We start from the raw sequence: 57,671 nt of genomic DNA on the forward strand, positions 1-57,671 counted from the left end.
CTTACCTTTCCGAACAGAGAAGTTAAGCCCATTTGCGCAGATGGTACTGCTATTGGTGGGAGAGTATGTCGCCGCCTTCTTTAATGATCCCCCAACCTAACGGTTGGGGGATTTTTTTGTTTATGCCAGTTCCTAATCCGTAAACCGGAACCGTTGGAACGATCATTAGCTCTAAATTCAGCGCAGAGATGCATTGTCTTATTCGCTCTTTAGGTCCAAGTAGGTAACCGTATTCTCGATATGAATCGTCCGAGTTTTTTTCGTTCAATATATAACAATAATAGAATGGTACTTTCACCAATCAAAATATTGATTTGATTGTCTACTATATTCTCTTTCTTATATTTAATTGAACTTTCTATTTTCATTATTTTCATTATTTTATTTTTTGAGAATTTTCATAGATTATTATTTTGGACAATGACTTCTGATTAAATCTATTCTTTTTTTAATGTTTTCCTTATCCAGAGAAGTATGTTGTCACGTGCAATGTGTACTTCTCTATATTTTATATAGCATCCTGTAGTGACTTACCGGGCTTTTTCATTCTCGTAACTTAGCGGCATTTGCTTTACAAATCGTGAAGTTCAAACTCTTTCTCATCTTTCCATGTACAAACTCCACATACTTTCTAGATAGCTCTTGGACTATTGTTATCACAGTCTCCCTATTGCTTATTAATAGCATTAGGGACTGGTATTTTTTCCCAACATTAGCTCTATCTCAGTTTCTTCTATTCACTATTTTTCGTCAATTACCTTGAGAATTGAGTCTATCCGAAACCTGTAATCAATAAAAACCTTGTTGCTCTCATATTCCCGCTTCTATCTTCAATATTAGTGTGGCAGTTACCTTTAGAGTCAGCTACATTTTGAATGTTTTTGGTGATTTTTATTTTTCACCAAATATTTTAATTTATCAAGAGTTTGATTATACAGACTTTCCTCGGGTAGCCTCTTGGCTTTTCATTTAAGACCCTCCTTTCTCTTGATCAAATTAACTCTTGTTGACCTTCCTACGGTGATTTATCATTGGAATTAATAAATTCAGTCAGATTCACTTTTGGCATGCTTTCCAATATCGCGATTTGCGATCTGACTTCGAGGTTGCGTTTCACCCCACTACGCGACCTGCGGTGTTGCTGTCAATGTCTAGATCGGTAGTGATTGAATCTGGGGTAAATTGTTACATTATGGAAATTGCTCTCAAAATACTGTCGGTTAGCCCTTAGTATTTTACACTGGTATGTTGCGCCTATGAATTGAATTCACATGAGATAAGTTTCAAAGATTAATTGAACTTAGGAATTCTTTGTTTGCTTTATGGAATAACTTTTCCAATAGCGGTCAGTACATTGTTTGTTAGATAAACCTCAGAAATTACATATAACAAGGGAAGTACAAATACTCTAGTAGAATATTTTAAGGTGAAGATCAAATTCTTAGGGAAGTTAGTAGGTCTAACCCTTGATTAATCTCCAATACCATTTAAATCGGTCATATCTCTTTGATAATAAAACCTTGTTTCATCCTAACAATCGATACAGGTTATTAAAGGATTAAATTAATTATTTACATATTAACGAGTCTATCATCGTTGATTTTTTTTGATTCCTACTGTTTTCCTTTGAGATTGTTTAGTCCGTGCATCTTCTGTGGTGTGAGCATATGGTTTCATAGATGCGGTCTCAAGTTGTTACAGGTATCGATGGATTCCTTGATCAGTTTTTTTTGTATCAAGATCTCTTATGTTTCTCGCAATATCGAACTCTTGCCTGGGCATACCGATGATACGCTCTGCTATGGTGTGCTTTTAGGGGGCATATTTCTCGGTAATATTTGCCATGATGTGATTCATCTAATGGTTTTTGATAAACGTGAGAATCGTATAGTAGGCATATATCAAAGTGGTGTATGAGGGATTAGGTTCCTGTCCAACCTGTTTATCAGAGCCATCCACTGCAATAGTGTTTGATACATTATAGTTCAAGTTTTTTTTGAATATACATCGGTGAATAGTGCTGGATATGATGGGTTTGCTCTCATGCCGACATATGTCATGTAGCTTACCCAGACCTGTTCCGTTCTTACGATACCAATGGTACTGACTATGATTTTATGCTTGCTGAACCGGTAGTAGGAGTCAGTGTTAATATGATAGCTTTTTTTGTTCTTCAAATATATGGTTTGCTTTGAGTATTTTAAAAAGCTTGCCTCTACCGATCTTTATGGTGGAGAGTTTATCGCTTAGGCTGTAATACGGTTTTCTTGCACCCAGTTTTGGCAGGACACTGCGCAGAGCTCGTACTAGTGCTATGACCTATCTTAAGTTAGATTGCTTGCTTGTGCAATTCAGATTTAGTGGACTGGTAATATAGCTGTCTGTCAAGTCCGAGTCGGCAACAGGTAGAAACTATTGTTCCCCTTTGTTATTCTTTGAAGCGTTCAACAACTAGGGCGTGTAATTTATTTTTATAGGGATATCAACTTACTTCACGACCATATCAGCGAGCATATCGAAGATGATTACTTTTTTTCAGCTCTTTCAGCCAGATGCTCGGCACGAGCCTTTTGCTTTTCCAAGAGCTTGACTTTCGCCTCAAGCTAGATGATTTTCTGTTCTGGTGTTTTCCCTAAGGTCGTAACATTTAAGTTCTCCCAATCAAAGCTACCATATTTCCCCATCCATAGCGTTATTGTTGATCGGGCCTGAATACCTTATTTGAGATGGGCGCAAAGACAGTCTAATTTTTCGGTCTCAATTTCATTGACTACTTGGAGCTTGAAAGAAAGCGAATAACTTTTTTAGACTCTTTTCTCATAACCACTATTTACTGATGTTTTCAATAAACTTAAATTTCAGTGTATTGCTATTTCAGGAAGGGAGATCTCCTTAAATGAAAAAACCCGATGCGAGCTGCATCGGGTTATAATCTGTGGGCGCTAAGGGATTCGAACCCCTGACCCCTTGGGTGTAAACCAAGTGCTCTGAACCAACTGAGCTAAGCGCCCTTATTAAGGGATTGCAAATATACGTAGGTTTTGCAAATCTCCAAATTTATTTTATAAAATTTCAGCTACCACAAACGTACTTCCTGCAACTATAATTAAATCTTCTTTATGGGCACGCAATATAGCCTCATTTAACGCCAGTCGTACTGTTTTAAAACTCTCACTTTCTAAGCCTTGCTTCTTAAATGAATGCTTTAATTCGTTTACCTCTAATTTTCTAATAGAATCTGGCTCGCACAAATAGTAAAAGGCGGTTTTGGGCAATAGCGAAACTACTTTTAATGGAGACTTCCCTTTTACCATACCGAATACGATATGAAGATTATTAAACTCTTCCTTTTGAATTCTTGCAATTAAGGCACCAATTCCTGCAGGGTTATGTGCTACATCAATAATGACCCTCGGATTAGATTGTATAGTTTGATAACGACCGTTTAAACCAGTTTTCGCTTGAACGTTAGCTATGCCTTGATCTAGCGAATCATCATCAACCTTAAATTCATTATTGTCATTCAGAATTTTGGCGGCTAATCGCACTAAATTTTCATTTTGTGATTGCACGTTAACCGATGTGGACCCTGGTTCTAATCTGTTTTTGGAAAATCTAATGGAGCTATTTTTGCGTAAAGCAAATTGCTTAAACAGTTTACGTAACGATGGACGTCGCTCGTTGATGATCACAGGAATATTATTCTTAATAATTCCAGCTTTTTCGCCAGCAATCTTAACTAATGTATTTCCTAACAGGTCCACATGATCTTTATCGATCGAGGTAATAATAGATAAAACTGGAGTGATGATGTTTGTTGAATCAAGTCTCCCGCCTAATCCAGTTTCTATAATGGCTATGTCTACTTTATGATTTTTAAAAGCAAGAAAAGCCATTCCAACCGACATTTCAAAAAATGAAAGTTTGTGCGCTTCTAAATACGTTTTATGGTCTGCGACAAAGTCGGTTATTTCCTCTTTCGAGATCATTTCGCCGTTAATTCTTATGCGCTCTCTGAAGTCTTTTAAATGAGGAGAAGTGTATAAGCCTACGTTATAACCAGCAGTTTGTAAAACGCTAGCAAGCATGTGACATGTTGATCCTTTTCCATTAGTACCTGCAACATGAATTGTTTTGTAGGCAAAGTGAGGATGATTGAGGTAATTGTCCAGCTCGATAGAGTTGGTAAGGTCTTTTTTGTAGGCAGATTTACCTACGTTTTGATACATCGGCAGTTGATTGAAAAGCCACTCGATGGTTTCATTATAGGAACTAACCTTATTCACCTACTTTGAAAATAATTTCTATAAAACCTATCTGTACATCTCTAGCTTCTGATGCAGCACTAAATTTATAAGTCATGGCAGATTTACGAGCAGCGTCCAGAAGACAAGAGGCTCTGTTAGTTGTTCCCTTTTTTCCTGGAGTTGCTTTGATAACATTACCATTGCGATTAACCTGAATCTCAACGATTACTGTTCCTGTTTCTTGACAGTCTGGCTCGATCCCACGACCACCTATCTTACCACGCCCGCTAAGGCCATATCCCTTTCCACCGCGACCATTTCCTGGATCACCATAATAAGTATTTGCATAAGGATCCCCATTCAAATCACCTTTGTTCCCAGGACCATCTCCCGGACCTTCACCACGATTATTTTCACCTTGAGCTGGCTTGCTGCCAGTAACGCTATTCAAAGCATCTAGTACTGAATTGTCTGGTTTAGGGTCTGGTTTTTTAGCAGGTGTTTCCGCAGGTTTTTTAGTCGGTTTGTTTTCCTTAGGTGTGGGTTGCGCAGGAACAACTGGTGCAGCTTCATTTGTCTCTTGCGTTAATATATTTTCTGCAGTGCTGGCTTCTTGTTGGGTTTTTTCTTGAGAGCTTTCTGGCGTTACTCGGGTGGGAGTAGCTGGCTCGATAGGTCCAGATCCTACGGCTGTATTTCCAAAGTTTATAGCAATACCGCTTTCCTCAGGAGGATCAAGTACCGTAAACACGGTAACAAAAATAAAAAACAAGAGCAAAATTCCCATAATCGAAGCTGATATGGCAAATGACTTTCGTTTTTCTTTTGTATTAAGGAACCCCATTTTATTCTGGTTTTACAGCAAGTATTAACTTGAACTTATTTCTGTTAGCAATGTCCATTACCTTCACGGCACTATTCATGGCTGTCTCGCCATCTGCACGTAATATTATCGTAGGGTCCTCTTTATCCTTCATCAAAAGCTTCAATGCCTCTTCCATATCTTCTACGGCTACCTCATTTGCATTGACATAAAATGCTCCTTCTTTTGTTATACTGACCGATGCGTTTTGAACATTGGATGTTTTCCCGCTTGCCTGTGGTAAAATTAGATCTAGAGCTTCTGGTGTGATTGACGGCGATGTTAGTAGGAAAAAAACTAATAACAAGAACACGATATCGGTCATAGATGACATAGAGAACTCTGGACTGACCTTATTTCTTCCTCTCAAGTTCATATTATGTAGGTTCGTTTAAAAGATCTAGGAAGTCAACTGCATTAGCTTCCATCTGGTGCACCACCTTATCCGTTTTTACCACTAGGTGATTGTAACCTATATAAGCTATAATTCCTACTATGAGACCTGCAACGGTCGTTGTCATTGCGGTGTAAATCCCTTCCGCTAAGGTTCCCATTTCTGCCTGACCACCGCTAGTTGCAAGAGTATGAAATGCGAGAACCATTCCAATAACGGTTCCTAAGAAACCTATCATAGGGGCAGCTCCTGCAATCGTGGCTAGAACACTTACATTGCGCTCGAGCTTATAAACTTCAAGTTTACCCGCGTTTTCAATCGCACTATTGATATCTTCTAATGGTGATCCTATACGGCTGATACCTTTTTCAGTCAATCTGGCTACCGGTGAACCTTCCTTAGCACACAACATTTTAGCACTATCAATGCGTCCATTAGTTACATGATCCTTGATTTGCAGCATAAAATTACTGTCAATTTTAGAGCTCGCTTTTATTTTAAAAAGTCGTTCAAAATAGATGTACAATGCAACTGCCAGCAATACCAGCAATATCAAGATAATAATTGTTCCCGCTGTACCACCGCTCGCCACAAGATCGTATAGGGATAAGGTTTTTTCCTCAACGATGGGTTGTTGGGATTCCAGTTCTGATGTTAATTCTTGAATCATTAATATATTAGTTTGTTGCTTGGTTTCCTGTTATAACGCCGCTTTAGCGTTTATAGTGTTCAATAATTGCAATAAGATTTGAGGATATGTCGCTTTCGCGAAAGCGAACTTTTAACCTCACTACAAATGGTACATAACCATTGCAAGTCCTACCAGCGTTAGTACAATCGTGTAGGGTAATGCCATCTTGGCCATTTTACCATAAGAAAGATTAATTACGGGAGCTAGGGCAGATGTCAATAAAAACAGAAAAGCAGCCTGTCCATTAGGTGTTGCCACACTAGGTAGGTTTGTTCCCGTATTAATTGCTACAGCTAGACTTTCATAGGTTTCACGACTAATTTGACCAGCTTCAAAAGCTCTTGCGACTTCATTTATGTAAACGGTTGCCACAAATACATTATCAGAAATCATACTTAAAGCACCATTTGCAAGGTAGAATATCGCAGGCTGATCGCCAGGGTCTTGATTTAATGCCCATTCAATTATGGGAGTAAAGAGGTGTAAATCATGAATCATCGCTACAATAACAAAGAAAACAACTAAAAGTCCCGTAAAAGGAAGCGCCTCTTCAAAAGCCTTCCCTAAACTATGCTCGTCAGTGATACCCATAAATGAAGTCTGTATAACAATCAATGCTAGACCTATAAGTCCTACAGGAGCAATGTGCAGGGCTAGTGCTGCAATTAACAGAACTGCAGAAACACCTTGAACCATCAGGGCATATTTTTCCTTTTGAGTACGTTCTGCATCTTGTTTTACCATCCATCCTTCTATGATTTCACGAACTACAGGAGGCATAGTTTGACCAAAACCAAAAGTTTTAGTTGTTTCTAATGCTACCGTTGTTAAAAGGCCGGCGATAAGAACCGGTATTGTAATGGGAGCCATTATTAAGAAAAACTCCATAAAGTCCCAATTCATCTTACTACCTATTAAAAGGTTTTGTGGTTCTCCTACAATGGTACAAACTCCTCCCAAAGCGGTTCCTACCACACCATGCATCACTAAACTTCTCAAAAATGCGCGGAACTGTTCTAGGGTCTCACCACTTAATTGGGTTCTGTCCAATACATTATCGTTATCAAGATCTAGATTGCTGGAATGGATTTTATGGTAAACGTTATAAAACCCTAAGCCTACACTTATAAGTACTGCCGTAACCGTTAATGCATCTAAAAAGGCAGATAGCAGAGCACTCAAACCCACAAAGAATAAAGAGAGTACAACCTTACTTTTAATCTTAGTAAAAATCTTAGTGAAAATGAACATCAACAGCGGTTTCATAAAATAGATACCTGCCACCATAAACACCAGCAGTAATATCACCTCAAGATTTTGGGCAATCTCTGCATATACACCACCTAGAACATGGTTACCTAGAGCATCTGTAACTAACTCGTGGGTGTCATAATCAATCTTATACATGGGATGCGTCAAACCCAGACACAAGACTTGTAGGGCTAGTAGACCACCCGACTGCAGCGGATAACACTTCAATGCCATGGCAAGACAAAAAATGAATTCTGCTATGAAAATCCATCCCATAATTGTCCCGCTCAGGATAAAGTAAAAAATGGTATTGAAAACTAAAAACGAAATCATGGTTGCTTTGAACCAGACCGGGCTGTTACCTAAAAATGATTTGAACATTACGTGAGTTGTTTAAGAGCGATCTCAAAAGCAGTGCTGCTTATGTGGATTTTTGAACTGTTATTATTAAATGTATTTTGGATGGCATTACGTATGGTCATGCTCGTATCGTTGAAGATGGCCTCATCTGTCATCTGTACTTTGCGCTCCATGAAGTAAGCAAATACGCGAGCCATACCGCAGTTTGAAATGAAATCTGGTATCAGGCTTATTTTACTATCCGTGTACTCCATAATAGGGCCGAAGAAAATTTCCTTATCGGCAAAGGGTACGTTTGCTCCGCAAGAAATTACTTCTAATCCAGAGTCAATCATTTGATCAATTTGTTCCTTGCTTATCAATCTAGATGCGGCACATGGGGCAAATATCTCTGCTTTTAAGGAATAAATAGCTTGGTTAGCTTCCGCAAAAGGAATGAGATTGTCCGCTTGTAATTGATTGCCGTTTTTATTGAGGAAAAGTTGTTTTATTTCTTCAAAACTGAATCCCTCTTCGTTAATCATACCACCTGCACTATCGATAATTCCTACGATTTTAGCACCTGCTTGCGATAGATAAAAAGCAGCAGCGCTACCCACATTTCCAAATCCTTGTACTACCGCTCGCTTTCCTTCAATGCTGCCACCATAAATATCATAGAAGTGTCTTGCAGCCTCTGCAACACCATATCCTGTGATCATGTCTGCCACAGTATATTTACGGGACACGTCTGGGGAGAAGCTAGGGTTTTCAATAACTTTTATTACCCCTTGACGCAACTGACCTATGCGATTAATCTTATCTGCAACACTAGGGTTAAAGTGTCCTGTAAAAACACCTTCCTGTGGATGCCATACACCACTTTGCTCTGTGATAGGAATTACTTCATGAATTTCATCAACATTTAAGTCACCACCTGTTCCATAGTAACTTTTAAGTAATGGGGAAACCGCTTTAAACCATCGCTCAAGAACTCCTTTTTTTCTAGGATCCTGCGGGTCAAAATTGATTCCTGACTTTGCGCCACCTATAGCTGGACCAGAAACGGTGAATTTTATTTCCATCGTTTTTGCCAGTGAGAGAACTTCGTTTTGATCCAGTCCTTTTCTCATACGGGTACCACCACCTGCAGCGCCACCTCGCAAGCTATTGATTACTGTCCAACCTTCTGCGTCTGTTTCCAGGTCATTCCAATGGAAAACAATTTCTGGTTTTGCGTTTTCATAGCGTTTAAGAAGTTCTTTCATTACCGTTTTAGTGTTTCAACAAATATAAAAAAGTCAACGGCGATTTGAACCGTTTTTGAAATTTGTTATGGGGTATGAATTACACCGCTGCAATGATCACTGGACGCGCCTGTGACGCTGCTTAAACAGTTCACCTCATTACGCAATCGCAGTACGCCCAATAAAGCAAAAACAACTGCTTCTTTATATTCTATTATTTTAGATTCTGGGAGAGTGATGGTAAAATCGCCATTTTTACGAATCAAATCTATTAGGAAGCTATTATACGCACCGCCTCCTGTGATTAGTACACTTGATTTTTTTGATATGCTTCCAGCAATTTGCTTTGCTGCATGATCTGTGAAGGTGGCAATAGCATCCTCTGGTTTTTCAATCGGTTCAAGAATGGGCATTATGTTTTCTCGCACCCATTCTATACCCAGTGATTTGGGAGGTTGCAGTGTATAGAAGGGAAGTTTATTAAGCTGTTTTAATTGCTGGGGTTGTGGAGAGCCCGCTTTCGCGAAAGCGCCTTTGTCATCATATTCTGCACCCAACAAACTGGCGTAATGATTTAAAACGACATTTACAGCGCAGATATCATATGCTATTCGCCGATTGTTGTTCTCAAAACTCAGGTTTGCAAAACCACCTAAATTCAAGCAATAATCATAATCTGCAAATAACAATTTATCGCCTATGGGAACCAAAGGCGCTCCCTGACCGCCCATATTTACATCTTGAACTCTGAAATCACAAACGACTAGATGGTTCGTGAGTGTTGCAAGGTCTGGTAGGTTGCCTATTTGCAACGTGAAACCGTTGTGTGGTTGATGTAAAATGGTATGACCATGGGAGCAAATAGCCATTATTTTAGTCAACTTATTATCGGCTATAAAAGAGTTGCAGACGTCTCCCAAAAGTGCCGTATAATCCGCATCAAACTTTTTGAGTTGCTCTGGGTTTAGTGTGTCAGCTGTTTGCAAGCGCTGCTTCCAGGTAACAGTATAGTTGACACAACGATGTGCCAGAATTTCAAAATTCCAGTGCTTGCTTTTAGTCAATTTTACGTGGACGAGATCGATACCGTCCAATGATGTGCCAGACATGACACCTATAACGCTATATTGCTGATGGTTCATGGATGAAGTTATTGAAATTTATGTCAATAAATGGTAAATTTGCCGACAGAATAAAAAACAAAGATACAGATGGATTTTAGCCTTACCGAAGAGCATATCATGATTAGAGATGCAGCGAGGGATTTTGCAAGAACGGAATTGTTGCCGGGCGTGATAGAACGCGATACGCACCAGAGATTCCCAAAGGAACAAGTTAAGAAGATGGGAGAACTGGGTTTCCTAGGGATGATGGCAGATCCTAAGTACGGCGGTGGCGGTATGGATACGATTTCCTACGTGTTAGTAATGGAAGAACTTTCTAAAATTGATGCAAGTGCTTCTGTAATCGTGTCAGTTAACAACTCCTTGGTTTGTTGGGGGCTTGATACCTATGCTAATGAAGCTCAAAAAGAAAAGTATCTTACTAAATTAACTTCAGGAGAATCTATAGGTGCTTTCTGTCTTTCTGAGCCAGAAGCGGGTAGTGATGCAACATCGCAGCAAACCACAGCTATAGATAAAGGGGATCATTATATTCTCAACGGGACTAAAAACTGGATAACCAGTGGAAGTAGTGCTGATTTCTTCTTAGTTATTGCACAAACTCACAAAGAGAAAAAACACCACGGAATCAACGCATTTATTGTGGAGAAAACATGGGAAGGTTTTGAAATAGGAACCAAGGAAGATAAATTAGGAATACGCGGTAGTGATACTCATTCCCTTATTTTCAATGATGTTAAGGTTCCTAAGGAAAATAGAATAGGCGAGGACGGCTTCGGGTTCAAATTTGCCATGAAAACACTTTCTGGTGGACGCATAGGAATTGCTGCTCAAGCTCTGGGAATTGCTAGTGGTGCTTATGAACTTGCAAGAGATTACAGCAAGGTGCGCAAAGCATTTGGTACAGAAATATGTAACCATCAAGCTATCGCATTCAAACTTGCAGATATGCACACCAACATTACTGCTGCTAGACATTTAGTGATGAAAAGCGCCTGGGATAAAGACCAAGGGAACAGTTATGATATGAGTAGTGCGATGGCAAAATTATTTGCTTCTCAAGTTGCTATGGACACTACTGTTGAAGCGATACAAGTTCACGGTGGTAACGGATACGTAAAAGAATATCACGTAGAGCGATTAATGCGAGATGCTAAAATTACTCAGATCTATGAGGGAACCAGTGAGATTCAGAAAATTGTAATCTCTAGAGGTTTGCTGGCAGATTAAATCGAAATTTAGAAACGGTTCGTTATAGAAAAGAATCAATTCTATTCTGTTAAAAAAAAGGATACATAAAAAGCGGTTGTCTCAAGACAGCCGCTTTTTTATTTATCCATAGATTTACCACTTTTAATAAACGAGTAGAATATGAAGGTATTAGTCACTGGTGGTTTGGGTTTTATAGGATCTCATGTAGTGGTAGAATTACAAGAGCGTGGTCATGAGGTGGTGATCGTGGATGATTTGTCTAATAGTTCTATTAAAGTTCTGGATCAGATTGAATCGATCACTGGCGTTAAGCCACTTTTTGAAAAGCTTGATTTGAGAGTAAAAAAAGATGTTCAAGATTTTTTCTCAAAACATTCAGATCTAAATAATGTGATCCATTTTGCAGCTTTTAAAGCCGTGGGTGAAAGTGTCGAAAAACCACTTGACTATTATGAGAATAATCTGAATTCGCTAATTTATGTCCTCCAGAATCTTTTGAATAAAGAATCTAGATTCATATTTAGTTCCTCCTGCACCGTTTATGGTCAAGCAGATGAATTGCCTATCACAGAAAATGCATCGGTAAAACCGGCAGAATCTCCTTATGGGAATTCTAAAAAGGTAGGCGAGGAAATTATTCGGGATATATGTAAAGTAACGCCAGGACTTAATGCGATCGCCTTGCGATACTTTAATCCTATAGGATCTCACGCGACAGCAAAAATTGGTGAACTTCCTATAGGAGCACCACAAAACTTAGTTCCTTTTATTACACAGACAGCGATAGGATTGCGGGATCAATTATCAGTTTTTGGAGATGACTATCCTACGAAAGATGGAACGGCCATACGAGATTATATTCATGTGGTTGATCTTGCCAAAGCTCATGTGGTAGCGCTAGAACGTCTGGACGCTGGAAAGAATGAAACAAATCTAGAGACCTTCAACATAGGTACTGGAACAGGCTCTACCGTTATGGAGGTTATCGATACTTTTGAAGAAGTTTCTGGTAAATCATTGAATTACAAAATCGTTCCTAGACGCGCCGGTGATATTACCGCAGCTTATGCTCAAACTGATCGCGCTAATAATATCTTGGGTTGGAAAGCACAATCATCTTTAAAAGAAGCTCTGGAATCTGCCTGGAAATGGGAGCAATATGTGCGAAGTGACGTTTTTGGAAAGTAGGTAAAAGCAGTTGATCTTTAAAAATCTCATACTTAATTTAAAACTGTATTTCAACTCAATAACTTTGAGTACGGTCACAATGGCATAAAAAATTATAGACTAAGAGGTCAATGCTGGTAACAGCGGCCGTTAGAATTCTTGGTTTTGCGTTTACACCTAGAGCCAGCCTTCGTTTTTACAATACACTGAGCGGCAACAGCACTTTTACTCCTAGAAAACAATTTTGATTCCAACGATGATGGTGAAGTACCATTTTTATAACCCAAGGGCTTGCAATGTTTACAAGCTTCATATTTAAGTTTTCTAGCCTTCTCAAAATCAAGTTCACTTTTACTTTCTTTTAAATGAAAGCAGGTCTCTTTATGATATTTGGATCCGGTATTAGCAACGTAAACAGATTGTGCCGCTACTGTGATGGTAGCACCTAAAAACAGGAGTGTTGCTAGAACCGCATTGCGCACAGCTTATAGAATCGTTGCCACCTGTTCATTTACCCATTCTAAAAACCGCTCGTCGCTTTCATCAAATGCTTTTACGGTATTGCTGTCAATATCAATCTGTCCTATATTTTTACCGTTTTTGAATAAAGGAACAACAATCTCACTTTTCACATGAATGCTGCAGGCAATGTAATTATCCTGAGCTTTCACATCATCCACTACAAAGTTTTTGTTTGATACGGCAACCTGACCACAAATTCCTTTTCCAAATGGAATTACAATATGATCTGTAGGTTCGCCTGCTTGACACCATAAGTGCAAGGTAGGCTCAGATTCATGAGCCATGTAAAACCCCACCCAATTATAAGTTGGTAGATTTTCCTGAATCAAATTACAAAGAAACTGCATTTTATCGGCAGGTTTTTTATTTGATTCTGCTACTATCGCAGTAATTTTTGGTTTGAGAAGCTCTTTATTCATGGGTAATTTCTTTGGAGGACAAAATTAAGAGCATCGCTCTCTAAAATACTATTTTTGTTATAAATAGTTTCGATTGAACTCACTCAAACCTTATTATCCTGTTTTTAAGTTTGTGATCACTTTTGGCGTGCTGTACATGGTATTATCGCTACTGTATTATGCCTATCTGCAGGTGGAATACAGTGAGATAAACTATCCAGATCCAGTCACTGCGATGGTAAGCAGTCAAACTAATTATGGAATGCAGCTCTTGGGTTACGATTCTAAAATTTACAACGCACCTGGCCATCCCTCTGTGATGTTGTACGTTGATAATGAGATTTTATTTGTTGTTATCGAGGGCTGCAATGCTATCAGTGTCATGCTTTTATTTACTGCATTTGTGATCGCTTTCGCGAAAGCGTGGAAAGAAACAGTCCTATTTCTGCTATTTGGAATTGTGACCATCTATATCGTTAATCTGTTAAGAATTATAGGGCTAGGTGTGATATTTAGGGAATTAACAGAATACAAGGAGGTGTCGCATGATATCATATTTCCAGCGGTGATTTACGGTTATGTAATTTTATTATGGATCTACTGGATTAGAAAACCTAAACAGGTATGAGTCAAAGCCGTGTAGTTTCTAGTTTTATGGTGTTGTTCATGCTCGCAGGAATTATAGCAATTCGGTTTTTTGAAGCAGATCTGTTTTATGATCCATTGAACAAATACTTCCATGGAAACTTTCAGGCCTTACCAGTTCCAGAAATGACTATGTGGAAATTAGTTCTGTCTAATTCTTTACGGTTTTTACTTAACAGCACATTTTCTTTAGGGATTCTTTGGTTTCTCTATAAATCTGTAGCTTTTGTTAAGGCTGGGAGCTGGGTTTATTTATTTGCTTTTATAATATTGAGCATTGGAATTCTCCTCTTGCTGCAAATGGATTCTTCCCTTGCTAAAATGACATTATTCTATACACGTCGTTTTTTAATCCATCCCATTTTATTATTCATCTTAGTGGCTGGATGTTATTATCTAAATATAAAAACTAAAGAATCATAGCGGGCTCAAATGAGCACTATGGTAGAAAATTTCTAGGGGTAAAATTACCCCAGTAGCACTTCTATGTTTTAAGTAAGATCGCAGACTTGTTGTTGTTTACTTATTAATGCAACGTGAATTTTATTATTTACATCCTTACTTAAGGAAGCTTGAACATCAATGAGCTGTATCTTATTCTCAAATCATTTTTTTTGGAAAACATAAATTTCTTCTATCGCAATTCCTTTAAAATCTCTTGGGATCTTAACTTGATAACGTCAAAATCTGAATTTTCAGAATGTTGTTCTTTAGAAATTACGGTGACGACTCCTGTAAAATCGGTATACTTATAATTGTTAAATAACCCTTCTGATTACAAATGCAAGGTTGAGCAACGGCAATGCTATAAAAGTGAAAAGGATAGAAAGACTTTAAGGGTCAAGTTTTTCGGTAACAGGTTCACCATCAGTATTGAAATATTTGTAAACGCCGGGAGCATCACCTTTTTTAATGAAAATATAACTGCTGTTATCCAGCGTCTGCTGGGGCACAGGCTGGCCCGCAAGGTAGTAGAATAAGTTAGGAAATACGCCCACAGCGGTTTTGATATTATCATTGTATGGCTGGAAATCTTGTGGTGCTTTGATAGCTAGTAAAGAATTAAATAAACTCTGTTTAAGAGCTAATTCTTCGGTGGGTTTTTCATAAGCTTCTTCTGTGCTGCTGTATCCTACAAAGCCGCCATGATCTGAAATTATTAAAATTACAGCACCGGGATCTCTATCAGATATTGTTTTCATCATCGTCATTAACTCATCAGTCATTTGATCCATTCTTTCAATGTAATCGCGTCGTTCATCTTTCACTGTTTTTGTTGATGATGAATTGACGGATATATGTCCAGGCTTTAAAATTTCTACGAAATAAAACTGCGGACCCTTGTTAGCGCTCTCCATTTTAGAATAGAGGTCCTTTTTATAATCCTTATTTAAAACATAGTTGGGAAGAAAGCTCAATTCAGTCTGGCTCACATTTAAGTAATCATAGAAAGTTTTGGGATGGTTTAATAATAAATAGCGGTGTTCAAGTATTGCGTTTAGTTGGTAGCCGTTCGATTTTAAAGTAGTTAATACGGCGTTGTTTCCAGTTATGATGTTGCGTGCATTATAAAGTTCACCCTGCATTTTACCATTGTCATAGTAATGGTGCTGGCTGGTAAATAAAGCACTGTTGCTGGTAAGCGTTGTAGGATAATTACTGCGATAATCATCATTAATCAGAAAGTTCATTCTACCTAGCTCATTATAGAACTCTGTTCCTTTCCATTGATAAAGATCATTTGCAGCCGTTTTTCTTGAGACAAAGCCGTCAGGCTGGATCAGATAGATGTTAGGTTTTTTCTTAAAAACGAGGCTTTCATAGTCTTGTGTGACTGGCCACGGTTCGTGACTAGAGATGCGCTCTACATAAAAGTAAAGAAAATTGAATACAGCTAAACCTGTCATTAAACATACTATAATAACAAGTATCTTGTAATGCTTTGCGATAAAAAAAGAAGTTGCGACAGCAATACTTCCCACGAGTAGAAGTCCTTTCCACCTCCAGCCTAAAAACAAGCACAAGGAAAGAATTATCGCAAAATTAATAATCAAATAAGTCCAATACAGTTTTCCTCTATGCTGTGGGAAATACTTTTTAAAAATAGCATCAAGGAATAGAATTCCAGTGACAGGCACAACTATAAACATGAAAAGAAATCCTGCAAGTTGATACCAGGAGTTTACTAATGTAAAGTTATTAGTGTACAAATATAAAATACTGTAGATACCAGGAATTATCGAAACGGTCCACCACAAATGGCGATCGCTTCTCAGATATTTTAGGAGTTGATCTTTCATTTTCTACGCATCAAAAAGAGCGTTCTATGTGTGCCAGGAATCAATTCTTGTTTTTCAATATGATAGTATTGGGAAAACGCTTTCGCGAAAGCGGAAATTCCATAACCTTCAAATAAATGACGAGCATCTCTTTTACTATCGAGAATAAATTGCACCCAGCTGTCCTTGCGATCGGGAAATTCAATGATCAAATACTCGCTAAGACTTGTAAAAAACGCCGCGCTCATTTCAAATGGAACGTTGCCAGTAAGCGTGATGTGATGAATTAACGCTAGTGCGAGACTCAAATCTGGCTGCATATTCTGAACGCGACATATAAAACTTTCTCGTTCTTCATTAGCAAACCCTAGGGCAGGCGAGGGCTGCATGAGGTCACAAACCATAGGAATGATTCGCGATTTGTTTTGTGATGTCAGCTCTGTTTTATAGCAATGGTCTATAGCGGCCTGATCTATATCGGTTACTATAATTTGGTTTACAGACTCAGGAAGTTCCCTTGAAAAAGTCCCATCATTCCCGCCTAAATCGATCGCTTTCGTGGCATTTATCTCTGTACTCCAGGAGCGAATCAACTGTTTTTTCACATCGAAGGAAGCAGGATCATAATTAGTTTGATCATAATACTCTGCCCATTCCGTAGGCTCTGAGATTGACATGGATGAAATATGGGATTCTAAAACTGTAAGTATTTTCAACTGTGAAGCTTTAGATATCTTAGGAATCTTTTCAGTAGATCCACCTCGCCGCTGTTCAGAGTTGCCTTTGGCCATCAAATGAATATTGGGATAAATGACGGGATGAAATTTAGTTTTCCAGTCTAGCAATTTGGAAGTTTCTTTTAGACTCTTTCCGTTAATTTCTGATGACAATGTTTTGAGATAGTTGGCTCCATATTTTTGCGAAAGCAATAGCACACTAAAAAAGTGCATTTCAAACTGCTGGAGGGCACGCCAAGGTTCGCTAGGCTTATACCGCTCGATGCTGAGGGTATCGATAAAGATGGCTTTGCCATTGTAAAAAGTGACATTAAAGGCGCTGGCGTCCTTCAAGGTAAATCCCTTGCTCAACAAGAACATTTGGATTCTCAAAGTAAGCTGGGCAGCATGTTTATATTGTGAAAATGACCATTCGTAAGGATAGGTTATAAACGGAATCTGCTCTGGTAAAAGTATGATTTTGAAAGAGTCGCGATACGTTTCTTTATGCCGTACAAGCCATCCTTTTTCAAATAGAGATGTATAAATACCAGCATCAACTGCTGCTTGATATTCCTCAAAAAAGATAGGATTGATCTGGCGTTTAATGATTTCATTCTCTTTGAAAATAAAACCTGATGGATCACGATACGATGCGGCTAGTTGAGACATTTAACTGTCTGTTTGATCATTTTTATAAGCCTCGTCAAAAGAATCTGGTCCTTTCTTTTTTTTGATTCCTAACCATTCTTTGATATACATCATGCAGGTTTTATAGAATATAACAAAGCCAGCAAATGCTGCAATGGCTGCTTGTGCTATCATAGCACCTAATCCTGGATCAAAATAAAGAATAAAATTCATGACGCAATTTAAGTATAAAACGAGTGCAAATAAAAAAACTGCCTTTTGTGAAAAAGGCAGTTTTGATAATTCAATCGTTCTGAGGTTATTTTACCGGATTCAGAATCATATCAATACGTTCTGAAAGATCGCGTAAGTGAAGTTTTGACAATTGATCGCGAGTAGAATTTGAAGCTCTTTTAGCATCACGCATCAATGTTACTAACTCTGCTCTAACGATAGGTCTGATATCACTTTGTGCAACATCAATACTTGAACCGAATCTTCCTCGAGCTCCCTGATCGTTGTTCATGATAAACTCTAGACGCTCAACATATGCACGTTGAAGGTTTCTGCGATAACGGTCAATAGTCTGCCCGCGTACAAGCTCGCTGAATAACCCTTTGCGCAATTCAGTCATCATTTCAAGTAAACCATAAGCATCACTGCCATTAACTTCTTCATTCTCCATTAGACGAGCCATGCGACCAAAGTCTAAAACATCGTTTAAAGTTCTAACCTGTGTACCGCGTATTCTTTCAATACTACCATCACTTTCAACTTTATTGAAAATGTCCTGATCGATTAACCATTCTGGAGTTTCAAATAATTCCTTGTGAAGGAAAGCCATAGCGCGTTCTTGCTTTTCTTTAGGAGCGTGTTCATAAACAGCGCCTTCCTGGCCATAAGCTTTGTAAGTTTCCTTTACACCACCTATGTTAGCGGCAACGTGCCCCATGTATCTGTTATACTGGCTCAAAACCTGACCATACATAGTTTCAAGATCGTCATAGTTCTCACCTGTTTTTCCAGTCCATTCTCCCAATTTAGGAACAATGCGTTTCAAGTTCATAATACCATAAGTACTGGCATTCATACTATCATCACCTAAATCTTCTGTTTGACTAGTGTAGTCAATCACACCAAATTGCTGACGACCAAATCTGTAAACAGGATCTCCAGCTTTTTCAAGAATCCACTCATCAAGAATTTCTTTTTCTTCTAATGCAGTTTTTCCTGGAAGTGGCTTATATCCCCAAGCGATAGAATATTTATCATACGGACCGATGTTAGGCATTAAAGCTACATCGCCATCTTCTGGCTGCGCTACGTAATTGAAACGTGCATAATCCATAATACTAGGAGCTGTTGAATATTTAGCTGTGAATTCTGGATCGCGCAGATCTTCTACTGAGTAGGCTACAGAACTTCCCATATTATGTGGAAGACCTAAAGTGTGTCCTACTTCATGGGAGCTCACAAAACGAATCAATCGTCCCATTACATCCTCATCAAACTCTGTAGCTTGTGCTTTATCATTTATCGCTGCTGTCTGTACAAAGAACCAGTTGCGTAATAATGTCATAACGTTATGGTACCAGTTGATGTCAGATTCAAGAATCTCACCAGACCTAGGGTCAGAAACGTGTGGGCCATTTGCATTAGGAATAGGGGACGCTAGGTATCGTACCGTGGAATAACGTACATCCTCTGGACTCCAGTCTGGATCTTCCTCTTTAGTAGGAGCATCCTTAGCAATAATCGCATTTTTAAAACCAGCGGCCTCAAATGCAACTTGCCAGTCTTCAATACCTTGCTTGATATATTTTATCCACTGTTGTGGCGTGGCAGGATCGATATAATAAACGATCTGTTTTTTAGGTTCAACTAGCTCTCCTCTTTTAAAAGCGGCCATGTCTTCGTCCTTAACCTCTAATCTCCAGCGGTCAAGATAACGTACCGTTTTAGTTTCTTGAGCATCCAGACCATAATCTTGCTGTCCTCTAGCAAACCAGCCTACACGTTGATCATAATAACGACGCTTCATAGGTTCTTTAGGAAGCAAAATCATAGAGTTGCTCATCTCTATAGAAATTGATTGAGTACTAGAGTTGGAAGGTGGCTCGCTAGCGAGATATGTTTTCACATGACGGCTCTCAATATTTTCTGGAAATGATTTTAAAGTATCAATGTAAGATCTGTCTTCATCAAGTCTGGATATTTTATAATTGCTACGTTGTGATTGTGGAAATCCTATGGACTTTACATCCTCAGTAAAGAATTTAGTCACATCAATGACCGCATTATAGCTGGTGCTATCTTTTTTTACCGCCTCGATTGCAAAAGAATAGAGGATAGGCTCAAAATTTGAGTTCTCAACAGCAATGCTCACTGGAAGGGAATCTGCTGCAACTATATCATGAGATACGATTCTAAGAAGCACATTATCATTCTTACGTTGCCATCTTAAAGTTTGTGTATTTGCTTTCCCACCACCAAAACCTATTCCGGTAGCAGTCTTTGCGATACGAGTCACCATCAGCATTTCTCGATTAAAAAGGCTGTCTGGAATCTCGTAGTAATATTTATCTTCAACTTTATGTACTGTAAAAAGACCAGGATCGCTTTTAGCATCCTTGGTAATTACTTTAGAGTAAGGTTGAATGCCACCTTTTTTAGAGGTCTTTTTGCTGGCATCTCCATCTGCATCAGATTTGGATGCTCCTTTTTTAGGTCCACAAGATGCAAGCATTGCAGCTGTAAGAACTAAAAGCATTAGTGATTTTAATGATTTCATCAAATGATAGTTTTTTAGTATGGCTTTAAAGATATCAAGCCTGCTATAAATTAATCTTAACTAGTTGTTAATAGTAGTTAATTTATTTGTCTTTTTTCGCTTTCGCGAAATTAATTAAACCTACCTATTCTATAGGGGTAAAGGGATTGATCAACCTAATTATTGATGCACAAAGCTTGCCTCCTTTAAAGTTTAACTCCGTATTTCAAAATTTAAAAACTAGTTATATTTCTTTCACATCTTTTATCACAGTGCATGTCTTTCATGTATCAAAGAATAGATTTTAAACAGATGTTTGCCATGACAATTGCAATTAAACAAGCCTATATTTTTCAAGATGGTGCACAAGATCAGATCGCCAATAATCTGAAGGCGTAGGATTTTAACCTGTAATGAAACACTTGTATTAATTGGGCTCGTAATATTGTATCGACAAGGATATATTAAAAATGCGAGGAGGTAAGTGTAAAATAATTTTCAAAATATTCTACAGAGTGAAATGAAAATATCAGACAGTTAATAGACAATTGATTCAATGAACTTAAGTTCGTAAATCACTTCTTATTTCCAATTCATCAGACCGTGAAGCTGTAGTTCGAAATCTAATACCTATTTGTTTGAAGACTGTTTTTATTTTTAATGATTTCGATTTTCCGGTCTGGTATCAGTATTATGCTTATGATCGCAAGCGCTCATGAGTTTCAGGAACAAATTTTTTACTAGTTTAAAAAGTGGAAGTAAAATTCCTAGCCTCAAGCCATATTGAATAATAAAATTATAGATCAAAAAAGCCCAAGCATAATTTCATGCTTGGGCTTTATAATTTTAATCAGAGTATTTCACTTAAAAAAAGTCTAATACGGAAAGCGTTTAGTCATTACAAAGGCCTTATTAATCTGATCTTTCAGAAACCAACCGCTTTTTATTTCATCACAGATTTTTCTAGTAAAATTTATTGATTCACTGTTTCAAGTAAATTGTTATAATCATATCAGATTTATGCAAATGGATGATTGCACTATTAAGAGATTGTGATCATCTCTTAATTGGAAATGATTTGCAAAACCTATCATCTTATAGCTATGCTGTGAGGAATATAAACCTAGAGTTGCAGAGAGAAACCAAGTTGAGGGTAATTGCATTCGTTAAGGTTAGGGCAGTCGATAGAACCACTTAACCATTCTGAAAAAAATGTTCATTAAAATTATAACACTAAAAACAAATACAAGAATATCTATAAATCAAAAAAGCTCAAGGATGATTTATCCTTGAGCTTAATTTCATAAACGATTGCTTAATTAAGTTTTTCTTTCTTTCAAAAAGCAAAACTTTTTAAGGCGGTTAGTTCACATCCCAAAACAATGGGCTATTTAGAACATCCCCATTACTTAATTTAGCAGATGCAGCTTGAACATTCTCACGGTTAAGCGTTTGCAGTGATTGTGGGTATCTCAAACGCTTAGGCATTTCAGTTAAGGTTACGTCAGTGTTCTGTGGAACGAAAACATAAGATGTAACTCTAAACGATGCTGGTAAAGCATCCACTTGAGATTGCGGTAATATCACTGTCTCATTAGGCAGTATAAAAATATCATCTGCCGGTAATTTAGTTCTGCGATATTCTGCGTAAGCAGTATGTCCTTGCATATATAAAGCTACATATTTTTGAGTCAAAACATTCTCCCTATTTGCTGCAGGTAAACCTGATACAAATGTAGCAATGTCAGCCGTAGATACTCCCCATTTTTCCATGGATGCAGTAACCCCTGCGATATAATTGCCTTGAGCAAATCCGTTACGTTCTGAAATAATAAACTGTACTTCAGCAAACTCCATTAATACTTCGCCATAATCTGGCTTTATCACTTTGCTACTTGCATAAGAAAAAGCAGAACGTGGGAATTTATCTGGATTTGGGAATGCATAAGGCATACCTTCATAAGCAGCATAGTCCGTGTTACGAGGGTAAGTGGCTTCTTTGACGCTAGTTATTCCAGCATCGGTAGGAGCTACCATTTCAAACAATCTTGGGTCTTGACCAAAAGTACCAGTTTCTCCCTGTAAAAGATTTACAAAAGTAGAAGCAACCGCAAAGTCAGTACGTGCAATAAAAGCTTGCCACAATGGTGAAGCATTATCATCTGCAGTATCAAATGCTTGAACTGCATTATCATCGTTTGATAGCATAACACCTGAAGTTATAGCAGCATCTATCGCAGCATTAGCTGCCGCAGCATCAACGCCATTGGTATTGTTAGCAACTCTTAAGATCAAACTATTTGCAAAGCGCTTCCACTTAGTCGCATCGCCATTAAAAATATTGTCACCACTCACAAAAACTATTTCGTTTTCGTTGATCATATCAGCAGACTCTCTCAATTCTTTTAAAATATCTGTGTAGATATCTTGTTGATCAGCAAATACTGGAGACAATGTTCCATCACCAATTGCTAAAGCTTGAAAACTCTCTTGAGGATTTCCATAGGAATAGTAAGGTACATCTCCGAAGAAATTAGTCAACTGATAGAAGCCGTAGGCCATCATTATTCTAGCAGCTGCGATTTGGTTCTCATTATTACCATAAGCAGCAGCATTACCTTTTGTGGCTTCATTCGTATTTTGATCTAGGATATACTTTAAATCAGTTGCTACGAAATAAGTAACGTTATACAAACCAGTCGCTGTTGTTTCTCTATAACGGAAAGCATCTTCCACTGCATAGGCAGTTTGCGCCCAGTATTGCATCCATGGCAATGTAAGACGACCCGAGTTGAATCCATCCTCTGTAGTTTCCATGTACTGCTTTGTAGCACTTGCAAAAACATTACTCGTAGGGACAATTTCCGCTTGGTTAGGATTTACGTTGATATTTTCAAGGTCATCATCACAAGAGACAATTCCTAGGGCCATCACAGCCATAATCACTCTTAATAGGTTCTTTTTCATTTTCTTAGAATTTTAATTGTAAGTTCATACCATAACTTCTGGTTGATGGTAAGGATCCTCCCTCTGATCCTTGAATGTTACCACTTCCTGCGGTAGCTACTTCTGGGTCAAAGTTTTCATTGTCTAGACCCCATACGAACAAGTTACGCGCGAAGGCAGTAATACTGATTTCTCCAAATCCTTCCGTATATTTTTTCGGAATGGAATATCCTAAAGTAATCTCTCTCAATTTTACATAATCTGCATCAAATACGTTTTGTGCATCATTTCCGTTATAGAAATCCTGCCCATATTGCTGTGCTGGAATAACTTGAGTGTTTGGAGCAGTGTTCGTAACTGTGTAGTTTCCATTTACGTCATAAGCTACTGTTCCAGTAACACCTGGAAGAACTATTCCTTCTTCACGAATGTTATTAGCAGCTGTTTGCTCTAAGATTCCTGAGTAATTTCCCCAGATATTTGTTAAAGAACGGTATTTACCACCTTTTTGAATATCTATAAGAGCACCTAGGCTAAAGCCTTTGTAGTTGAAACTGTTTCTGATACCCATGTTGTAATCCGGAAGGATTGATCCTAGATTTTCAACATTTCTCGTTTCTGCATAACTTCCGTTAGCATTTATAACTCGGTTACCTTGATCGTCGAAAACATAGTTAGTACCTCTAATTACACCGTATGGTTCTCCTACAACAGCGTTTAGTGTAACACCGTTAAAAGGGAATCGAGCAATTTCTAAGGACTCAACATCATCGATTAGACTTAATACCTCACTATTATTCTTATTAAAGTTTACGGAAAGATCCCAACTAAAATCCTCAGTCTGTACTAATTTACCGCTTAAGAAAATTTCCAAACCGCGGTTTCTTAAACTTCCTGCATTTACGAAAGTACTGCTGAATCCAGTTGCAGGATCTACAGTTACTGGGGTAATCAGATCCTCAGTTTTTTCAGAGTAATAAGTCATGTCTAACTTCAAACGATTCTTTAAAAATCCAAGTTCAACACCTATTTCAGAACTGATTTTAGTTTCTGGTCCCAACTCAGCATTATTATTACCGCCTCCTTGGCTGAAAGGTACATCACCTAAGAATGGAATTTGAGCGCCAAAGTAGTTTTTCAGTTGGTATGGATCAGTATCACTACCTACCTCTGAATACCCACCTCTTAATTTACCAAACGTTAACCATGGTGCGTCAATAAAATTAGAGAATACAACACTACCGTTTACAGAAGGGTAGAAGAACGAGTTATTGTCAGCTGGTAACGTGGAAGACCAGTCGTTACGACCTGTAAAGTTCAAGTAGTAAGTGTTATCGTAACCGAATGATGCAGAAGCATATAAACTGTTCACTTGTCTGTCTGAATCAAATTCTGTAACAGAAGCAGGTGCAGCAGAGTTTGTAATAGTATACAAACCTGGAACAACTAAACCACCAGAAGTACTTGCAGACAATCTATGGAATTCGTTTACTCTCTTATTACCACCTACAAATGCATTTAAGGAAAGCTTGTTGTCTAAGAAAGTTTTATCATAGTGAAGTCTTCCTTCATAATTTACCTCTTGGAACGTTCTATTTTGTTCCAAGTAAAATGCTTGATCTACAGAACCAACAGCTCTTTGACTATTTACAGCAAAGCTATAAGTGTCTGCAAATACGTTAGCCACAGCATATAATTCATCTGTGAAATTATACTGGCCTCCTATTGTACCATACCATCTAGTACGTTTGTCACTTGCTGTGTTCTCATATAATGTCCAGTATGGATTATCTGAGTACAATGCATCACCATTGGTAGCAGAAACCCTGTTCCAGCTGCGTTGTGAACCATCAGCTTTCTTATATTTTTTCAGTCTTTCATAATCTAACGATGTTTGACCGAATTGATACAGTTGTTGAACAACTCCTTCTCCTGTGTAACCAAAACCAGGCCTGTTGAAACCATCAGTTACCGTCAAATTTACGGTCGAGTTAATTTTAAACTTATCAGTTAGTTGAGATGTCGCATTTAAGTTAATAGAAGTTTTTCTCAAGTTCGTGTTAGGCACAATGCCTTCAGTTTGTGTATTGTTTAAAGACAATCTATATGTCGATTTTTCAGTACCAGAAGCAAATGCTACACTATTATTGAATTGAACTCCGGTTTCCCAGAAATCATCCTTACCATTTTTCGGGTTTATCCAGGCACGTGGCTGTAAGAAATCCTCAGCAAATTCTGGATCAAATGCATCCCAATGTAGAACTAAACGGTTAGGGTCATAACGAGGTCCCCATGATTCATCAACACCGTAAGCCACTACATCATACGTGGTTCCGTTAATAGTAGATTGACCAAAATCTGTCTGACCTATAGTTTGAGGATTACCAGCGCCACCACCGTACAGCTTTTGTACTTTAGGAAGGATATTAACTTCGTCAAATGTAACTCCTGAATTGATGGTTATGGATGACTTACCTGCTTTACCTGATTTAGTGGTAATCAAGATTACACCATTAATACCACGCGATCCATATAGTGCTGCTGCCGCTCCACCTTTAAGGACGTTAAGAGTAGCGATGTCATCGGGATTGATGTCAAACCCGGCATCCCCATAATCACGACCACCACCACCGGTTTGAGCACCGGTCGTGTTATAGTTGGAGTTATCTAATGGAATACCATCTACTACAATCAAAGGTCTGTTTTCTTGAGTAATAGAACTCGCACCACGTATAAGGATTCGAGTAGAACCACCTAAAGCACCTGTTGAATTACTTACCTGTACACCAGCAACTTTACCACTTAAAGAGTTAAGTGCATTTTGGTTTCTAGTTTCGGTAATTTCTTCACCTGTAACTGTCTGCGTAGCATAACCTAAAGATTTTTTCTCTCTGGAAACACCTAATGCAGTAACTACAACAGGTCCCAATGCTTGAGCATCTTCCTCCATAGTAACATTGATGACACTTTGACCGGCAACTATTATTTCTTGAGATTTAAGACCCAAATAGCCGAAAACCAAAACTTCGCCATCTGTAGCTCTAATGGTATATTCTCCATCGAAGTTAGATTGCGTACCAATATTGGTTCCTTTTTTACTAATGTTTACTCCAAGCAGCGGTTCTCCTGCGGAGTTTGTGACTTTCCCGGTTATGGGATTTTGTGCAAATGCAAACTGCACGGCGAGTACCATGACAAGTACAAGCATTTTGTGATAAAATAATTTCATGCGTTGATAGATTTATTTGTTGGGATAAATATATTAGAATTATTTAACACTACACTAACAACCGTCCCTACTAATTAAAAAATAAAACTAATTTAATTGCAACCTTCAATCGCTCAGTAAGTTGCATTCCATGATTTATTTGTTAAAATAAATATGAGCTCATATCTTCTCCTAAACCTATCGCTTTAGTGATTTAAACCGCGGCATTAGGACATTATTTTTGAAAATAATCAATCGTATTTATCAATTTTACCGCAAGAAAAAAGCCACCTCTTTCGAGGTGGCTTTTGATAATAATAAGGAAGTTTGACTACATCATTCCACCCATTCCTCCAGGCATTCCGCCGCCCATTCCTGAGCCGCTGCCACTATCTTCTTTGATTTCAATTAACGCACATTCTGTTGTAAGAATCATTCCTGCTACTGATGCAGCATTTTCTAAAGCGACACGAGTCACTTTTTTAGGATCGATAATTCCTTCTTTCAACATATCGACGTATTTGTCGTTTTTAGCATCATAACCGTAATTCCCTTTAGATTCTAAAATCTTAGAAACAACAACGCTTCCTTCACCACCAGCATTTTCAACGATGATTCTTAGCGGACTTTCAATAGCTCTCGCAACAATGGAGATTCCAGTTTCTTGGTCAAAATTAACTGCTTTTAGTTTTTCTAAAACCGACTTGGCACGTATCAAGGCAACGCCACCACCGGCAACGATTCCTTCTTCTACTGCAGCGCGAGTTGCATTTAAAGCGTCATCAACACGATCTTTCTTCTCTTTCATTTCAACTTCACTTGCTGCTCCTACATAAAGGACAGCAACACCACCAGCAAGTTTAGCAAGACGTTCTTGAAGTTTTTCTTTATCATAATCAGATGTCGTGTTCTCGATTTGAGATTTAATCTGATTTACACGCACTTGGATATCGCTATTGCTACCGGCACCGTTTATGAGAGTTGTGTTATCCTTGTTAATTTCCACTTTCTCTGCAGTTCCCAACATATCGATAGTGACATTCTCAAGTGTGAAGCCTCTTTCTTCAGAAATGACCGTACCACCAGTAAGAATTGCAATGTCTTCTAACATTGCTTTTCTACGATCACCAAATCCTGGAGCCTTAACAGCCGCAATTTTCAGTGCACCACGTAGCTTATTCACTACTAATGTAGCTAGAGCCTCGCCATCAACATCTTCAGCAATGATCAATAATGGTTTCCCAGATTGCGCCACTGGTTCAAGAATAGGCATCAAGTCTTTCATCGTGGAAATCTTCTTGTCAAACAACAAGATGTATGGATTTTCCAACTCGGTAGTCATTTTCTCAGAGTTCGTTGTGAAATAAGGGGAAAGATAACCGCGATCAAACTGCATTCCTTCAACAACATCCACATAAGTTTCCGTTCCTTTAGCTTCTTCAACAGTGATTACACCTTCTTTTCCTACTTTACTAAATGCTTTAGCGATCAAATCACCAATCATCTCGTCATTGTTAGCAGAAATGGATGCGATTTGTTTAATCATTTCGTTAGAATCGCCTACTTTTTTAGCTTGCTTTTCTAGGTCTTTAACGATTGCTTCTACAGCCTGATCGATTCCTCTTTTAAGATCCATCGGGTTTGCTCCAGCTGCTACGTTTTTCAAACCTTCTTTGACTATTGCTTGTGCAAGAACAGTCGCGGTAGTTGTACCATCACCTGCAAGATCATTTGTCTTACTCGCAACTTCTTTAACCATCTGTGCGCCCATGTTCTCAAGCTCGTCAGAAAGTTCGATTTCTTTTGCAACGCTCACACCATCTTTAGTCACCACAGGTGCTCCAAATGATTTACCTATAATAACATTACGACCTTTAGGTCCTAACGTTACTTTAACTGCGTTTGCTAATGCATCAACGCCACGCTTAATGCCGTCTCTTGCTTCTACGTCAAATTTTATATTTTTTGCCATAATGCTATTGTATCTTCTACTTCTAAGAAATAGATATTGATTTAATTAAAAAGTTAATTGTAAAATGAAAGATGCTTTTATCGCTTTCGCGAAAGCGAACTATTCTTAAACTATTGCAAGAATATCTTCTTCTCTCATCATTAGGTAATCATTACCTTCTACCTTTAGTTCTGTACCACTATACTTTCCGTAAAGTACAGTATCTCCTACTTTAACAGTCATTTCATAATCGATTTTACCTTTCCCAACAGCAACCACTTTACCTTGTTGTGGTTTCTCTTTTGCGGTATCTGGAATGTAAAGTCCCGAAGCTGTTTTTTGCTCTGCGGCAGATGGTTCAATTAGAACTCTATCTGATAACGGTTGAATATTTAATGCCATTTCAAAAAAATGTTTTGTTTGATTAATAAGTAATGTAATGGTCTATAAATGTGCCACGTTCTAATAGCTGACAAAACATCATAAAATAAAATATCCAGCGGGTTGCGCTGGATATATTGTCAGTTGTATGTAAATTTTTCTACTGGTTTTCTTCTGGAATGGCAGTATTATTAGTCGCTGGAGATACAGGAGCTTCAATTTCTACAGGGTCTGCAACTCTAATTGCACCACTATTTCTTTCCTTAATCAGGAATGTACTGGCAGCGAGAATTAAAACTAGTAATGTTGTTGAGAGTACCCAGGTACTTTTGTCTAAAAAATCACCTGTTTTTTTAACACCACCTAACTGCTGCGTTCCACCACCGCCGAAGCTGGAAGACAAACCGCCACCTTTAGGGTTTTGTACCATGATTACTACAATGAGCAAAAAGGCAACAAAAATAATAAGACCTAAGATTATATAAAATGTAGTCATTTAATTATTGCTTTGTAAATTTTCAATTTCCCTAATTCGGTCTGCAAAGAAACCACTTTTTTCTGGATGTTGCAATTTTAAAACGGCATAGGATTTTATAGCCTTATCATAGTTTTTCTGCGCGAGATAAACCTTGGCCAGTGTTTCTGTCATAAGGTGTTTGCCACTATCTAATGGCTCTATAGTAGGCGTTCCAATCGGGCCTGTTTTACGAGGAGTAATTTTAGGTTTGGCAGCGAGAAACTCATCTATTCGCTTCATTTTATCGCTGCGATAATGGTCTTCTAATTCAGAAACGCTTATATTTTTTGATTGCTTCTGTGATACATCTCTATCAATAGGAGTAACTCCCGTTAACTTGAGCCATTCGTGAAAACTGTGTTTCTCGTTTTTGGTGAAGTTCAAAACCTCATCAACATCAGCTTTCTTTTTTTCAAATAAATCCACATCAGCAACTTGGGTAAATTCTTTATCAATGTTAAGCACTGTCGTTTTGATGGGTGCTGGCTCATCAATGACATTCACATCGACTTCTTGATCTATTACCACATCAAGTTCCTCGATCACTTCTTGTTGCTGTTTGATTTGCTCGCTAATTCTATTCTGAATGAAAACGTCAGAAGTAATAAAATCAAATAAAACGGATCTGTCTGTGGTGTGTGCGGCTGTTATTTGCAACTCCTTATTGTATAAGGGGCTTTGCTCATTATACAATCCCTTCAAGTAAATACTGCGTGCTGCCTGAAAATAGGGATGTTTATTGATAACACCAGATAGCATTTCTAGATCGTCTGTATGCAGTTGATCTGGATTTGAAATTATGGTATGTAGACGTTCTAAATCGATCATTACCAGTTTGTCAGTGTATCGTTATAAATCTCTTGTGTGATCTGGTCAAATATTACTTCCAGGGCAATATCTAATGCCGCGTTTTGTAATTGTGTGTTTGCAGGGTAATCGTAATAGAATGTGTATGATTTTTCAAAGCTTTTCTCATCATCCTTATTATTAACAAAGCGAACGTTGATGTCAATTGTCACCCTGTTCTGTGACGCTCGATTGTCTGCTGTTGCAGTGATAGGAGATATGTAATATCTAGTTATCTCCCCTTGATACAAGTAATCTCCGTTTGAATTAACGAGACTTAAACTGGTTTGATCCTGAATCAAATCTTGCAAGGCAAGTGTGAATGTTCTCTCGATGCCTACTTCTACTTGTGTCGCTGTATATCCAAAATAATCAACCTGAAAAGTCTTTACATTATCGGGAATTGAGACGCCGCTCAAACTATAAAAACCACACGACTGCAAACTTGCAAATAGGAGTAGGGCACTTATTATCTTTAGAAATCTAGAGATCATATTGTTTGATTTTGCGGTACAATGTACGTTCTGATATGCCTAAATCATCAGCAGCTGCCTTGCGTTTACCTTCATGACGTTCTAGAGACTTTTTAATCAACTCAATTTCTTTGTCAACTAACGATAAGGATTCTTCCTCTTCAACTTCTTGAGCAAAATCATAGCGATCGCTAGAGCTTGCAGATTTTACAGTTTTAGTAGCTGGCTCTGATGATTTTTCATGAGAATCCTCTTGACTTACTTCATAAGCCTGATCGATGACATCCTCATATGCATAGGAGTTGCTATCGTTGTTCTCATTGCTTTTGCCGCCGCCATAAATCCTATTGATCAACCCTTGCTGCTTTTCTTGAACCTCATCACCACTGCTGGCGCTGTTCATAAGTTCGCTGGTAAGCTTCTTGAGATCATTGAGGTCATTCTTCATATCAAACAAAACCTTATACAAGATTTCACGCTCGTTAGCAAACTCGCTATCGCTCGTTTTTTTAGTACTTCCCACAACTGCAGGAAGATTTGATCCAGTATCTGGTAGGTATTCCTTTAAAGTAGGGGCATTGATATTGCGCTCTTTTTCTAAAACACTTATTTGTTCTGCAACGTTGCGCAACTGTCTTATATTTCCACTCCAGCGGTAATTTGTCAAAGCCTGAATAGCTGGATCGTCCAGTCGCAGCGTGGGCATTTTATATTTATTAGCAAAATCTGAACAGAACTTGCGGAATAGCAGGTGAATATCGCCCTTTCGCTCGCGCAACGGTGGCAACTCAATTTCTACGGTACTCAATCGATAATATAAATCTTCCCGGAATTTTCCCTTTTCAATCGCAGTGAATAAATTCACATTTGTTGCAGCGACGATACGTACATCTGTTTTCTGAGTCTGGGAAGAACCTACTTTTAGAAACTCTCCATTTTCTAAGACTCTTAACAATCTGACCTGTGTAGGTAGTGGTAGTTCACCTACTTCATCAAGAAAAATGGTACCGCCATCTGCAACTTCAAAGTAACCACTGCGCGTTTGTGTTGCACCGGTAAAAGCACCTTTCTCATGACCAAAAAGTTCAGAATCAATCGTTCCCTCTGGTATTGCACCACAGTTAACTGCAATATATTTAGCGTGTTTTCTAAAAGATTGCGAGTGGATAATGCGCGGGATGCTTTCTTTTCCTACCCCACTTTCTCCGGTAACGAGCACAGAAATATCTGTAGGTGCCACCTGCAATGCTTTCTCAATCGCACGGTTAAAAACTGCATCGTTTCCTATAAGTTCAAAGCGCTGTTTGACAGATTGTACTGTTTCTATACTCATAATGCTGCCGTTCTAAGTGGTCCTTCCATGTCACTATATCCTATGGCTTCTCCTATCAATGTCGCTCCTGTGCAATCATCCACCCGCACCAATACAAAATCTCCGGGCTTGTAATTTTCTTTTGGGAATACGGCCACAACGTTATGTGTTGTTTTTCCTGCCCATTGATCTGCAGATTTTTTTGAGGGCTTTTCGATCAGAACTTCTACAATGGTTCCTAGATTTTGAGCCGTTCTTTGAGCACTTGATTCTTGCTGTAGATCAATAATCTCTACCAGTCGTCTTTTCTTTACTTCTTCTGGAATGTCGTCTGGCATCTTGCGAGCCGCCATCGTTCCTGGACGTTCTGAATAGGCAAACATAAATCCGAAATCATAACCTACGTAACGCATTAAGCTCAAAGTATCCTGATGATCTTCTTCAGTTTCTGTCGGGAATCCAGTGATAATATCCTGGGAAATGGAAACACCTGGAATGATGCTTTTTACACGATCAATTAAGTCCATGTATTCTTGTCGGGTATGCAGTCGGTTCATCTCTTGCAAGATTCTATCACTTCCAGATTGTACGGGTAAGTGAATGTAATCGCAAATATTTCTATGCGCGGCCATAGCGTGCAGCACGTCATCACTAATATCTTGCGGATTACTGGTGGAGAATCGAACTCTCATTCCCGGTTGTGCGTTAGCCACTTTATGTAGCAATTGAGCAAAGTCAACGGCAGTAGCTTTGGCCATTTTACTAGCTTTTTTGTAATCTTTTTTGAGTCCGCCGCCATACCATAAATAGGAATCGACATTTTGACCCAATAAGGTAATTTCTTTAAATCCTTTTGCTGCTAGGTCATTAACTTCATCTAGAATTGAGTGAGGATCACGGCTGCGCTCGCGACCGCGGGTAAATGGGACCACGCAAAACGTACACATGTTATCACAACCTCTGGTGATGGACACAAAGGCGCTCACACCGTTGGAATTTAATCGGACCGGAGATACATCAGCATAAGTTTCATCTCGCGATAGCAAAACGTTGACCGCATCACGACCGTCATCAATCTCTGCAATTAAATTAGGGAGGTCTTTGTAAGCATCTGGTCCCACGACCATATCTACAATCTTTTCCTCCTCGAGAAATTTAGATTTCAAGCGTTCTGCCATGCAACCTAGAACGCCCACTTTCATATTGGGATTGTGACTCGCCTTGACGGCATTATATTTCTCGAGACGCTTGCGCACGGTTTGTTCTGCCTTATCGCGTATAGAACAAGTATTTACAAGAACAAGATCTGCTTCTTCCAGATTTTGAGTGGTATTAAATCCCTGGGTAGCAAGAATGGAAGCCACGACCTCACTATCAGCAAAGTTCATCTGGCAGCCATAACTTTCTATAAAGAGCTTACGTTTATTCTGCTCCATAGGAGCGACTTTCATAGCCGTTCCTTGTAAATTTTCATCAATAATCTTTTCCATCATCGCAATCTTAAATAAAGAGTGCAAAGATAGTTTTTTTGCCATGGATGTGACAAAGTGGCAGCAGGTTTCTTGTGTGCTTTATTTTGAGGGCTATTTCGCTTTCGCGAAAGCGTAATAGAAAGGAATTAAAGTAACACGGGAATCTTTTATATTAAAGGGAAGTGAAGCGTTAAGGGTGCGTTGTCTTACATTATTTGTTAGCCATGCTAATGATACCTTATTATATAACTCACCCAATATGAAAACGTTATAGCATTATGCTTAATCCTAAACAGCTGTTTAGCAGCATTTTGAATTATAAATAAAAATATCATATACCTTTGCAGCCTAAATTGAGATGTGGAATGGCAAAGAATCTGGTAATCGTGGAGTCGCCTGCAAAGGCGAAGACAATAGAGAAATTTTTAGGAAAGGATTATAAAGTCGCGTCCAGTTTTGGACATATTGCAGACTTACCCGCTAAGGAGTTGGGTGTTGCAGTTGATAAAAATTTTGAGCCCAGTTACATTGTTAATAGCGACAAGAAAGACCTTGTTAAGAAGCTAAAGAAAATGGCTGCAGAGTCAGACATGGTATGGCTTGCGAGTGATGAGGATCGTGAGGGTGAAGCTATTGCATGGCACCTCGCAGAACAACTAGATCTTAAGAAGGAAAAGACCAAACGAATTGTTTTTAATTCCATTACAAAAAACGCGGTGCAGCACGCGATCGATAACCCACGGTCTATTGATTATGATCTAGTTAATGCACAGCAGGCACGTCGTGTTCTGGATAGGATTGTAGGGTATGAAATATCGCCTATTCTATGGCGTAAGGTTAAAGGTGGTGCAAGTGCCGGACGGGTACAATCTGTTGCCGTGCGATTAATTGTAGAACGGGAACAAGATATTATCGATTTTAAAAGCGATAATTTTTACCGTATCGATGCCGAGTTTCTAACGAAAGATAAAAAAGCATTAAAAGCTAAATTGCCTTCAAACCTCTCGTCACGTAAGGAGGCAGAAGACTTTTTAGAAAAAAATAAGGGAGCAAAATTCCATGTTTCTGATCTTGTCAAAAAGCCAGCGACTAAATCTCCCGCGCCGCCATTTACAACATCAACTTTACAGCAGGAAGCTTCCAGAAAACTTTCCTTTAATGTAAGCCGTACCATGCAACTCGCACAACGATTGTATGAGGCTGGACTCATTACTTATATGAGAACGGATAGTGTGAATTTAAGTAGCGAAGCTAAATCTGGTGCTAAAAACGAAATAAATAAAGCCTACGGAAAAGATTTCCATAAGGAACGTAATTATAAAGGAAAATCCAAAGGAGCACAAGAAGCTCATGAGGCGATCCGTCCTACAGATTTTGCCCTACATAGCGGTGGTGCAGATCGCGATCAGACTCGTTTATATGAGTTGATCTGGAAACGTTCTATTGCTTCCCAGATGAGTGATGCAAAATTAGAACGTACGAATGTTACTATATCTGCAGATAAGCACGATAAAAACTTTACGGCTAGCGGAGAGATCGTCAAATTTGAAGGATTCCTAAAAGTTTATCTGGAAAGTACCGATGACGAGGATTTAGAACAAGAAGGATTGTTGCCTGACCTTAAAAAAGGACAAGAGTTAGACAATAAATTGATTACTGCAACAGAGCGTTTCTCGAGACCTCCTTATCGATATACAGAAGCTTCTCTGGTTAAAAAATTAGAAGAGTTAGGAATAGGAAGACCATCTACTTATGCACCTACCATTACTACTATACAAAATAGAAAGTATGTAGAGAAAGGAATGAATCTAGGTGAAGAACGTGCTTATGTTCAATTGCTTCTTAAGAATGACGCCATCAAGGAAAATGAACTAACAGAAACTACAGGGAGTAGTAAAGGAAAATTAATCCCAACTGACGTAGGTCGCGTGGTAAACGATTTTCTAGTAGAGCATTTCAAGAATATATTAGATTATAATTTTACCGCAAGAGTAGAAGAATCTTTTGATAATATCGCAGAGGGGAAAGAGGAGTGGACAGATATGATGAGCCACTTCTATAAAGATTTCCACCCTACGGTAACAGATGTGGCAGAGAACGCAGAGCGTGAGGTAGGGGAACGAGTGCTGGGAACAGATGCTAAAACCGGTAAACCTATATCTGTTAGACTAGGAAGGTTTGGCGCAATGGCTCAGATAGGAACTGTAGAAGATGAAGAAAAACCACAATTTGCCAGTTTATTACCGTCTCAATCGCTCAATACCGTGACACTTGAGGAAGTTATGGATTTATTCAAACTTCCTAGAACTGTAGGTGAATACAATGGACATCCCGTTGAGGTGAGTCAAGGTCGCTTTGGTCCTTATGTAAAGTTCAATGAAAAGACGTTTGTCTCCCTTGAAGAAGGCGACGATCCTTTGACGTTGACTTTTGAACGTGCTGGAGAATTGATCGCATCTAAAGAAAAAGCAGATGCTCCTATATATATGTATGACGATCAACCTGTAACAAAAGGTGTGGGTAGATTTGGCCCCTATATCAAATGGGCCGACATGTTCATCTCAGTGAATAAGAAATACGATTTTGATAATCTGACTAATGACGATATTGAAACCTTGATTAAGGACAAGGTCCAAAAAGAAAAGGATAAACTAATCGTTGATTGGGAAGAAGAAGGAATACGCATTGAGAAGGCACGGTGGAAACGACACAATATAATCAAAGGGAAGATTAAAGTTGAACTGGCAAAAACCATTGATCCATTAACGATCACACTGGAACAAGCCAAGGAAATGATAGCGAAGAAAGCACCAAAGAAAAAAGCGGCAGCTAAAAAGAAACCTGCGGCCAAGAAGAAAACTACTGCAGCAAAAAAAGCACCGGCAAAGAAAAAAACAACTACTGCGAAAGCGAAAAAGAAATAAGCTTTTATGATATTAGAGTATCTCAAACCTATTGATGAAGTCACTGCGGCTCATGCTAGGATTCAAGAACCTCGAACTTTGGGACAGACCATCTTGATGCATACGGCACAGGATGGTCTTCCTAGTTTAGAAGATGTAGATCTGGCAATAATTTCTATTTTAGAAAACCGCAAGGATGCTGCGGCTATATTTCAAGTGGAGAGTCTGGATGATATACGTATGAAGCTTTATGAACTTTTCCCGGGTAACTGGCACTCTACTATAGCTGATCTTGGAAATGTGGTTGCAGGAGAAACAGTGGAAGATACGTATTACGTAGTGCGGGAATTGACGGCTTATTTATTGGATAAGAATATCGTTCCTATATTTTTGGGAGGAAGTCAGGATATAATGTATCCCATCTACAGAGCTTATGATGAGCATAGCAAGATGATTAACGTGGTAAATATTGACAGTCGTTTTGATTTAGGGAATATTGACTTACCTATTAGTAACCGCAGTTTTATAGGGAAAATGGTTGCTACAGAGCCTTATAATCTTTTCAATTACAGCAACTTGGGGTATCAAACCTATTTCAATTCTCAGGACGAGATTGACTTATTAGATCGCCTATATTTTGACGCGATACGTTTAGGTGTTTTGGATTCTGATATTACAATAGCAGAGTCGGTTTTGAGAGATGCAGATCTGGTGGGAATAGATGTCAGAAGTATTCGATCGAGTGACTTACTTTACGATAAAGGGGATCCAAATGGGTTTCAATCGACACAAATGTGTCGTATGTCGAGGTATGCAGGGATCAGCGATCGACTAACTACATTCGGTATTTTCGAAATTCCAACAGGTGATTTTGAGCTAATGTCGAGTGCTGTTTCTCAGATCATCTGGTACTTTATAGAGGGATATAATTACCGCAGTAATGAGTACCCAGTGGATGTTTCAAAGGACTTTTTGAGGTATCAAGTGCCTATAGATGATGAGACCTTGATTTTCTATAAATCCAGCAAAACCGAACGCTGGTGGGTGGAGCTACCCTTTATTTCAAACGTTAATAATAAACTAAAACAATACACGTTATTACCGTGTGATAAGGAAGATTATGTACAGGCAACTTCTCAAATTTTGCCGGAACGCTGGTTGAAAGCGCGGCAGAAAAACGAGGTATAATAGAGGTTCTCAAAGCATTAATATCAAACAAACAAAAAGAAAAAAGTTGGCGGAATGGAATCTTTTAAATAGGTTTACCGGCTTTTAAATCTTAAACCAAAGAGGAACGTAAATATGAAAAAGTTACTTATGCTAGTTGCGGTTGTTGGTTTTCTTGCCAGTTGTGGTAAGGGAGATCGAGGACAACTGGTAGGTGCAAAAGGGAAAAAATGGCATCCGGAGAAACCCTACGGAATGACACTAGTTCCTGGAGGTGCATTTATAATGGGTAAGGCTGATGATGACATCGCTGCTACATTGAATGCGCCACCTAAAACAGTTACAGTGACTTCCTTTTATATGGATGAGACTGAAATTACTAATGCTGAATATCGCAAGTTTACCAACTGGGTACGTGATTCCACATTAAGGATGCGACTTGCTATTATGGCAGACGACAATGGGTTGACACCAGGAAGTGGTGGTACCGGTGATTTTGCATTTAAGGATGCTGCTGAAGACCCATCCGTATGGCAACAGTATGTGTTAGAAAATTATGTAGGTCTAGGAGAAACAGGGTATGAAGGTCGTTATCTCAATTGGGATGAAGAATTGATCTGGGATACTGCAGACATTCCAGATGAATATTATGCAGAAGCTTACGACTCCATGTACATTCCTTATGAGGAAGCTTACAATGGAGTTCGAACCATAGATGTAGAAAAATTGATCTATAGATATTCCGTGCAGGATATTGAAAAAGCGGCTCGCAACCCTGGTTTAAAAAGAAAGGATTTCATCAGTCAGAATGAAATCAAGATTTATCCAGATACCACCGTATGGATCCGTGATTTTAATTACAGTTATAATGAGCCCATGCACAATGATTATTATTATCATGAGGCATACAGTGATTATCCAGTAGTAGGAGTGAACTGGGAACAGGCTAAAGCATTTTGTCAGTGGAGAACTACCTATCACGACAATTATAGAAGTAAACGCAATTTAGAACGTGTTTTTCCATACCGACTTCCTACGGAGGCAGAATGGGAGTATGCAGCACGTGGTGGTCTAGAAGGAGCAACATACCCATGGGGTGGATTTTATGCTAAAAATGACAGAGGCTGTTTTATGGCAAATTTCAAACCTTTACGTGGAGATTATGCTGCAGATCAAGCTTTGTACACGGTAGAGGCAAAATCATACGATCCTAACGATTACAATCTGTACAATATGTCAGGAAACGTTTCAGAATGGGTAAACTCTTCTTATGAGCCAGGTGCCTATGAATATATGTCTTCCATGAATCCTGTAGTTAATGACGAGAGTAACCGTCGCAAGGGAGTTCGCGGTGGATCCTGGAAAGACGTTTCTTACTTCCTAGAAGTTGGAACTAGAGACTATGAGTATCAGGATTCTGCAAGAAGCTATATAGGTTTCAGAACTGTTCAATCATACGTGGGAACAGATGTTACCCTAAATGCGGCTACAAATTAACCGACCCATTTTCACTAATAATCATTTTATAACCTTTAACTAAGTACATTCTCTAATGGCACAATCTAAAACAACAAAGAAATTATTTAACATGGCTTACGGCCTAGGAGCGTCTATTGTAATTGTAGGAGCACTTTTTAAAATCCTTCACTGGGAACTGCCTTTAGGTTTTTATACACTCACAGGTGGTGATCTTCTTGCGATAGGACTTTTAACTGAAGCTCTGATTTTTGCTATTTCAGCGTTTGAACCGGTAGAAGATAACTTAGACTGGTCTATTGTTTATCCAGAACTTGCTGGTGGTATGGCTTCCGCGAAAGCGAAACAAGTAACTGTATTAGAGGAAGAAGATGCTCAGGGAATGTTATCAAAAAAACTGGATGCTATGTTAAAAGACGCTAAGGTTGATGCGGCATTAATGGAAAGCCTGGGAACAAGCATAAGAAGTTTTGAAGGAGCAGCAAAGGGAATGGCTCCAACTGCAGAAGCAATGTCTTCTACAAGAAAATATTCTGAGGAAATGGCACTTGCTGCAGCCCAGATGGAATCATTGAACAGTCTTTATAAAGTACAAGTAGAAAGCACAGCTAGACAAGCCGAAATGAATGAGCAAGTTGCTCATAATGCAGGTCGTCTTAAAGATCAAATGGAAGGATTAGCAAACAACCTAAGCAGCCTAAATGGCGTTTATGGGAATATGCTAGGAGCCATGAAAGGTTAATTAGTAAAAATTAAATAACAAAAACACACTAATTAAATAATTATGGCAGGAGGAGATTCCCCAAGGCAGAAGATGATCAACCTAATGTATCTGGTTTTCATCGCAATGCTAGCACTAAATATGAGTAAAGAAGTTCTTACGGCTTTCGGACTAATGGAAGAGAGTGTTGCAAATAACAATGCAACGCTGGAAACGAGAAACGAAGCATCTTTTGCGGCATTAGAAGCAAAAGCAGCAGAACAACCTAAACAATATCAAGAAGCAGCGCAGTCTGCAAAAAAAGTTACTGAAATCAGTGATAAATTCAATAATTACCTTAAGACGGTAAAAGACTCCATGATGGGGTCTGTTGATGACGATAAACAAGACGATTTTGAAGCTCAGGATAAGACAGATTATCTAGACTCAAGATTTTTCAAAGGTGATGGCCTAACAGACGATGGTAAAGAATTTTTAAAGCAGATGAATGATTACCGTGAGGGAATGATTGCAGCTTTGCCAGAATCTGGATATGATAATCTAAAGTCAGAAATCAAGAGTAAGTTTGATACTAGCGATGTTCCCTCTGTAAGAAGTGAACCTGGTAGCGAGAAAATCAATTATTTGAATTATCATTTTGAAGGCTATCCATTGATTGCTTCAAAAACCAACTTGACTCAAATGCAAAACGATGTCAAGAATGCTGAAGCAGACGTTTTAGGACAATTACTTCAAGGAGAGCTCATCGAGATTGCTTCTATGAATAATTATCGTTCTATAGTAAGTCTTGAAAAAGGCGCTTTCTTTAATGGGGAAACGGTAACTGGTGAAGTAGTTCTGGGTCGTTATGATGATAACATGAAACCTACCAAAGTAATTATCAATGGAGCTGAGGTTCCCGCGAGTCAGATTAAGAATGGCCGTGTGATGTTGAACTTTGGAGCAGGTGGAGTAGGAGATAAAGAGATTAAAGGTGAGATGCAGTTTGTGGAGAATGGAGAGACCGTAACTATTCCTATCGCTCAGAAATATTCTGTGATAGGGAGACCAAATTCTGCAACCATTAGTGCAGATAAAATGAATGTGGTTTATCGTGGCGTTGACAATCCTATGACAATTTCATTTGCAGGAATTGATGCAAGTAAGGTAAATGCTAGTGCTGCAGGATTAAGTGCTCGTGGTGGTTCACAATACAATATGAAACCTTCTGGAGGTGCTGAGGTTAAGATTAATGTAACCGGCACGCTTCCTGATGGTTCTAAAGCGAGTGACTCAAAAACGTTCCGTATTAAAGATCTTCCTAATCCTACTGGTTTGATTAGTGGTGAATTTGATGGAGTTCGCAAGAACAGAGCAAACCTTGCAATATCAACAGTGTCTGCTGCGTTCTTAGACTTTGACTTTGATCTAACGCCTACCGTGACAGAATTTATACTGAAAGTACAGGGTCAGCCTGGAGTAAAAGTATCAGGTAGTAAAATGAATGGAGCTGCTCAAAGTGTATTGCAACGTGCGCCGCAAGGTTCCATCGTTCAAATTGCACAGATTAAAGCAACTGTTCCTGGAGTTCGTTTGAAGTCGGTAACACCGGTTTCTGTAGAGCTTACAGACTAATTGAATTAATAAAATACAACTCATGAATAAATTGTTAGCCTTTATTGCAGTAGTAGCTCTTTGTGGGATTACCCAGGCACAAAACAATATTCTTAACGCTAAGTCTTTTGAAGAAATAGGGGAGAAGACGTTAGAGCAAGTCATAAATGATAACGATAAACCATTGCCTTATGGCTTTGTGGGAGATCGCGATATCTTATGGGAACGCAATACGTGGGAAAGAATCGATCTTGATGAAAAGATTAATTTCCCATTGTACTATCCAGTGGATACGAACTTTGTAGGTTCTAATAGAAGATCGTTATTTCACGTGATTACTAAAGCTGCGGCAGAAGGTAAGGTCAACCTTTATGCAGACTCTTACGGGAATACTAAAAAGAATTTTGCCGAAATAGGGTCCAGTATGAAAACAGTGGATACTTCTGATGCTGGTATAACTATCTATAACCAGACTGGAAGTGTTCCAGCGGAGTATATTACCACTACAACTGTTAATGCAAATATGGTTAAGGAATACCGCATACGTGGTGTATGGTATTTTGACAGCCGTCAGGGAGAATTGAAATACCGCATGATTGCCATTGCCCCTGTAACTCCTGATGTGAATTTCTTACAGGATAAAGAAGGAGTGGAGCTATTTTGGGTTTTCTATCCTGAATTAAGAGGTATTTTGCATGAAGCTAAAGTCTTCAATGAGAAGAACTCTGCAAGGCCTTTGACATTTGATCACTTATTAAATTCAAGACACTTTAATGCTACGATTTATAAGATCGATAACGTTCAAGGCGATCGTTATATTGATAGCTATATCGCAGATAATTCCATGATGCAGTTGCTAGAATCTGAGCGTCTAAAGGAAACCATTAGAAACTTTGAAATTGATATGTGGAACTATTAGAATCATGTATCATTTATAATATCAAGCCTTGCAACCGCAAGGCTTTTTTTATGACGTTAACTTAGTATTTTTGAATTATGAAAGACGTAATAATAGTAGGAGGCGGGATTGCGGGTTGTACACTTGCCTGGCAGTGGCACCTGCAAGGTAAATCCATATTATGGATTGCAGATGATACCGTCGCTTCCAGTCATGTGGCTGCGGGAGTTTTTAATCCAGTGGTGTTGAAACGGTTTAGCCCTGTCTGGAATGCGCAAGAGCAACTCGATTTGTTATTTCCTTTTTACACGCAGGTTCAATCTTATTTGAGCGAGCCACTGCTGCATTTAAAGCCAGTGTGGAGGCGCTTACACGATGAGAAGGAAAGGAAAACCTGGACTCGAAAATCGATGCGTGAGGATTTAGATAATTTGATGGTAACAAATCCTATTGATGATTCGATTGAGGGTATTGAAGCTCCTTATGGTTATGGTATGGTAAATCATACCGGCTGGCTAGATACAAATGTATACATGCAAGGTTCTTTTGAATATTTTAAAAAAAGAGAAGAGTTCGAGTTAGCTATTTTTGATTACGCTGCATTGAACATTAACAAGGATCATGTTACTTATCAGGATAGAGAGGCAAACGCAATCATTTTTGCTGAAGGTATTCGCTTACCGGAAAACCCTTGGTTTAAAAACCTTCCTTTACAGGGTAATAAAGGTGAGATCTTAATTATAAAGTGTGCAGGTTTGAAGTTAGATCAGATCATCAAATCCTCTGTCTTTCTCATGCCATTTAAAGAAGATCTATTTTGGGTAGGAGCCACCTATGATCGTGATTATATCGATTCAGATGCAACTGAAGTTGCTAGGGATTACCTGATTTCTAAACTGGACACATTTCTGAAAATTCCCTATGAGATCGTCGATCAGAAAAGCGGCATACGGCCTACTACAGTGGATAGGAGACCATTCGTGGGGAATCATCCTGAACTTAAGAACCTTTATGTTTTCAACGGTATGGGGAGTCGTGCTTCGTTGGTAGCACCATGGGCTTCAAAATTACTTTTTGAAAAAATGTATACTGGAACTGAAATGCCTGCGGAAATGGATATATCTAGATTTCAGAATTAGAGTCGGCTTTGTCCGGGTCATAATCTAAGAATATATTAATCCAGATATTTCGAGAAAGTCTAATGACAATGGGTAATGAAAGTATTGATATTGCAGTAATTAGCCAGAATATATTCCACCGTGACCAGTCAAAGATAAAGTAGGTCAGTACAAATGCTGCCATTGCAATCGCTATTCCCACGCCATAGCTCACATACATAGAGCCATAAAAAAAGCTAGGTTCAATCTTGTATTTAGTGCCACAATGAGAACAACGCTCGTGCATTTCCTGCGTCTTTTTAGGGTTGTAAAGATTAGAACTGGTGTACATTGATTCTTCCTGACAAATGGGACAGGTACCGGTGAAAATACTGTATAATTTAGTACCTTTTAGCATAATAAAACTTTAGTGTTCATTGGGATAAACGCATCTTTGCAAAGATACAAAATTGCTATGCTCAACATCCACGATTTGCACGTCAGCTTTGGCGGTGAACCACTTTTTGAAGAAATTACATTTAGACTGAATGCGGGCAACCGCGTGGGTTTGATAGGGAAAAACGGTGCTGGAAAATCCACTATGCTCAAGGTTATTTCTGGCGATATCCCTGCAGATCAAGGTTCGCTGGCTATAGAAAAAGGCGTCAGTATTGGATTCTTGCGGCAGGACATTGACTTCGAGATGGGTAGAACCGTTTTAGAAGAAGCCTATACCGCTTTCGCGAAAGCGAGATCTATAGAAGTGCAAATGGAAGAAATCAACCACGCACTCGCCACGAGAACAGACTATGAGAGCGATAGCTACATGCAGCTTATTCAAGATATAGGGGACATCACCCATGAATATGAAATCATAGGCGGTTATCAGTATAAAGGTGAAACCGAAAAGATACTAAAAGGGCTGGCCTTCAAGCCAGAACAATTTAACATGCTGACTGACGAGCTTTCCGGTGGATGGCGCATGCGTATCGAGCTGGCAAAACTACTGCTTGAAAAACACGATATTCTATTACTGGATGAGCCTACAAATCACCTGGATATAGACTCTATACTTTGGCTGGAACAATTCTTACAGACTTATCCTGGTGCAGTGGTCATCGTGAGTCACGATAAAATGTTCCTGGATAATGTTACAAATCGTACCATTGAAATTAGCCTGGGAAGAATATATGATTACCCCAAACCTTACACTCAGTTTCTAGCCCTAAGAGCAGAGCTGCGCGAGCAACAAGCAGCCACAGCAAAGAACCAGCAGAAGGAAATTGAACGCACGGAAAAGCTGATCGAGAAGTTCAAGGCAAAAGCCAGTAAAGCCACCATGGCACAGTCGCTGGTAAAAAAGTTGAACAGAATGGATAAAGTAGAAGTTGATCAGGTGGATAACGCCGCCATGAATATCAACTTTACGCAGTCCATACAACCTGGAAAAATAGTTCTAGAGATTGAAAAGATTCAAAAATCCTATGCTGATAAAAATGTGTTGCGCGGTGTAGATCTTATGATTGAGCGAGGGACTAGAATTGCTTTTGTCGGGCAAAACGGAATGGGAAAATCCACACTTGCCAAGATTATTGTGGGTGACATAAAAGATTATAAAGGCGATGTAAATCTGGGTCACAACGTGCAGTTGGGTTATTTTGCCCAAAATCAAGCAGAATATCTAGACGGTGAAAAAACCGTGCTGGATACTATGATTGACTCTGCAGACGATACGAACAGAGTCAAAGTTAGGGACATGTTGGGATCATTTTTGTTCCGTGGGGATGAGGTGGAGAAAAAGGTAAAAGTGTTGAGTGGTGGTGAACGCAATCGTCTAGCGTTGTGTAAATTGTTACTCCAGCCTTTCAACGTCCTTATTATGGATGAGCCTACGAATCACCTGGACATGCAATCCAAAAATGTGTTGAAGCAAGCGCTTATTAAATTTGCTGGAACTCTGATTGTTGTTTCTCACGACCGGGAATTTCTACAAGGTCTGACAGACCTGGTTTACGAATTCCGCGATCATAAATTACATGCTTATTTAGGTGATATTGATTATTATCTGGACCAGCGCAAGGCTCGTGATATGCGAGAAATTGAAAAAAGTACAGAGGTTGATAAGAGTTCGCTTTCGCGAAAGCGGGATAGTGAGGAAAATAAACCATCCTACGAACAACAGAAAAAGATAAAGTCTCTCAACAACCGCCTCTCAAATGCGGAATCTGAGATTAATAAGTTAGAACGCGAGGTGAAAAAGATGGATTCAGATCTGGCTTCCAACTATGATAAAATGTCGAAAGACCCTAAGTTTTTCGATTCCTATAAGGCAAAGAAAAAGTCTCTGGAGGAATGGATGGGAAAATGGGAAACTGTTTCTGAAGAGTTAGAAAACATAACTCAATCTGTAGCTTAAAGGAAGAGTTTTGAGATGTAAAGCAAGAGTATAAATCGATCATTATGATAGAGCATTTTTTTGCGTGTCCACATTGCTGGCAGGAGATTTCAATGTTACTGGACCCAGCGTATTCTCAGACATATGTGGAAGATTGTGAGGTGTGTTGTAATCCCATTGAATTGATGGTAAGCTTTGAAGATGGAGAACTCGCTTCATTTCAGGCGAAAGAAATAGGTCAATAAAATAAGCCGCTCAAGAGCGGCTTATTTATTTCTTATATGAAGTTGCCAGCAGTTAACTACAAATACGATGCGTTAAAAATCAACGATCTATGCCACTGCGGGTTGGTATTAGTCATTCAAATGTTCTGCTATATCTTCCAGTCTTTTTATCTGATTGATCGTACTTTGAATTTCGTCCTTTTGAGCAGTTAGAATGGTAACCACTGTTTGTGGCATTTCCTTACTATGCTCTAAAACTTCAGAATACTCCTCAACAGCAGACTTTTCTCCTCTTAGACATTCCTCTAAAATGGTTTCATCTTTATTACTACTAAATGCAGCTTTGAGGTTCATCCATCCACGGTGCATATCGCCAGTAACACTACCGTCAAATTCTGGCTTTTCTTTCATTCCTTTCATCTCACTGGTAAGGGATGCGGCATACTGCGTGCGCTTTGCCCCTTGTTGTGCAAACCATCTTTTGAGATCTACATGATCAGTCACCTCTGCCGCATTTGCATAGCCGCGTTGTGCGTCATATGTTTTCTCAAGAATGTTATTCAGGTATTTTTGTGTATTTACTTTGGAGTCCATGATGTTTTTTCTTTTAAATCTACTCTAAATGATACGTAGAAAGCCTAAGCCTGTGTGATTTGAGAAGAGTTTAACAATAGATGCTAATCTATCTTTAAATAAAGTTGTGGATAATGTAAAACAGTGCTATATTTGCCGTCCCGTTCAAAAGAAAGGGATTTGTTTATCGTCAACGTTATGAGTTGAAGGTTTAAAGCCATTTGATAAGCAAGAGATTAAATCGCGGGATAGAGCAGTAGGTAGCTCGTCGGGCTCATAACCCGAAGGTCACTGGTTCGAGTCCAGTTCCCGCTACTAGCAAAGACAAGGCTTCACAGAAATGTGAAGCCTTTTTTTATGAACTGGGTACAACATAGGTACAACATTTTAATAATTTACAAACTCTCATAGCAAACATCATCAATTGGAACTAGATACATTTAAATTAAATGATTTCATATAGATTATATTTTTTGATTAAAAAAAAAGGAATGCCTTTTAAGAATCACTAAATAAATTCTTTAATTTTCTAATTGCTCTTTTCATAAATGATTCTGTATCTAGATTTGTGTCTGCATTTGCACTTTCCGTTCTCGGTGTTATAGATCGTTGCAAATTGTTTCTAGATTTTTCTGCACTAGGATGATCAAACAATAAAATTTTGTTGAAATTATCGCCTTGACCTGTTTGCGACTTGATATGACAATCTTTCACACAGGAATTTTCAAAATCAAAATCAATATTTCCAAAATTGAAGTCCATTTCTTTTGGGCCATAATAAATTCCTTTAGGTTGCAAAACCATTGACAGAAATTGTTGGATTTCCATACCTGCTAGACTTAAACTAAAGCCGAACACATTTTCTCCACGGTTTACGAAATGATCTTTAGGTAAACCCTTAATATATGTAGGATTGTCTAATTCCCCACTTTGCTCTAATGAAACATCTGATGGGGTGTATTGACCTAAACATTGCATACATATTCTTTGTGGACCAACAGTATGTGCTTTCCATCTTGCTTGATCAATATTTGATAAGTCTGAATTTGGATTGGTATCAATACCACCATCAATTACAGGTATAAAGTTGGAGTATGATATGCCATCCAAGGTAAACCTAGGAAGTGGCATATCTACGCAGGAGAATAGAAGATCACAATCAAGGGCAGCCTCTAAACCTTGTTTTTCTGTAATACTATATGGTAGCGCTTCGATTGTTAATCCTTTTCTGAGGTTTACATCGTGAAGTCTGTTTTTTTGAAAATCCACTTTAAACTTACCTATATCTCCTTCGCTAGCCGCAAGTAGACGGTCTAAATTTTTGCGTTCAATAGTGTCAAAATCAATAAAAACTAAATCTTCAATTCCTGTTCTAAGAAGTGCCTCCGCAATTATAGATCCTACGCTACCCATTCCAACAATCCCGATTTTCATTCTAGAAATGTCCTCTTGTTTTGACGTTCCCCAAGAAGATATCGTCCTCGAAAATTCCTTCCCGAATTTGGGTTTAGGCTTGAGATTTTGGTTATAATGTATTTTTAGACCATAACCTACGACCCTTACCGACTCACACCACTGTATATTATAAGTTTTTGATGCCGTCTTTTCCCAAAACCTTGCACTCCAAGTTCCATCTGAACCAATTGTCATACCTACTACCGGCAAACCGGTAATAGCTTTAACTCGTGGAGCAAGCATTGTTTCCGCATCAACATCATCACTACTCATACTTTGCCAACCTGGATAGGGATGACTATGTATAAAGATAATTCCATATTTGTTTTTTAGCGCGTAGGAGGTTACTTTATCAAAGTAGTCAGGATTGAAACTTACATTACCGTGAATATTTCTATCATCTAATTCGGGGAAAATTATATCATTAATAAGCGCTGTGATTCTTCGTTTTCCGGTAGAAAGTTTATAAAATGCAAAACATAAATCTTCCTGATTATCTTCTCTTATAAGATGGTTTGAAAGGGATAAGTCTATATCCTCTGTCATTGATACACTATACTTCATCATCTGTAAAATCAAATAACGTTCTTATAAAGGCCAAATAATCGTCCATATCCATTCCAGACTTCCACCCATTCAGAGGTCTACTCCAATATTGAAACTCCGAAGTAGGCTTTTTTCTGTCGTGAATGGCTCCGTAAGGATGTTTACCACCTCCACCAGTAATTGGGAGTAAGTGTGGCTTTATGTATGGACCAGATGGTGGGTTAAGAGGGAATTGTTTTGCATCAAGTGCAATTTCTACTTCCCTATCTTTAAATTTTCCGTGAGTTATTTTGAACTTGAAGCACACAAAACCATTTGTGTGCATCCAAGCTTCAAAATTTCGCTCAATCAATTGTTTCAAAATTTCTTGATTTCCCATAATTATGAAACAGTTGTAGGGGCTAATTTACAGGTAATAAATTTGAGACCATTCTCAATTCTGATTTGGTAGTCCCGATCATTTTTATAACCTATTTCTTTATGGCCATCGATTTGCTTCAAATAAAAACCTTCTGGATTTTTACCTGTTTCTTTGATAATCTCGTTTGGCGTCATAATAAATTCATCTACATCAACAGGCTCATCATCAACATAGATTGTCAACTTTTTGAAGAGCTTCGCTTTAAATCCTTCGATCCCTGGATCATTAAGATCAATTTTTTCATCAAGTTGGACGGGTTCAAAGCCTGCCTCGTTGATTTTTTTGAGAAGTTCAAAATCTTCTATAGGCTCACAACCTGAAATCATTAATATCTCTTTCCCTGTTATTGTAGAGTTTTCAGATTCATATTTTTTTCTGTTTACTCTAAAGCTAAATTTTCCCATTTTATATATTTTTAGGAATTATCTCATTCTTTAAAATAGTCTGAGAATACTATTCAGGTAAGAGTTGTATGGATATTAGTTGCATATGATGCAAATTTTAATACCTTTGTACAACTAAAAAAGGGAAAGCATAAGGTGATAAGCCTTATATAGAGTCCACAAAACTTTAATTCCCATATTTTTAATCCAATTTATTGTTACCGCAATAGATTGGATTTTCTTTTTTTTATCGGCCTATATTTTTAGGTTGAACGCATATTTATAATCAATTAAACTTTTTCCATTTTCAAAATTTTCAATCCACGCATCTTCTAAATGACTAAAGTTGACAATTTCTGTGGTTGACATTTTCTCGAATTTACTTTTTACCGTATCCAAAATCTTTAACTCCAGATTACTGAATAAACTCCTTTCAAATTTTTTTCTAGATTTGAACTCTTTGCTATACCCCCAATCATACTCTCTTTCAATTATATCAATAGCATCCTTAGTATTCATAAAATCATAAATGCTATTATAATTGTTTGGAACAGGTCCCATATTTATAGCCCGGTATCGAGTTCCACTCATTGAAACAGCTTCTTCTCTATAATGTAGAAAATCAGCATAGAATAATAACTTGTTCAACTGTGTGACGAAAGGTGTCATTGTTTCCGCAAAAAAAACGACCATCTCTGTCAGCTTCTTTATGTTTGGCCTTAAATATCCGGTGTGATTATCCGGGAGTTTATCGCCCAGTAAATAATCTTCAAATATCAAAGCAAAACGTTTGTTGCGTTTTTTTTGTATTAGATGATCTATTCTGCTTAAAAGTTCTTTCCATTCTTTTGAACCACTTTCATAAGCATTGCTCATTTCAACAAGTGACTTAAATTTAACAGGATCATTAGCTAGCTGAATCAAATTAGCATTAGACTGATTAGGTACTTCACCATTTTCATAATTTCTATAGCTGTTAATTCCGAAACCTAAAATTTCCGCCATTTTAGATGCTGAAAGCTTATATTTAGAACGTATTTCCCTAATCTCTTCTGGAAATGGAAGGTTATACTTATCTCGATACTGGTTATAAACTTGTTTCATTTTAATAGTATCAAACTCAGTAGATGTAAAATACTGACTGCTGTCTTGGCAGAAGAAACTAGGATAACTTACTGGAAAGGACTCTTTTCTAAAAGTCAATTCCATATTTCTAACTTCAACCGACATTTCCTTACCTGTAATTGGACTTTTCATAAATTACTTAAATTGATAGTTCATTTTGTACTCCGCTATATGAAAAGAGATACAAATCACACTTGTATTTAACGCTCCAAGAGTGATCTTGATGTATATTTCCCTCCGCCGTAACATCCTGCCAAAAACCCACATTTCAGAACCTCCATATTGAGTTTCTTTTAAAGGACCTTCGCAGTAATCATCAATTTCTAATTTTTCAATTATTTTTTTTCTTTCATTCGGCATAAGTTCAAGGTCCGAAAGGGTTTGGGAGTTTTTATCTCGTTCATCGAGAAACAAAATATCCCACATTTTCATCTTAATGTGAAACTCTTTTAAGAATTTTTTTACTTCCTGTTTGGAACTCATACCTAAAAATCATATTGCAAATATATGTAATTTTTCTTTCAAAACAACTTTAAAGTGATAAATATACATCTTTAAGTTTTAAAAACAACTTTAAAGTGATAAATAAATTTCGTTTAAAAACAATTCAAAGCCTGCACCATTAAATGAGAGCGCACTTTTTGAAGAGAGAGAGTATTCAATCAATATATGCGCAAAGGTAAACTCGTAAAATACTCCCATCAAAAGACTACGGCATAATCGGGCTCGTTTCTCACTCCTTTTATTCCGTTTCCTTTTGAGCTGAGATTTTATCTTCCGTTTGGTTCTAGCTTAAATATTAATTGTTTAACTAAAATCAAATGTTATGTATTTATCAAATTTACAGCAGGATGAAATCTTCGTTCCATCAGAAATGAAATCCTTGAAAAGCCTGACCCAGATGGAATCCCGAAGGGGACTTGAAAATACCATAATTTCAAATGGCAAAATTGTCAACGTGGTATCGAACAGCTACGGCCACGTACCGAACGAACTATTCTTTAAGAAAGCAGAGGAAATGTTGACTGATGCCGGACTGAATTATCAGAAACGGACGATCAACAGGAATGATAGGTCTTTCATTACCGACTTTATCATCGACGATAAAAGCCAGTTTTCGGTAAAGAACGAAAAAGACCTGATACTGCCGATGCTGCGGTTTAAGAATTCCTATGATGGTAGCGAAAAAACATCGGGGCATTTTGGCTTTTACCGGCAAGTATGCTCCAATGGCCTTCACGTTTCACAGGCGGAAATCGAGTTTTCCATCAAGCACAGTAAGAACAATACCGACTTGATAATGCCAAGGTTGAACAATTTGTTCGATAAGTTCGTGGATAATGAATTTTATAGCATTACCAAGAAGTTCGACAGAATGAGGGAATTTGAAATTATCGACACCAAGGAATTTGTAAAAGAAATTCTGGAAAGCACGAGATTGTTCCGGTATGAATGTAGTGATAGGAACAATGATCCTTCAAAGAAATCCCGGGAAGTCCTTGAAATTCTTGATAATGAAGCGTTGCTGCTCAATGAAGTTCCCAATTTATGGATAGGCTATAATGCTTTTAATCAAATGCTTCACAATACATTGAAGAAAAGCTTTTCACAACAAGAACGCTTGGACAAAAAACTGTTCGATGCCGTTTATGAAATGGCTTAATGCTATTAAAGGTTCATCCAGTACCTCAAACTGGATTTTTCCTATTTTCAGCAAAAGGATTTAATTGGAAAGTTGGCTTTGCAATCCCACTCAGCCCATTCCCCTGCATTCCGCGAAAAGCTCCATTCCGGGAAAAGCGCTTCATTACCAAAGGTCTTGGACTCGACTCCAAAGCTTCCGATTCCCATTGCGCTAATCCTGCTGAAATACGCAGGAACGCTCCATTCCCATCTACACCTTAAAAGTTAAGTCCGCTTTAAATCCTACTTCAAGAGGATAATCCATTTTCATATTTCAGGTCGGGTCAATGTGTGTGCATAAATAAATTGGTAAAACTCTTTTTTAACTTACTTCAATTTTTAATTCAATTCACTCATAGCTTTTCTTAACTTTACAAAAAGTAAGTCTAAATAAAAATAATACTTAAGATGAAAAAAATACTGATTTTATTAAGTCTTTTTGGATTATTAACTGCCTGTAATAATCGCAATGAAAAACCTAAAGAAGATAAGAACACATCAAATCTGGAAAAATCCGTTTCTCAGGATTCAACGGATTTAGTCCAACAAAATTCATTTAGGGTTGAGGAAATAGACAGTTTCTGGAACAAGAAACTAGCGGACAATAAGGAATTTTACAAAGTGACCTTTCCCCGTACTGATATTCACCTAAAAATTGATGGAGCGCCTGTGGAGGCCGGTTTGGCATACACTTCTTGGATAGCATACCGCCCGATGGGGAACAAAACACAAATTATGGGGGATATGGTAATGCTGGACACCGAAATCCCTAGGGTTCTACCTTATTTGAAGGAAAACGGCATTGTAATAACCGCTATTCATAATCATTTGTTACGTGAACAGCCCCGACTGATTTATATGCACATTGCGGGGAACGGGGACGCTCTGGAATTATCTAAAATTATGAAAGGTGCTTATGCGCTTACCGCTACACCATTGACCGAAACCAAAAGTGAAAGTGAGAAAAAAGAAATGGATTGGGCTCCGGTAAAGAAAATCTTGGGTTCGAATGGCAAAGAAAGTGGAAATTTATTGAAATTTGGTTTTCCCAGAAAAGGGTCAATTACTATGAATGGCGAAACAATGCCCTCAACTTTTGGCATTGCAACCGCAATTGGCTTTCAGGCCATCAATAAAAATGAGGCTATTATAACAGGCGACTTTGTAATGAGAGCCGACGAAGTGAATGCGGTCATTACAGAATTGGTGAAAAACAATATTGAAGTTGCAGCACTACATAATCATATGCTTTTTGAGGAACCCCGATTGTTTTATATGCATTTTTGGGCCAAGGGAAACCCGGAAGAACTTGCAGAAGGATTTAAGGCTGCATTAGAACAAACTTCCTCAATTCAATAATTTAGAAAACCCAAAATGACCGTTAAAAATTACCGCCAAAGTTCGATCAAACATTTAAACTTTTTGTTGTTTTATTGATGGTGTGTTATTTTTATTTCACCATATAAATCAATATTGAAGCTTCACTATTAAAATCCGAAGGAGATGCAACCATTAATTGGTTTAGTTCTGGAATAAAAAGGGATGTCCTCGCACCCGAACCAGTCGAAATTTTTCCTTCGGTTGTATAGGTGTCGGCATTAATTTGATTAAATACATCGATATAACCAGCGCCACAGCTCAAATATAACTGTTCGTTTTGGGGGCTGTAAAAAATATCATCCACATCCCTGTCAATATCCAAAGAAGAAATTTTATTTCCCGTTTGTGTGTCCAATATTAAGAGCATTGGGGCGTGCCAACATCCTATAAATAAACGATGGTGCACTGCATCTAGGCTCATTGGGAAATTTGACTTTGCTTTTGTCACTTTCCATTTATCAACCACCCTATTTTTATTTAAATCGATAATCTCAACAAGCTTTTTACCGGGAACATTTACATACATTTTTTTTGCAGCTTCGTCTATTTGAAAAGATTCCGGATGTCCTGAAAGTTGTATTTTGGCAATAAGATTAAAGGTAGTGGCATCAATTATGGCAATGCCGCCGTTGCCATAACCCACATAAATTTTTTTATCTGTAGGATCGTAACGAACATTATCGGCATCATCCGGTAGTTTTATTGAAGTCTTTTTATCAAAAGTGGTTGCATTGAAAACCTCGCAAACCCCGTTACCGCCATTTGCAACAAAAATGGAGTTGCTTTCAGGAAGGTAAACGACACCTTGGGGTTCGTTTAAATTCTCTATAGTATGGATGATTTTTTTGCTTTTTAAATCAACCACTTCAATGGTATTGTTGCCCAATGCAGCTACATAAAGTATTTGTTGCCCGTTGTTATAACTTAAATGGTCAATTCGCCCTCTTACTTCGGACAAGGGAACTGTTGCAATTAATTGAAGTGAATTGCTTTGATTTTGTGCCTTACACCCATTAAACAAGAGAAGGAACAAAAAAGAAAAATTTAAAATTGTTTTTTTATCCATTTCCTTAAAATTTAAAGTTTTGGAGCCATTTTAGCTTATTGTTTACATAGCCACCAACTCATTTATATCCCTACAATATACAAACTTATAAGTCCGGATTCCGACAAAAGACAAAAGTCATATAACTTATTATCGCCCCTTATTTTATGCTGAAAAATTAATGGTTGAATTACAAATAATAGTTTTTATCCCACTCAGCCCATTCCCCTACATTCCGCTGAAAAAGCTTCATTCCGGGAAAAGCGCTTCATTCCAAAGGTCTTGGACACGACCCCAAAGCTTCCGATTTCCATTGCGCTAATCCTGCTGAAATACGCAGGAACGCTCCATTCCCATCTACACCTTTGAAGTCAAGTCCGCTTTTAATCCTACTCAAAGGATAATCCGTTTTCATAACCCGGTCAGCACATTGCCGCTGCATTTCGCGAAAAGCTACATTCCGGGCAAAGAGCTTTCCTACTAAGGTCTTGGACACCATCCCCGATTTCTGCTTTCCATTCCGCTTGCCCTTCCCGCCCTGCTGGGAAGCGCACTCCATTCCAAGGTGAAATAGGTAACGGAGTCCGCTTTTCATAGGAATTCCATTTAATCATTTAGTCCCGCTTCCTATGTTTTTGTACTTCACAAAAGGCATTTAGAACTACTCCCGCACCGCCGCTGTCCCTACCCTTTTTTGTAAGCAAAATACCAACATTTGGAAGTTAAACGGAGTGCATAACCGGTCGTGCCTCCCTTTTATAACTCCTTATTAATTCCAAATATTGAAAATGTATCAGCAACAAAAAAAGGTAACAGCGGACGGCTCTATGGGAAGTAAATCAAAATCGAAACTTATGAAATCTTACAAAAACATCAAAAAGGAAGCGGGACTAAAAAAAACAAAAAAGGAAAACGCTCTGGATATAATAAGTAAATCACTTCAAAAAAACATAAACGCAAACTATCCGAAGGGTTCGGGTAGCCTTAATTAATCTTAATTCTTTTATTATGAGTACTTTAAAAAATCACGTACAGTTAATCGGAAACGTTGGCCAAGAGCCACAAATCACGAACCTTGAAAGCGGTAAAAAGGTAGCCCGTCTTTCACTCGCCACAAATGAGTATTACAAAAACAGCGAGGGCGAAAAAATCCAAAATACCGAATGGCACACGATAGTAGCCTGGGGCAAAACTGCCGAAATCATCGAGAAATATGCCGGAAAGGGCAAAGAAATCGGGGTAACGGGAAAACTGAAATCCCGAAGCTACGAGGACAAGGACGGTATCAAAAGATATGTTACCGAAGTGGAAGCCAATGAAATCCTTTTGTTGGGAACTAAGAACGGCAATAATTCAGCCGATTAATTTAAAAATAAAGAGGGCGTTTCCGTCTAAAGTTGCGCCCTCTTTTTCATTATCCATTAATTAAAATTAGATAACAATGAAAACACAAGTTAACGAAATCAAAGAGGGATTGCAACATTTTCACGGTTCAGAAACCATATTTCAAATCCCATTATTAAGAACCCGTTACACAAACGGACTGAAATATTTGGCGGAAGCTGCCGAATGTTTTTGGCTCATTACGGACACTTCTATAATCGCAAAAAGCCTAATGAACCGAAGCGAATTTATTACTATCGACTTCAAGAGATTGTCCGAGGACAAACAGGATTTTACGGGCTACGAAGCTGAGATAATCTACACGGATGGAAATGATAATATTTTGGAAAAACACGGGTATCGGGCGACTGATTTTCCGCTCGATGAACTGCGGTTGTTTTTTGTAAATAATACACTGATGTTACCGAGCGAATACTAACCCCTTCAAAACCTAAAAATTATGATCTATCTAAATTTTTCAGACCTGAACGGGGATGCCCAAGAACGTCTTTTGGAAAGTTCAAAAAAGGACGTCGAGCAAAAATTTGGCGATGATATTCGGAAGTATTCAAAAAAGCATTGCACCAATTTTGAGGTAATGATCGAGGAAGAAGCACGAAGGAATTTATACAGTTATACCTATGTGTTTAATATCTGAAATTGTCCAAATAGGAACGGAAAGACCTTTGAATTTTCAGAGGTCTTTTTTTGCTAAAACATATCCAGTTCAATAAAAATCCTTATCTTTATTTCGCTGAAATTCAGCATTCAATTTTACGCAGGGGAATCCATTTTTTGACTTTCGCCGATAACCCTGCCCATCGAAAAATTACATAACGGGAAATCTTTTCCCTGAAATTGGCAATTGGCTTTTAGCCGAATTGTACGAAATTTTTGCCCCGAGAACTCGGGGCGAAAAGGAGTAGCAAGAGGGTAACACGCTGCGCGATGTTTCGGATTCCTTTTCGTTTTCAAATAGCTGATTATCAGCGATTTGAATATATTTTAATTTCCTGACAATCAACGATTTGCGACAAACGGGCTGGAAACGCCCATTTTTAGGGAAGATTTTGCGACAAATCGGCGAAATATGGACACATTTATAGGAATTAGATTCAAAAAGGAAACAGCAAAACGTTTTCAAGAATTTTCAAGAACACACTTCAAATCGCATACAGAAGCGATGGCAACGATGCTCGATTTTTTCTTCTACAACGAGATATCGCCAAAGGAAAAATTGGGTCCGACCGGTCGGACAATCGAAACTTCTATTAAGAAACGTATCAATGCGGTAATCGCTATAATGCGAGATATGGAAAAGACCCAAACCAAACCAACGGTCGCGATGATAGAATCACTTTTTCAAACGGAAACACCAACAAAGAAACCTTTGATTTTAGAGAAGAAATTTTTAGAAAAAAAGAAGGAAGTGCGATTCAGAGAAAAGCAAAATCACAATAACGGACTTTAAATTTTTGAGCTATGTATATCACAATCACACCTCAAAAATTAGGAGGCACATATTCACAAAGTTCAGCGGATTTTGTGGGTTATTTAGAGAAAGAAAACCAAGGTCTTGAACAAGAGAATCTGGAACACTTTT

51 protein-coding genes, 2 tRNA genes and 1 rRNA gene (1 of these 54 running past the window's edge) are annotated in these 57,671 nt (G+C 38.3%); 23 read left to right on the top strand and 31 right to left on the bottom strand.

The features are described from left to right. Nucleotides 1-80, top strand: a 5S ribosomal RNA gene (gene rrf, locus IQ282_RS15120); the annotation flags it as partial. A gap of 2,856 nt (nt 81-2,936) precedes the next feature. Here the strand turns inward: rrf and IQ282_RS01040 are convergent. The 8 genes from IQ282_RS01040 to IQ282_RS01075 form a co-directional block, all read right to left on the bottom strand. Next, nucleotides 2,937-3,011, bottom strand: a tRNA-Val gene (locus IQ282_RS01040). Between the two features lie 51 nt (nt 3,012-3,062). Then, nucleotides 3,063-4,286, bottom strand: coding sequence for a bifunctional folylpolyglutamate synthase/dihydrofolate synthase (locus IQ282_RS01045; RefSeq protein ID WP_317174164.1), 1,224 nt, complete (start codon nt 4,284-4,286; stop codon nt 3,063-3,065). Further along, complete coding sequence (locus tag IQ282_RS01050; protein WP_194850096.1) at nt 4,279-5,091, bottom strand: energy transducer TonB; 813 nt, start codon at nt 5,089-5,091, stop codon at nt 4,279-4,281. Before IQ282_RS01050 ends, IQ282_RS01045 begins: the two co-directional genes overlap by 8 nt. 1 nt (nt 5,092) lies before the next feature. Continuing rightward, nucleotides 5,093-5,485 carry an ExbD/TolR family protein gene (locus tag IQ282_RS01055; protein WP_194850097.1) on the bottom strand — a complete coding sequence of 131 codons (393 nt, stop codon included), beginning with the start codon at nt 5,483-5,485 and terminating at the stop codon, nt 5,093-5,095. 1 nt (nt 5,486) lies between these two features. Beyond that, nucleotides 5,487-6,173 carry a MotA/TolQ/ExbB proton channel family protein gene (locus IQ282_RS01060; protein ID WP_194850098.1) on the bottom strand — a complete coding sequence of 229 codons (687 nt, stop codon included), beginning with the start codon at nt 6,171-6,173 and terminating at the stop codon, nt 5,487-5,489. 120 nt (nt 6,174-6,293) lie between these two features. Continuing rightward, complete coding sequence (gene nhaB / locus IQ282_RS01065; RefSeq protein WP_194850099.1) at nt 6,294-7,826, bottom strand: sodium/proton antiporter NhaB; 1,533 nt, start codon at nt 7,824-7,826, stop codon at nt 6,294-6,296. Continuing rightward, on the bottom strand, nt 7,826-9,052 hold the full coding sequence (locus IQ282_RS01070) for a Glu/Leu/Phe/Val dehydrogenase (RefSeq protein ID WP_194850100.1): 1,227 nt from the start codon (nt 9,050-9,052) through the stop codon (nt 7,826-7,828). Before IQ282_RS01070 ends, nhaB begins: the two co-directional genes overlap by 1 nt. A 65-nt stretch (nt 9,053-9,117) precedes the next feature. Then, nucleotides 9,118-10,173 carry an anhydro-N-acetylmuramic acid kinase gene (locus IQ282_RS01075; protein ID WP_194850101.1) on the bottom strand — a complete coding sequence of 352 codons (1,056 nt, stop codon included), beginning with the start codon at nt 10,171-10,173 and terminating at the stop codon, nt 9,118-9,120. Nucleotides 10,174-10,242: 69 nt separating this feature from the next. Between IQ282_RS01075 and IQ282_RS01080 the strand changes: the two genes are divergently transcribed. Next, nucleotides 10,243-11,385: an acyl-CoA dehydrogenase gene (locus IQ282_RS01080; RefSeq protein WP_194850102.1), complete on the top strand. Its 1,143-nt coding sequence runs from the start codon at nt 10,243-10,245 to the stop codon at nt 11,383-11,385. A 141-nt stretch (nt 11,386-11,526) separates the two neighbouring features. After that, nucleotides 11,527-12,555: a UDP-glucose 4-epimerase GalE gene (gene galE, locus IQ282_RS01085; RefSeq protein ID WP_194850103.1), complete on the top strand. Its 1,029-nt coding sequence runs from the start codon at nt 11,527-11,529 to the stop codon at nt 12,553-12,555. A gap of 464 nt (nt 12,556-13,019) precedes the next feature. Here galE and IQ282_RS01090 read toward each other — a convergent pair whose 3' ends face one another. Then, on the bottom strand, nt 13,020-13,475 hold the full coding sequence (locus IQ282_RS01090; protein WP_194850104.1) for a GAF domain-containing protein: 456 nt from the start codon (nt 13,473-13,475) through the stop codon (nt 13,020-13,022). A 73-nt stretch (nt 13,476-13,548) separates the two neighbouring features. Between IQ282_RS01090 and xrtF the strand changes: the two genes are divergently transcribed. Then, the gene (gene xrtF / locus IQ282_RS01095) at nt 13,549-14,082 is read left to right on the top strand and encodes an exosortase family protein XrtF (protein ID WP_194850105.1); all 534 of its coding nucleotides are present in this window, start codon (nt 13,549-13,551) and stop codon (nt 14,080-14,082) included. Next, nucleotides 14,079-14,522, top strand: a complete 444-nt coding sequence (locus tag IQ282_RS01100; RefSeq protein WP_194850106.1) for an exosortase F system-associated membrane protein — start codon at nt 14,079-14,081, stop codon at nt 14,520-14,522. The genes xrtF and IQ282_RS01100 overlap by 4 nt, the downstream gene beginning before the upstream one ends. Nucleotides 14,523-14,932: 410 nt before the next feature. Here IQ282_RS01100 and IQ282_RS01105 read toward each other — a convergent pair whose 3' ends face one another. The 13 genes from IQ282_RS01105 to miaB all read right to left on the bottom strand — a co-directional run bounded on the left by IQ282_RS01105 (nt 14,933) and on the right by miaB (nt 33,618). After that, on the bottom strand, nt 14,933-16,399 hold the full coding sequence (locus IQ282_RS01105; protein ID WP_194850107.1) for a hypothetical protein: 1,467 nt from the start codon (nt 16,397-16,399) through the stop codon (nt 14,933-14,935). Then, nucleotides 16,396-17,766: a class I SAM-dependent methyltransferase gene (locus IQ282_RS01110; RefSeq protein WP_194850108.1), complete on the bottom strand. Its 1,371-nt coding sequence runs from the start codon at nt 17,764-17,766 to the stop codon at nt 16,396-16,398. The genes IQ282_RS01105 and IQ282_RS01110 overlap by 4 nt, the downstream gene beginning before the upstream one ends. Then, entirely contained in the window at nt 17,767-17,958 is a 192-nt protein-coding gene (locus IQ282_RS01115) for a hypothetical protein (protein ID WP_194850109.1), read from the bottom strand. A gap of 85 nt (nt 17,959-18,043) precedes the next feature. Then, a complete protein-coding gene (locus IQ282_RS01120; RefSeq protein WP_194850110.1) occupies nt 18,044-20,515 on the bottom strand; it encodes a zinc-dependent metalloprotease in 2,472 nt (823 codons plus the stop codon). Nucleotides 20,516-21,856: 1,341 nt separating this feature from the next. Continuing rightward, nucleotides 21,857-23,461, bottom strand: coding sequence for a SusD/RagB family nutrient-binding outer membrane lipoprotein (locus IQ282_RS01125; RefSeq protein ID WP_194850111.1), 1,605 nt, complete (start codon nt 23,459-23,461; stop codon nt 21,857-21,859). 4 nt (nt 23,462-23,465) lie between these two features. After that, on the bottom strand, nt 23,466-26,669 hold the full coding sequence (locus IQ282_RS01130) for a SusC/RagA family TonB-linked outer membrane protein (RefSeq protein ID WP_194850112.1): 3,204 nt from the start codon (nt 26,667-26,669) through the stop codon (nt 23,466-23,468). 310 nt (nt 26,670-26,979) lie between these two features. After that, on the bottom strand, nt 26,980-28,620 hold the full coding sequence (gene groL / locus IQ282_RS01135; RefSeq protein WP_194850113.1) for a chaperonin GroEL: 1,641 nt from the start codon (nt 28,618-28,620) through the stop codon (nt 26,980-26,982). Between the two features lie 105 nt (nt 28,621-28,725). Continuing rightward, on the bottom strand, nt 28,726-29,001 hold the full coding sequence (locus IQ282_RS01140; RefSeq protein ID WP_194850114.1) for a co-chaperone GroES: 276 nt from the start codon (nt 28,999-29,001) through the stop codon (nt 28,726-28,728). Between the two features lie 139 nt (nt 29,002-29,140). Next, nucleotides 29,141-29,476, bottom strand: a complete 336-nt coding sequence (gene secG / locus IQ282_RS01145; protein ID WP_194850115.1) for a preprotein translocase subunit SecG — start codon at nt 29,474-29,476, stop codon at nt 29,141-29,143. Continuing rightward, complete coding sequence (locus IQ282_RS01150) at nt 29,477-30,325, bottom strand: hypothetical protein (protein WP_194850116.1); 849 nt, start codon at nt 30,323-30,325, stop codon at nt 29,477-29,479. Then, nucleotides 30,325-30,837 (bottom strand): LPS assembly lipoprotein LptE, encoded by a 513-nt coding sequence (gene lptE, locus IQ282_RS01155; RefSeq protein ID WP_194850117.1) that lies wholly within the window; start codon nt 30,835-30,837, stop codon nt 30,325-30,327. The genes IQ282_RS01150 and lptE overlap by 1 nt, the downstream gene beginning before the upstream one ends. Then, entirely contained in the window at nt 30,827-32,143 is a 1,317-nt protein-coding gene (locus IQ282_RS01160) for a sigma-54 interaction domain-containing protein (protein WP_194850170.1), read from the bottom strand. The genes lptE and IQ282_RS01160 overlap by 11 nt, the downstream gene beginning before the upstream one ends. 2 nt (nt 32,144-32,145) lie before the next feature. Continuing rightward, on the bottom strand, nt 32,146-33,618 hold the full coding sequence (gene miaB, locus IQ282_RS01165; RefSeq protein ID WP_194850171.1) for a tRNA (N6-isopentenyl adenosine(37)-C2)-methylthiotransferase MiaB: 1,473 nt from the start codon (nt 33,616-33,618) through the stop codon (nt 32,146-32,148). 347 nt (nt 33,619-33,965) lie between these two features. Here miaB and topA point away from each other — a divergent pair, with 347 nt between their 5' ends. The 7 genes from topA (at nt 33,966) to IQ282_RS01200 (ending at nt 43,497) form a co-directional block, all read left to right on the top strand. Then, entirely contained in the window at nt 33,966-36,524 is a 2,559-nt protein-coding gene (topA, locus tag IQ282_RS01170) for a type I DNA topoisomerase (protein WP_194850118.1), read from the top strand. A gap of 6 nt (nt 36,525-36,530) precedes the next feature. Next, complete coding sequence (locus IQ282_RS01175; RefSeq protein WP_194850119.1) at nt 36,531-37,691, top strand: formimidoylglutamase; 1,161 nt, start codon at nt 36,531-36,533, stop codon at nt 37,689-37,691. Nucleotides 37,692-37,805: 114 nt separating this feature from the next. Further along, nucleotides 37,806-39,167, top strand: coding sequence for a T9SS ring complex lipoprotein PorK/GldK (porK, locus tag IQ282_RS01180; RefSeq protein ID WP_194850120.1), 1,362 nt, complete (start codon nt 37,806-37,808; stop codon nt 39,165-39,167). Nucleotides 39,168-39,222: 55 nt separating this feature from the next. Next, complete coding sequence (gene porL, locus IQ282_RS01185) at nt 39,223-39,888, top strand: type IX secretion system motor protein PorL/GldL (RefSeq protein WP_194850121.1); 666 nt, start codon at nt 39,223-39,225, stop codon at nt 39,886-39,888. Nucleotides 39,889-39,930: 42 nt separating this feature from the next. After that, the gene (gene porM / locus IQ282_RS01190) at nt 39,931-41,481 is read left to right on the top strand and encodes a type IX secretion system motor protein PorM/GldM (protein WP_194850122.1); all 1,551 of its coding nucleotides are present in this window, start codon (nt 39,931-39,933) and stop codon (nt 41,479-41,481) included. Between the two features lie 22 nt (nt 41,482-41,503). Next, nucleotides 41,504-42,379, top strand: coding sequence for a type IX secretion system ring subunit PorN/GldN (gene porN, locus IQ282_RS01195; RefSeq protein ID WP_194850123.1), 876 nt, complete (start codon nt 41,504-41,506; stop codon nt 42,377-42,379). A gap of 77 nt (nt 42,380-42,456) precedes the next feature. After that, nucleotides 42,457-43,497: an NAD(P)/FAD-dependent oxidoreductase gene (locus tag IQ282_RS01200; RefSeq protein ID WP_194850124.1), complete on the top strand. Its 1,041-nt coding sequence runs from the start codon at nt 42,457-42,459 to the stop codon at nt 43,495-43,497. Here IQ282_RS01200 and IQ282_RS01205 read toward each other — a convergent pair. Beyond that, nucleotides 43,481-43,873 carry a DUF983 domain-containing protein gene (locus tag IQ282_RS01205; protein WP_194850125.1) on the bottom strand — a complete coding sequence of 131 codons (393 nt, stop codon included), beginning with the start codon at nt 43,871-43,873 and terminating at the stop codon, nt 43,481-43,483. The two genes, IQ282_RS01200 and IQ282_RS01205, sit on opposite strands and share 17 nt — an antisense overlap. Before the next feature lie 57 nt (nt 43,874-43,930). Here IQ282_RS01205 and IQ282_RS01210 point away from each other — a divergent pair, with 57 nt between their 5' ends. Beyond that, nucleotides 43,931-45,871 (top strand): ABC-F family ATP-binding cassette domain-containing protein, encoded by a 1,941-nt coding sequence (locus IQ282_RS01210; RefSeq protein ID WP_194850126.1) that lies wholly within the window; start codon nt 43,931-43,933, stop codon nt 45,869-45,871. Nucleotides 45,872-45,915: 44 nt separating this feature from the next. Then, nucleotides 45,916-46,095, top strand: coding sequence for a CPXCG motif-containing cysteine-rich protein (locus IQ282_RS01215; protein WP_194850127.1), 180 nt, complete (start codon nt 45,916-45,918; stop codon nt 46,093-46,095). Nucleotides 46,096-46,203: 108 nt separating this feature from the next. On the opposite strand, the gene IQ282_RS01220 is transcribed toward IQ282_RS01215, so the two are convergent. Then, complete coding sequence (locus IQ282_RS01220; protein WP_194850128.1) at nt 46,204-46,668, bottom strand: ferritin-like domain-containing protein; 465 nt, start codon at nt 46,666-46,668, stop codon at nt 46,204-46,206. A gap of 221 nt (nt 46,669-46,889) precedes the next feature. Here IQ282_RS01220 and IQ282_RS01225 point away from each other — a divergent pair. Continuing rightward, nucleotides 46,890-46,962: transfer RNA gene (locus tag IQ282_RS01225), tRNA-Met, on the top strand. A 183-nt stretch (nt 46,963-47,145) separates the two neighbouring features. Here the strand turns inward: IQ282_RS01225 and IQ282_RS01230 are convergent. The 5 genes from IQ282_RS01230 to IQ282_RS01250 form a co-directional block, all read right to left on the bottom strand. Then, a complete protein-coding gene (locus IQ282_RS01230; RefSeq protein WP_194850129.1) occupies nt 47,146-48,669 on the bottom strand; it encodes a ThiF family adenylyltransferase in 1,524 nt (507 codons plus the stop codon). Continuing rightward, on the bottom strand, nt 48,656-49,027 hold the full coding sequence (locus IQ282_RS01235) for an E2/UBC family protein (protein ID WP_194850130.1): 372 nt from the start codon (nt 49,025-49,027) through the stop codon (nt 48,656-48,658). The genes IQ282_RS01230 and IQ282_RS01235 overlap by 14 nt, the downstream gene beginning before the upstream one ends. A gap of 2 nt (nt 49,028-49,029) precedes the next feature. After that, nucleotides 49,030-49,473: a multiubiquitin domain-containing protein gene (locus tag IQ282_RS01240; protein WP_194850131.1), complete on the bottom strand. Its 444-nt coding sequence runs from the start codon at nt 49,471-49,473 to the stop codon at nt 49,030-49,032. Between the two features lie 234 nt (nt 49,474-49,707). Beyond that, a complete protein-coding gene (locus IQ282_RS01245; RefSeq protein ID WP_194850132.1) occupies nt 49,708-50,709 on the bottom strand; it encodes a type II TA system antitoxin MqsA family protein in 1,002 nt (333 codons plus the stop codon). Nucleotides 50,710-50,712: 3 nt separating this feature from the next. Next, a complete protein-coding gene (locus IQ282_RS01250; protein ID WP_194850133.1) occupies nt 50,713-51,060 on the bottom strand; it encodes a type II toxin-antitoxin system MqsR family toxin in 348 nt (115 codons plus the stop codon). 343 nt (nt 51,061-51,403) lie between these two features. Here IQ282_RS01250 and IQ282_RS01255 point away from each other — a divergent pair, with 343 nt between their 5' ends. Both IQ282_RS01255 and IQ282_RS01260 read left to right on the top strand, forming a co-directional pair. After that, entirely contained in the window at nt 51,404-52,240 is an 837-nt protein-coding gene (locus IQ282_RS01255) for a DUF932 domain-containing protein (RefSeq protein ID WP_073100637.1), read from the top strand. Nucleotides 52,241-52,668: 428 nt separating this feature from the next. Next, complete coding sequence (locus IQ282_RS01260; RefSeq protein WP_073100635.1) at nt 52,669-53,619, top strand: DUF1259 domain-containing protein; 951 nt, start codon at nt 52,669-52,671, stop codon at nt 53,617-53,619. 91 nt (nt 53,620-53,710) lie between these two features. Here the strand turns inward: IQ282_RS01260 and IQ282_RS01265 are convergent, their stop codons facing one another. Next, nucleotides 53,711-54,706 (bottom strand): YncE family protein, encoded by a 996-nt coding sequence (locus IQ282_RS01265; protein WP_073100634.1) that lies wholly within the window; start codon nt 54,704-54,706, stop codon nt 53,711-53,713. Nucleotides 54,707-54,953: 247 nt separating this feature from the next. Next, nucleotides 54,954-55,181 (bottom strand): hypothetical protein, encoded by a 228-nt coding sequence (locus IQ282_RS01270; RefSeq protein ID WP_194850134.1) that lies wholly within the window; start codon nt 55,179-55,181, stop codon nt 54,954-54,956. 292 nt (nt 55,182-55,473) lie between these two features. Here IQ282_RS01270 and IQ282_RS01275 point away from each other — a divergent pair, with 292 nt between their 5' ends. The 6 genes from IQ282_RS01275 to mobB all read left to right on the top strand — a co-directional run. Further along, entirely contained in the window at nt 55,474-55,677 is a 204-nt protein-coding gene (locus IQ282_RS01275) for a hypothetical protein (protein WP_073100632.1), read from the top strand. Between the two features lie 16 nt (nt 55,678-55,693). Further along, nucleotides 55,694-56,050, top strand: coding sequence for a single-stranded DNA-binding protein (locus IQ282_RS01280; protein WP_073100631.1), 357 nt, complete (start codon nt 55,694-55,696; stop codon nt 56,048-56,050). A 76-nt stretch (nt 56,051-56,126) separates the two neighbouring features. Continuing rightward, nucleotides 56,127-56,507, top strand: coding sequence for a DUF6876 family protein (locus IQ282_RS01285; RefSeq protein ID WP_073100630.1), 381 nt, complete (start codon nt 56,127-56,129; stop codon nt 56,505-56,507). 21 nt (nt 56,508-56,528) lie between these two features. Beyond that, entirely contained in the window at nt 56,529-56,726 is a 198-nt protein-coding gene (locus tag IQ282_RS01290) for a hypothetical protein (RefSeq protein ID WP_073100629.1), read from the top strand. Nucleotides 56,727-57,158: 432 nt separating this feature from the next. After that, on the top strand, nt 57,159-57,539 hold the full coding sequence (locus IQ282_RS01295) for a BfmA/BtgA family mobilization protein (protein ID WP_194850135.1): 381 nt from the start codon (nt 57,159-57,161) through the stop codon (nt 57,537-57,539). A gap of 11 nt (nt 57,540-57,550) precedes the next feature. Further along, a protein-coding gene (mobB, locus tag IQ282_RS01300; RefSeq protein WP_194850136.1) for a MobB family relaxase crosses the window boundary here: on the top strand, nt 57,551-57,671 show its beginning. It continues 911 nt past the right edge of the window; 121 of the gene's 1,032 nt are visible here — the first part of the coding sequence; the start codon lies at nt 57,551-57,553; its stop codon lies beyond the right edge, outside the window.

Origin of the sequence: Nonlabens antarcticus (genome assembly GCF_015356755.1) — a bacterium.
In the GTDB taxonomy this organism is placed as follows: Bacteria; Bacteroidota; Bacteroidia; order Flavobacteriales; family Flavobacteriaceae; genus Nonlabens; species Nonlabens antarcticus.

What these genes read in the sequence shown, in the direction of transcription:
- IQ282_RS01215 (WP_194850127.1), top strand. Translation starts at nt 45,916, where the DNA reads ATGATAGAGCATTTTTTTGCGTGTCCACATTGCTGGCAGGAGATTTCA.
- IQ282_RS01050 (WP_194850096.1), bottom strand. Translation starts at nt 5,091, where the DNA reads ATGGGGTTCCTTAATACAAAAGAAAAACGAAAGTCATTTGCCATATCA.
- IQ282_RS01290 (WP_073100629.1), top strand. Translation starts at nt 56,529, where the DNA reads ATGATCTATCTAAATTTTTCAGACCTGAACGGGGATGCCCAAGAACGT.
- IQ282_RS01130 (WP_194850112.1), bottom strand. Translation starts at nt 26,669, where the DNA reads ATGAAATTATTTTATCACAAAATGCTTGTACTTGTCATGGTACTCGCC.
- porL (WP_194850121.1), top strand. Translation starts at nt 39,223, where the DNA reads ATGGCACAATCTAAAACAACAAAGAAATTATTTAACATGGCTTACGGC.
- IQ282_RS01245 (WP_194850132.1), bottom strand. Translation starts at nt 50,709, where the DNA reads ATGAAAAGTCCAATTACAGGTAAGGAAATGTCGGTTGAAGTTAGAAAT.
- IQ282_RS01265 (WP_073100634.1), bottom strand. Translation starts at nt 54,706, where the DNA reads ATGGATAAAAAAACAATTTTAAATTTTTCTTTTTTGTTCCTTCTCTTG.
- IQ282_RS01100 (WP_194850106.1), top strand. Translation starts at nt 14,079, where the DNA reads ATGAGTCAAAGCCGTGTAGTTTCTAGTTTTATGGTGTTGTTCATGCTC.
- IQ282_RS01070 (WP_194850100.1), bottom strand. Translation starts at nt 9,052, where the DNA reads ATGAAAGAACTTCTTAAACGCTATGAAAACGCAAAACCAGAAATTGTT.
- IQ282_RS01255 (WP_073100637.1), top strand. Translation starts at nt 51,404, where the DNA reads ATGTATTTATCAAATTTACAGCAGGATGAAATCTTCGTTCCATCAGAA.
- IQ282_RS01280 (WP_073100631.1), top strand. Translation starts at nt 55,694, where the DNA reads ATGAGTACTTTAAAAAATCACGTACAGTTAATCGGAAACGTTGGCCAA.
- porK (WP_194850120.1), top strand. Translation starts at nt 37,806, where the DNA reads ATGAAAAAGTTACTTATGCTAGTTGCGGTTGTTGGTTTTCTTGCCAGT.
- IQ282_RS01260 (WP_073100635.1), top strand. Translation starts at nt 52,669, where the DNA reads ATGAAAAAAATACTGATTTTATTAAGTCTTTTTGGATTATTAACTGCC.
- galE (WP_194850103.1), top strand. Translation starts at nt 11,527, where the DNA reads ATGAAGGTATTAGTCACTGGTGGTTTGGGTTTTATAGGATCTCATGTA.
- secG (WP_194850115.1), bottom strand. Translation starts at nt 29,476, where the DNA reads ATGACTACATTTTATATAATCTTAGGTCTTATTATTTTTGTTGCCTTT.
- IQ282_RS01055 (WP_194850097.1), bottom strand. Translation starts at nt 5,485, where the DNA reads ATGAACTTGAGAGGAAGAAATAAGGTCAGTCCAGAGTTCTCTATGTCA.
- IQ282_RS01090 (WP_194850104.1), bottom strand. Translation starts at nt 13,475, where the DNA reads ATGAATAAAGAGCTTCTCAAACCAAAAATTACTGCGATAGTAGCAGAA.
- IQ282_RS01140 (WP_194850114.1), bottom strand. Translation starts at nt 29,001, where the DNA reads ATGGCATTAAATATTCAACCGTTATCAGATAGAGTTCTAATTGAACCA.
- IQ282_RS01235 (WP_194850130.1), bottom strand. Translation starts at nt 49,027, where the DNA reads ATGGGAAATCAAGAAATTTTGAAACAATTGATTGAGCGAAATTTTGAA.
- IQ282_RS01230 (WP_194850129.1), bottom strand. Translation starts at nt 48,669, where the DNA reads ATGATGAAGTATAGTGTATCAATGACAGAGGATATAGACTTATCCCTT.
- IQ282_RS01125 (WP_194850111.1), bottom strand. Translation starts at nt 23,461, where the DNA reads ATGAAAAAGAACCTATTAAGAGTGATTATGGCTGTGATGGCCCTAGGA.
- IQ282_RS01075 (WP_194850101.1), bottom strand. Translation starts at nt 10,173, where the DNA reads ATGAACCATCAGCAATATAGCGTTATAGGTGTCATGTCTGGCACATCA.
- IQ282_RS01295 (WP_194850135.1), top strand. Translation starts at nt 57,159, where the DNA reads ATGGACACATTTATAGGAATTAGATTCAAAAAGGAAACAGCAAAACGT.
- IQ282_RS01080 (WP_194850102.1), top strand. Translation starts at nt 10,243, where the DNA reads ATGGATTTTAGCCTTACCGAAGAGCATATCATGATTAGAGATGCAGCG.
- IQ282_RS01060 (WP_194850098.1), bottom strand. Translation starts at nt 6,173, where the DNA reads ATGATTCAAGAATTAACATCAGAACTGGAATCCCAACAACCCATCGTT.
- IQ282_RS01120 (WP_194850110.1), bottom strand. Translation starts at nt 20,515, where the DNA reads ATGAAATCATTAAAATCACTAATGCTTTTAGTTCTTACAGCTGCAATG.
- IQ282_RS01240 (WP_194850131.1), bottom strand. Translation starts at nt 49,473, where the DNA reads ATGGGAAAATTTAGCTTTAGAGTAAACAGAAAAAAATATGAATCTGAA.
- IQ282_RS01110 (WP_194850108.1), bottom strand. Translation starts at nt 17,766, where the DNA reads ATGTCTCAACTAGCCGCATCGTATCGTGATCCATCAGGTTTTATTTTC.
- groL (WP_194850113.1), bottom strand. Translation starts at nt 28,620, where the DNA reads ATGGCAAAAAATATAAAATTTGACGTAGAAGCAAGAGACGGCATTAAG.
- IQ282_RS01250 (WP_194850133.1), bottom strand. Translation starts at nt 51,060, where the DNA reads ATGAGTTCCAAACAGGAAGTAAAAAAATTCTTAAAAGAGTTTCACATT.
- IQ282_RS01200 (WP_194850124.1), top strand. Translation starts at nt 42,457, where the DNA reads ATGAAAGACGTAATAATAGTAGGAGGCGGGATTGCGGGTTGTACACTT.
- IQ282_RS01150 (WP_194850116.1), bottom strand. Translation starts at nt 30,325, where the DNA reads ATGATCGATTTAGAACGTCTACATACCATAATTTCAAATCCAGATCAA.
- IQ282_RS01205 (WP_194850125.1), bottom strand. Translation starts at nt 43,873, where the DNA reads ATGCTAAAAGGTACTAAATTATACAGTATTTTCACCGGTACCTGTCCC.
- lptE (WP_194850117.1), bottom strand. Translation starts at nt 30,837, where the DNA reads ATGATCTCTAGATTTCTAAAGATAATAAGTGCCCTACTCCTATTTGCA.
- IQ282_RS01210 (WP_194850126.1), top strand. Translation starts at nt 43,931, where the DNA reads ATGCTCAACATCCACGATTTGCACGTCAGCTTTGGCGGTGAACCACTT.
- porN (WP_194850123.1), top strand. Translation starts at nt 41,504, where the DNA reads ATGAATAAATTGTTAGCCTTTATTGCAGTAGTAGCTCTTTGTGGGATT.
- nhaB (WP_194850099.1), bottom strand. Translation starts at nt 7,826, where the DNA reads ATGTTCAAATCATTTTTAGGTAACAGCCCGGTCTGGTTCAAAGCAACC.
- IQ282_RS01175 (WP_194850119.1), top strand. Translation starts at nt 36,531, where the DNA reads ATGATATTAGAGTATCTCAAACCTATTGATGAAGTCACTGCGGCTCAT.
- topA (WP_194850118.1), top strand. Translation starts at nt 33,966, where the DNA reads ATGGCAAAGAATCTGGTAATCGTGGAGTCGCCTGCAAAGGCGAAGACA.
- IQ282_RS01105 (WP_194850107.1), bottom strand. Translation starts at nt 16,399, where the DNA reads ATGAAAGATCAACTCCTAAAATATCTGAGAAGCGATCGCCATTTGTGG.
- miaB (WP_194850171.1), bottom strand. Translation starts at nt 33,618, where the DNA reads ATGGAAAAGATTATTGATGAAAATTTACAAGGAACGGCTATGAAAGTC.
- IQ282_RS01220 (WP_194850128.1), bottom strand. Translation starts at nt 46,668, where the DNA reads ATGGACTCCAAAGTAAATACACAAAAATACCTGAATAACATTCTTGAG.
- IQ282_RS01115 (WP_194850109.1), bottom strand. Translation starts at nt 17,958, where the DNA reads ATGAATTTTATTCTTTATTTTGATCCAGGATTAGGTGCTATGATAGCA.
- porM (WP_194850122.1), top strand. Translation starts at nt 39,931, where the DNA reads ATGGCAGGAGGAGATTCCCCAAGGCAGAAGATGATCAACCTAATGTAT.
- IQ282_RS01285 (WP_073100630.1), top strand. Translation starts at nt 56,127, where the DNA reads ATGAAAACACAAGTTAACGAAATCAAAGAGGGATTGCAACATTTTCAC.
- IQ282_RS01275 (WP_073100632.1), top strand. Translation starts at nt 55,474, where the DNA reads ATGTATCAGCAACAAAAAAAGGTAACAGCGGACGGCTCTATGGGAAGT.